This window comes from Variovorax rhizosphaerae (assembly GCF_037889975.1).
Classification (GTDB): Bacteria; Pseudomonadota; Gammaproteobacteria; order Burkholderiales; family Burkholderiaceae_C; genus Variovorax; species Variovorax rhizosphaerae.
In genome coordinates this window covers 338,794-385,672 of the sequence record NZ_JBBKZT010000009.1, presented here as the reverse complement: position 1 = coordinate 385,672, position 46,879 = coordinate 338,794, and the positions used below count along the sequence as shown (strand labels likewise).

Below are 46,879 nucleotides of genomic sequence, written 5' to 3'. Positions count from 1 at the left end.
CCGGTGATCAATTCGGCTGCCACGTTCAACGAAGCCGACTTCGTGCCGGTCGCCAGCATCACGGTCGCCTATCCGCTGCTGGTGGCGCGCAAGGACTTTCCGGCCAACAACCTCAAGGAACTGGTGGCAATGGCCAAGGCCAAGCCGGGCGACATCGCCTACGGCACCTGGGGCGGGGGAAGCCTCCCGCACGTGGCCGGTGCGTGGCTCGAAAGCGAGACGGGCATCAAGCTCAATGCCGTGCCCTACAAGGGCGAGGTGCCGCTGCTCACCGAGATGCTGGGTGGCCAGATCTCCCTGGGCTGGATGTCCGTGGCCGCCGCCCAGCCGTACATCAAGGACGGCAAGCTCAAGGTGATCGGCGTCCCGGCGGAAAAGCGCTATGCCCAGTTCCCAGAGGCTGCGACCTTCATCGAGCAGGGCGTGCCGAACTTCGTGGTTCCCAGCTGGACCGGCTTCCATGCGCCCAAGGGCACGCCGCCTGACGTGGTGGCAAGGCTCAACGCCATCGTGAACGAAGCGCTTCGCATGCCGGAACTGCGCGATCGCATCCAGGAGCAAGGCCAGTTCGTCCTCACCCAGACACCCGCGCAATTCGCGGATTCGATCAAGCAGACCGCGGCACGCCTCCAACCCGTGCTGAAGAAGCTCGCACCGCTCATCCGCGAGTAAGCCATCCACCATGAATACCAAGCGCAAGATCATCATCGACCAGGATGCACATGGGCCGGCATCGACCAACCTGCAGTCCATCTTGATGCTGCTGCAGGCACCGGATGTCGAGGTGCTGGGCATTTGCGTCGTCAGCGGCGACGGGTGGTGCGACGAGAACCTGGCCCATACGCTGCGATTCCTCGAGATCGCGGGGCGCACGGACGTGCCGGTGTTCCGTGGTGCGATGTTCCCGTTGCTCAACTCGCAGCGCCGGATGCTGCAATGGGAAGGACTACACGGCCAACTGTTCTGGAAAGGCGCATGGACGGAGCGCTTCTACGACGGCAGGCCGCGACCCGGCGCGCATCCTTCGCAGCCGCGGTTCGTGCCGGAGTTGGCCGAAGGCACGCCGACCACCCTGCCGGCACCCGGAAGTGCCGCTGAATTCATGGTGCGCAGCGTGCGTGCCCATCCGGGCGAAGTCAGCATCTGGGCCGCCGGACCGATGACCAATCTGGCGCTCGCGGCACGCCTCGACCCCGAGTTTGCGAGCCTGGCCGGCGAGCTTTTCTTCATGGGCGGCAGCTTCAACCCGGTGCCGGCCGACAACCACTTCGCGCAGGAATACCGCCACAACCCGCGGCAGGAATTCAATCTGCGCTGGGACCCGGAGGCGGCATCGCTGGTGCTCAAGGAGGACTGGCGGCGGATCACGCAGATCCCGGTCGATGCCACGACGCGAACGCTCTGGTCCGCTGCTCACCAATCGGCCGCCGCGGCAGCCGGCATGCCATGGAGCGACTACCTCGGACGCTTCGGCCGCGAGTTGCCGATGTGGGATGAAGTGGCCGCGGCGCTCTGGCTCGACCCGAGCCTGGCCACGCGCCGCGAAACCATGGCCGTCGACGTGGACACGGCCTTTACCGCCAACTACGGCGCCATCCTGAGTTGGCCCGTGGGGCGCGGCCCGGGACTGGGTGAACAGGCGGTGGACGTGGTGCTCGACATCGACGTCCCGCGCATGGAGCGTCTTGCACTCGAGCTGCTTTGCGGGCGCTGAGGCCTGTTCAAGAACAAGCCGACGTGCCTGCCTTGAAGCGACATACCCACTGAATGCGTCCGGGACTGCAACGGTGGCCCGAGGCAGGTTTCAGCACCCCTTCCAAACCGCTGCACGCTTCTGCGCAAATGCAGCCGCGCCTTCCCGCGCATCGGCCGAATCGGCGATCTTCCGCGTCGCGCCACCTTGCCGCCCGAACATCTCGTCATCGGTCCAGGTGCGCGAGTCGCGCAATATCTGCTTGCTCGTCGCCACGGCCAACGGCGCGTTGGCATCGATGCGTGCGGCCAGCGCCAAGGCCTCCTGCAACGCATCGCCCGGCTCGACAAGTCGGTTGACCAGGCCCCATGCCTGGGCCTGCGTCGCAGGAATCGAATCACCGAGCAACGCCATCTCCATCGCCAGGCTCATCGGGATGCGATGCGGCAGGCGCATCAGGCCGCCAGCAGCCGCGACCAACCCGCGCTTGACCTCGGGCAGTCCGAAGTTCGCGGCGCGACTTGCCACCACGAGGTCGCATGAGAGAACGATCTCGAAGCCACCCGCCACGGCATGCCCTTCGACGGCGGCGATCAGCGGCTTCTTCGGCGGCGTCTCGCACATGCCCGCGAATCCCCTGCCCTCGATCGTCGGCTCGATGCCTTCGAAGGCAAAGGCCTTGAGGTCCATGCCCGCGCAGAAGTTGCCGCCCGCGCCCGTGATGATGCCGACGTGCAATTCCGGATTGGCATCGAGTTCGTCCATCGCCGCCGCGATGCCTTGCGCCACGGCCAGGTTGATGGCGTTACGCACCTGCGGCCGGTTGATCGTGACGACCAGCACATGGGCTTCGGTATGGAGGAGAACGGGTTCGCTCACAACGCATCCTTGTGGGTCGAGCGCAGCTTGCCGACGATGCCGCTCGGGAAGAAGTAGACCGACAGCACGAACACCGCGCCGAACCACAGCAGCCACCGGTCCGGATGGAACAGCTTCGCCAGCAACGGGATCGACTCCAGAGAACCGCTCACGCCACCCATAAGGCTCTGCAGATAGTTCTCGGCAACGACATACAGCGCCACGCCGACCACCGAGCCATACACCGTGCCCAGCCCGCCGATCACCGCCATCAGCAGGATATTGAGCATCACGTTGAATCCCACCGTCGTCTGCGGTCCGACATAGCGCAGCCACAGCGCCATCAGGATGCCGGCGCAGGTCGCGAGCGCAGCTGCGAGGCAGTTGATGGCCACGCGATAGAACAGCGTGCGGTAACCGATCGCCTCGGCGCGGAACTCGTTCTCGCGGATCGCCTCGAGCACGCGGCCGAAGCGCGAGTTGACCACGCGCAGCATCAGCAGGAACAGCAGCACCGATGCCACCAGGATCAGGTAGTAGGTCAATACCTTGCCGTTGATGGTGGTGCCGAAGACATCGCTTTCGAAGGGGCGGAAGGCCGGCGTCAGCAGTTCCGGCAGCTTGAAGGTGCGGCCGTCGTCACCGCCGGTGAAGTTGCCGAGCCGCATCACCAGCGCGCCAAACGCGGAGGCCACGGCCAGCGTCATCATCGTGTAGAAGATCGCCTTCACGCGCAGCGACACGAGCGCGATGAGGAAGGACAGCAGCACCGACAGGCACAGCGCAGCCACGCTGCCGATGGCCATCGCGCTCCAGGTCGGCCCTAGCTTGAACATCGCGATGGCCACGCCGTACGCACCGATGCCGTAGAACATCGCGTGCGCGAAGGACACCACCCCGCAGTAGCCGAGCAGCAGGTCGAACGAAGCCACCAGCACGACGAACACGCAGATGGTGGCCGCCACGTTGAGCGAGCGCGCGCCGGAGAACAGGAAGGGCGCGGTCGCGAGGTACGACAGGATCAGCACCAGCAGCCCCGTGAGGATGCGGCTGCGCGGATAGTCGCCGGAGAGGATTCTTGTCAGCATGGCGTGCTCCGCGTCAGTGCTTGTTCACGGGGTACAGGCCCTGCGGCCGCCACAGCAGCACCGCCATCATCACGAGGATGTTCGACACCAGCGCCAGATCCGGCAGCACGAAGCTCACGTAGTTGGTGCTCAACGCGATCAGCATCGCGCCGGCGAAGCAACCCGTCACCGAGCCGAGCCCGCCGATGATCACGATGATGAGCATCTGCACCAGCACCTCCGCGCCGATGGCCACGGTGAACTGCTCGCGGTAGAAGCCCCACATCACGCCGCCCAGCCCCGCCAGCGCGGATCCGCCGACGAACACCGCGACGAAGATGCCGCGCACGCGATAGCCCAGCGCCTCGACCATCGAGCGGTTCTCGACGCCCGCGCGGATCAGCAGGCCGACACGCGTGCGGTTCAGGAGCAAGGTGAGCCCGATGTAGACCACGAGGCCGATCGCCACCGCGACCAGACGGTAACGCTCGATGGCCACGTCGCCGACCACGAAGGAGCCGCGCACGGTCTCCGGCAGTGGCAGCAGCATCTGGTTGGCGCCGAACAGCACCAGCACCAACTGCTCGATGATGATCATCGCGCCGATGGTGATGAGGATCTGCTTCAGGTGATCGCCATACACCGGCTTGATGAAGAGCCGCTCGTAGACCCAGCCGAGTGCGGCCGTGACGAACATGGCCACCGCGATGATCGCGACGATGGCGATGAGGCTTGCCGCGACCTGGTCCGATTCCAGCAGACTCTTGAGCGGCGCGACCATCAGCGTCGCGGTGTAGGCGCCGACCGCGACGAAGGCAGCATGGCCGAGGTTCATCACGTCCATCAGGCCGAACACCAGCGTGAGGCCGCTGGCCATGATGAACAGCATCATGCCCATCGCGAGCGCGGCGACGGTCAGCGTGATCCAGGTCGGCACACTGCCGACCACCGGCAAAGCGAGCGCGATGAAGACGAGGATGAGAATGCCCGGCACCAGGTCGCGCTTGCGGCCCGGCAGGGCTTCGAGCGCGGTGGACTCGGCGGGCGCGGACTCCGGCAATGCCGCGGGTGATGCAAGGGTGTTGGCCATGTTGTTCCTAGTGCACCGCGCCGGCATGCAAGCCCAGCAAGCGCGCCTGCATCGCCTCGTCATCCGACAGCGCCTGCATGCTGCCCGCATGCACGATGCGCCCGTCGTCCATCACAGCCACGTGGTCGCCGAGCGCGCGCACGAAATGAAAGTTCTGCTCGACCAGCAGGATCGTCGTGTCATGTGCCTTCAGTTCGAGGAAGGCTTGCGACAGGTTGTCGACGATGGCGGGCGCGAGGCCCTTGGTCGGCTCATCGATGAGCAGCAGCTTGCGCGGCTCGATGATGGCCCGCGCGATCGCGACCATCTGCTTCTGCCCGCCCGACAGCGTCCCGCCCGGCCGCAGCCAGAAGCGCTTGAGCGCCGGGAACAGGCCGAAGATCCAGTCCAATCGCTTTTCGTCGAAACGCCCGCCGATGGCCGCGAGCCGCAGGTTTTCCTGCACCGTCAGCCCCGAGAAGATGCCCATGTCCTCCGGCACGAAGGCAATGCCGCGGCGCGAGATATCGGGCGTCTGCTCCTTGGTGATGTCGTGCCCGTCGAAGCGCAGCGCACCGGCGCTCGCATGCCACAGGCCCATGATCGTGCGCAGCGTGGTGCTCTTGCCCGCGCCATTGCGGCCCAGGAGCACCGTGAGACCGGCGCGCGGCACGACGAGGTCGACGCCTTGCAGGATGTGGTACTCGCCGATGTGCGTGTGCACGGCTTGCAGCGTGAGCAGCGGCGCGTCCTTGTCTGTTGCCTCAGGCATGCACGGCCTCCGCTCGTTTCATGGCAGGCCGCTTCACGCCGAGGTAAGCCTCCTGCACGATGGCCGAGGCCATCACCTCGGCCGGCGCGCCATCGGCCACCAGCCGACCGTTGTGCAGTACCACGATGCGGTCGGCCAGCGAATGGATCACGTCCATCTTGTGCTCCACCAGCAGGATGGTCTTGTCGCCGCGCGCCTTGAGCTTGCGGATGAGTTCGAGGATGACCGGCACCTCGTCCACGCTCATGCCGGCGGTCGGCTCATCGAACATCAGGATCTCCGGCTCCAGCGCCATGAGGATCGCGACCTCCAGCTTGCGCTTGTCGCCATGCGGCAGCTTGGAGGACACGTCGGCGCGGCGGTGCGCCAGGCCGACCTCTTGCAAATAATGCTCGGCCTGCTCGATCAGGTCATGCCGGCCACGCCACATCGCGAGCATGTTGAAGCCGGCGCTGTGGCGGCTCTGCACGGCCAGGCGGACGTTCTCGGCGACGGTGAGGCGCGGGAACAGGTTGGTGAGCTGGAAGGCGCGGCCGATGCCACGGCTGGTGCGCTGCGCGGCGCTCAGGCGCGTGATGTCCTCGCCCTTGAGATGCACCGCGCCGGCGCTTGCACGCAGCTGGCCCGACAGCAAGTTGAAGTAGGTCGTCTTGCCGGCGCCGTTGGGGCCGACGATGGCGGTGAGCGTGCCCGCGCCGAACGCGGCCGTCACGCCATCGACGGCCGCATGGCCGCCGAAGCGGATGCCCAGGCCGGTGCTAGACAGCGCCGCGGTCATGGAGGGTCACTGCTTGACCGTCACAGGCACCGGCATTTCCGACGCCGGAATCTCACGCACCAGTTCCAGCAGATCCCATTCGCTGGTGGGGTTCTTCTTCATCCTGAATTGGTACTGCGACTGCATGGCCTGGTGGTCCTCCTTGCGGAAGGTCATCTTGCCCTTGGGGGTGTCGAACTCCATGCCCTCCATCGCCGCGATGAGCTTGGGCGTGGCGACCGAGTTGGCCTTCTTCACGCCGGCCACGATGGCCGCCGCGGTGACGAAGCCGCCGGCGGTGAACAGGTCGGGCGGCATGTTGTAGCGCTTCTGGTGTTCGGCGACGAGCCAGTCGTTCATCGCATTCTTGGGGAAGCCGTAGTAGTAGAAGGTGCCGCCGGTGACGTCGAGGCCCTTCCACGGCTTGGTGTTCTCGAGGTTGGCGCCGCCGATGGAGAGGAATTCGATGCCGTAGCGGCCCGGGTTCAGCTCGGAGATCTTGCGGATCGGGTTCGGCGCGCCCCAGATCACGACCAGGTACTTCTTGCCGGTGACGTTCTTCATGCCGTCGAAGATGCGCTGCATCGGCGCGGTGAAGTCGGTCGTGGCCAGCGGGATGAACTCTTCCTGCACGACCTTGGCCTTGCTCTTGGTCAGCGCCAGCGCTTCCTTGAAGGCCTTCACGCCGTCGCGGCCGTAGACATAGTCAGGCGCGAGGAAGGCGATGTTGTCACCGTCCTTTAGGCTGGCCGCGCTTGCGAGCGCGTCCTGGAAGGAATTGCGGCTGGCGCGGAACAAGTTCTTGTTCCAGGCCGAGCCGGTGAGTGAATCGGCAATGGCGGGCTCGATCATCAGCAGCTTGCCGTACTCCTCCGCCACCGGCGCCATCGCCAGCGCGCCGCCGGACCACGAGGTGCCGATGGCGATGTCGGCCTTGTCATCGGACAGCGCCTCGGTCAGCATGGCCTTCGACAATTCGGGCTTCATCTGGTCGTCCTTGACCACGATGTCGACCTTGCGGCCGATCAGCGTCATCGTGCCGCCGGTGAGGTATTCCATGCCCAGCCGGAAGCCGCGCTCGGTGTCGCGCGCATAGGCCTCCGACGGGCCGGTCTTGCTCGCGATCAATGCGATCTTGATCGGCTTGTTGTCTTGCGCTACCGCGGGCAGCACCAGGCATGCGGCCAGCGCGATCGCGGCGCTTGCCATCAGTCTCTTCGTCAGCATCATTGAGTTGTCTCCTTGGGATGGGGGTGTATCAAGCGACTGCGCGCTGGCGGCCTTGCCAATAGGGCGCGCGCAGGATGCGCTTCAGGATCTTTCCGCTCGGGTTGCGTGGCAGTTCGTGCACGACGTCGACGCTCTTCGGGCACTTGTAGTGCGCGAGATTGGCGCGCATGAAATCGATGATGTCGCGCGGCTCGACCTCTGCGCCGGGGCGCAGCACGACGCAGGCCTTGACCGCCTCGCCCCAGGTGTCGTCGGGCACGCCAATGACCGCACCATCGGCGACGGCTGGATGGCGCATCAGCACGTTCTCGACCTCGGCCGGATAGATGTTCTCGCCGCCCGAGACGATCATGTCCTTGATGCGGTCGTTGATGTAGAGGTACCCGTTCTTGACGTAGCCGCCATCGCCCGATCGCAGCCAGCCACCGTTGGCGTTGCGGCCCTCGGGGTAAGCCTGCGCGGTGGCGTCAGGGTTGCGCCAGTACTCCTTGAGATTGCGGTCCGACTCGATCCAGATCTCGCCGACCTCGCCATCGGGCAGGTCCTGCATCGTGATCGGGTCGACGATGCGCAGCTTGCCGCCGCCGATGGGGCGACCGGCCGAGCGCAGCAGCTCCGCATCGCCGGAGCGATGGTCGTCAGGAAACAGGAAGGTCGCGGGGCCGGACACTTCGGTGAGCCCGTAGACCTGCAGGAAGTCGCAGCCGAACAGGTCGACGGCTTGCTTCAGCGTGGTCTCGCTGATCGGCGAGCCGCCATAGGCGATGAGCTTCACGCCGGAATAGTCATTGGCCTTGGCGCCCGGCACCTGCAGCATGAACAGCAGCATGGCCGGCACGACGAAGGAATGCGTGATGCCGTGTGCCGAGAAAGCCTTCAGGTACTGCACCGGATCGAAGTCGGCGAACACGGTCGTCAGGCCGCCGTTCTGCAACGGCATCAACAGCATCGTCATGCCCGCGACGTGGAACACCGGCAGCGGGTTGCCGAGGATGCTCGACTGCTCGAACTTCCATTCGCGCTCGACCACGCGGCTGGTCGACAGCAGGCCGGCATGCGAGAGCACGATGCCCTTGGGCAGGCCGGTGGTGCCGGAGGAATAGAGCTGCAATGCGGCGTCGTGCGTGTCGAGTTCGACAGGCGTCAGGTTGGGACTCGCATCGGCATACCACTGCACGAACGAGGGCACGTCGCCCTGCGGTGCCTCGGTACAGACCAGCTGCCTCACCAGCGGCAGCCTGGCGGCCTGTTGCACCGTCGGCATGAAGGCCGCATCGGCCATGAGGAACGGTGCCTCGCCGTTGTTGACGATGTACTCGACCTCGTGCGGCGCGAGGCGCCAATTCACCGGCATGCACACGGCGCCGAGCTTGCATGCGGCCAGCGTCAGGAGGATGCATTCGATGTGCTGCTTCGTCAGCACCGCCACGCGCGAGCCGCGGCCCACGCCCATCGCGGCGAGGGCGTTGGCGATGCGATTCGTGTGGATGTCGACGTCGCGGAACGTGAGCCAGCGCTCGCCGTTGCGGTAGGCCGGCGCGTCGGGGCGGATCGCGGCTTGGCGTTGCAGGCTTTGGACGAGGGTGAGGTCTTCCATGTGAGTTTCTCGAGTAGGAGTCACGCGGCGTGCCAGTCGGAGATGCGCTTGCCCCGCTTCGCCAGGTCGGCGAGCAGCGGCGATACGGTCCAGTAGCCGAACGCGTTGCCGCGCACCTGTCCGTAGTGCAGCAGTCGCTCGGCGATCACGGGCAGACCGATGTAGTCGGCCATGAACATCGGTCCGCCCTTGTGGTCGGGGAAGCCGTAGCCAGCGGTCCACACGATGTCGATGTCGCTGGGGCGGTAGGCAATGCCCTCTTCCAGGATCTTCGCGCCCTCGTTGATGAGCGGGTACAGCAGGCGCTCGACGATCTCCTGCTGGCTGATGTCGCTGCGCTGGGCGATGTCGTGCGCGACGGCCAGTTCCCTGGCAAGCCGCCCGGTCTCCGGGTCGCCGACGGGCTTGCGACCGTCGTAGCGGTAGTAGCCCGCGCCGGTCTTCTGGCCGAAGCGGCCCAGTTCGAACATCGTGCGCACCATGGCGCGGTAGCTGTCGTCCGGCGGCAGGCCGCCCGCCTTGCCGTATTCGATGACCGTCTTCGCACCCACGTCGATGCCGGCCATGTCGAGCATGCGGCACGGCCCCATCGCCATGCCGAGCGCCTCGACCGCGCCGTCGATCTCGGCCGGCGTCGCGCCTTCCATCATCAGGAACTCCGCCTCGCGCATGTAGACCTCGGCCATGCGGTTGCCGATGAAGCCGTAGCAGACGCCCGACACCACGGCCACCTTGCCGATCTTGCGGGCGAGTTGCATGACGGTCGCCAGCACCTCGGGCGCGGTCTTCGCGCCACGCACCACTTCCAGCAGGCGCATGACGTTGGCCGGGCTGAAGAAGTGCATGCCGACCACGTCGGCCGGGCGGCCGGTGGCTTCGGCCAGTACGTCGACGTCGAGCGTCGAGGTGTTGGTGGCGATGATCGCGCCGGGCTTGCAGACGCCGCCGAGCCTGGCGCAGACCTGCTTCTTCAAGTCCATGTTCTCGAACACGGCCTCGATGACGAGGTCGCAGCTGGCCAGCGCTTCATGGTCGAGCGTGCCGCGCAAAAGGGCCATGCGTTGCGCGACCTGCTCGCTGGTGAGCCGGCCCTTGGCCGCGCTGGCCTCGTAGTTGGCGCGCACGATGCCCAGGCCACGGTCAAGCGCGGCCTGCGTGGTCTCGACCAGCACCGTCGGAATGCCGGCGTTGGCGAAGTTCATCGCGATGCCGCCGCCCATCGTGCCCGCGCCGACGATGCCGACCGATGCGACCGCCCGCAGCGCCACGTCCTTCGGCAGACCCGGGATCTTGCCGGCCTGGCGCTCGGCGAAGAACAGGTGGCGTTGTGCTTTCGATTCAGGCGAGGTGCGCAGTTCCTCGAACAGGCGCGCCTCCACCGCTTCGCCCTCGGCGAAGGGCAGCGTCGAGGCCTGCACCGCCAGCACGATGTTGCGGGCTGACGGGTAGAACGCCTTCTTGCGCCTGGCTTCGTCGAGCGCGCGCTCGAAGTAGTCCGCCGGCAGGCCGACCTGCGACACCTTGATCCCGCTGATGCGGCGCGGCCCGGCGCCCCGCGCCACCAGCGCGTTCGCAAACGCCAGGCCGACCTCGAGCGGCGCGCCCTCCTTCACCTCGTCGACGATGCCGGCCCGCTGCGCGGCCGTGGCCTTGATGCTGCGGCCGGTGGCGATCATGTCCAGCGCGAGTTCGATGCCGGCCACGCGCGGCAGGCGCTGCGTGCCGAGAGAGCCGGGCAGCAGCCCCAGCTTGACCTCCGGCAGCCCGACCAGCGTGCCCGGCAAGGCCACGCGGTAGTGGCAGGCCAAGGCCAGTTCGAGACCGCCACCCAGCACCGTGCCGTGCAAGGCAGCGACCACGGGCCGGTCTTGCGACTCCAGCCGCATCAACGTGCCGTTGTAGACCGTGGCCGTGAAATCGGGGCTGTCGAAGGAGCTGATGTCGCCGCCGGCGACGAAGGTACGGCCTTCGCAATGGACCAGTAGTGCCGCGTAGCTGCGGTCGGCCTCGAAGGCATCCAGCGCCGCGACCATGCCTGCCAGCACACCGGACGACACTGCGTTGACGGGCGGGTTGGCGATGCGCAGGACGGCGATGTCGCCATGGCGGTCGAGGGAGACGGGGTCAGTCATCCAGTCAGGCTAGCAAAGGGGGATGAATGTCTCTTGCGTCCACACGCTGTCCGTGCTGGGGTCAGACCCGAGCCGTGGGCATGACGCGCAAGGTGCAGGCGCGGCGTTGCGTGGCGAAGGAAAGGCAGTCAGCCAGTGCGCGCAAGATCGTGCAAGTCCGTAGGCCTACGATCGACGTCATGAACCTGCAGGACAAGGTGGTCGTCATCACTGGGGGCGCAAGCGGCATCGGCGCCGCCATGGCGCGGCGCTTCGTCGTGGAAGGCGCGAGGGTCGTGGTCGTCGCCGACCGCGATGGCGCGCGGGCCGACGCGCTCGTGGACCGGCTTCGAAGCGAAGGCCTGGGCGGTGCCCTCGCCGCCACTGTCGACGTGTCCAGCGAGGCCACCATCACCGGGCTGATCAATGACATCGAAGCCCGGCACGGCCCCATCGACCTCTTCTGCAGCAACGCCGGCACCACCATCCCCGGCGGGCCCGAATTGCCCGATGCCGATTGGCGCCATGTGCTTGACATCAACCTCATGGCCCACGTGCATGCCGCCCGTGCCCTGCTGCCACGCATGCTGGCGCGCGGCGGCGGCTACCTGTTGCAGACCGCATCGGCCGCGGGCCTGTTGTCGCAGTTCGACGCGCCCTATGCAGTCAGCAAGCACGCGGCGGTGGCCTTCGCGGAATGGTTGTCGATCACCTACGGCGACCGCGGCATCCGCGTGAGCTGCCTCTGCCCCGGCGCGGTCGACACGCCCCTGCTCCAGGCCGAAAGCCCGGCGCGCCGCGCGCTGATGTCCCAGGGCGTGATCGACCCCGACGCGGTGGCCGGCATCGTTGTGCAGGGCCTGGCCGAGGAGCGATTCCTGATCCTGACGCATGACTTCGTGCAGGCGCAGATCGAGCGCAAGGCCACGGACCGCGAGCGTTGGATTCGCGGCATGCGGCGGCTGCACGCACAGGCGTGAAGCACCGCGTCGGTTCAGGAACCGGCTGCCGCTTCCACGCCTTGTTCGGCGCCCCGCCGGCGCCCCTGTGCGTGATGGCCCTCACGCCGCCACTCCCACGGTGCGACGGCGTCCGTGCTCTGCCATATTCCGCGATGGGCCTTGCGCGCCTCCTCCTCCGCGAACGAATAAGCCACCCGGTCCGCCGCCGATTGTTCGCGCGCATAGGCCCGATACCACCAGGCCAGTCCCCTCTCGACCTGCTCGCGATTGACGTCGACACTGCCCACCAGGACGACCCCGATGGCGCGCCCGTAGCGGTCTAGCTTGTCAGTCTCCACATTCACGGTCTTGCCGGCCACCATCGCTGACAGGCTCTGCTGCGACACCTTGCCGAAGGGTTGGTTCTTCTCAGGTGCGTCGATGCCTGCCAGGCGGATCCTGTGCTGCCTGTCCGACGCATCCAGCACGGTGATCGTGTCGCCATCGGACACCTTCACGACGCGACCGGCGATCACGTCCGCGAAAGCGGCGACTGGTACCCACTGGCATGTTGCAACCAGTGTGAGGACGGCGATGAGATTCGATGGATTGCGCTTGCCTGCGGCCCCGCTCACGTAGCGCCCAGGATCAGTCGCTCTGCCTCGTAGGTGTCCGAGGTCACCTGCTTGCGATAAGTGTTGGCCTTGTGACGCGCAATCTCTTCCCTGCAGCGTTCGACGGCTTCCTCGGTGGTCTCGTTGGTAAAGGCCAGCTTCGTCACGACCACCATGAATTCCAGGAGCGCCATGAACCCGAAGAAGACCACCCATGCCCCGATCCCGAACGGCTTGCCGCCCAGATAGGCATGCAGCGCGACCAGCCTTTCGATCAGGCCGGCGTCCTGAAGCGCGCTGCCCTTGGCTTTTGCAATCTCGGCCTGCATGTCCGGATGCAGCTGCTGCAGCGCTGCCTTCGCAACTTCGTGCATCTGCCGCCGCAGTTCCGCTTCCTTCACCAGCCGGTCAACGAGGGGGCCCGCGCCGCGCCGCCCGCTTCCACCGCGTCCGTTCGCCTCGGCGGTTGCCGCCGCGACGGCGGCGTCCCAATCGTCCTTTGTCTCACGGACAACGAGCAACTGAGCCGCCTTCAACTTGTCGTACTTCTGCGTGATGGCAGATTCCTGCGACGCTTGAAGCTCCTTGCTGATCTCCTTCTCGAAGAGCACCAGGTCCACAGTCGATGCGCCGATAAAGGCGATCAGAAGCCCCATCAGCAGACGAAACACGTACACCGGCTTCGACGACGGGACAGCCAGGATCAGCCGCTCGACCATGAAGATCAGCAACGCACATCCAAACGCGACACCCGCACTTGCTCCGACCGACAACCCAAAGATGGTCGAGGCCAGCAAGTAGCCCGTCACCAGCCAGAGCACGACGGGAATGTGGATGGCCATGCCGAACGCGGCAAAGCGCCGCTGGCTCGATCGGTGCCATTTGCGCACGCTGTCGGGCTGCTCGCCCGCGGCCAGCCACAGGTAGGATGAGATCGACATGCCGATGGTCCTCAGGCCGCCAGCAGATCGAAGTCCAGCGCGTCGGTCACGCCGCGATCGAAGCCGAGGTGGAACTTGTTCAGCGCCGCCTGTACCCAGCCTTGGCCCTGTTCGGCCAACGTGGCCTGGTACTCGAGCACCCCGACTTGTCGGTCCAGGTGCTCGATCGTCAAGCGCAATCGTGCCGTGAGTTCGTCGCTGAAGCTTTCGATCTTGAGGATCTCGGTGTTCACTCGATCACGCTTCGAGAGACGCCGCTCGATCATGGCGCTCAGCACCAGTTGGAAGTCCGCGGCGATCTCCTGCTTGCCCAGGTCCATGGCCTGCCGGGTGCCGCATCGGCTCCCGTGATGGCGACCGAACCCGTAGTAGTTGTGGGCGAAGAAGTCCTTGATCTCGGGCTCGCGCAGCATCCCCACGGGCGGCTGCATCGAGGCCTGCTGCTGCTGCGCGTCGCCGTCATGGTCGGTATCCGGCGCCGCAGCAAGCGAGCCCGCGGCTTGCGGCTGTGCCTGCGCCGCTGCAGCCGATGACGAGGGGGTGTCGGTGCCGGGCTCGCTGGCGGCGTCGGGCGCGCTGGTTTGCGGCGCCGCCGATTCCTTGAAGACGGCGTCGTGGATCACTGGCGTCTCGTGCGGCTGAGTGGCTTTCTTGCGGAAGATGGATAGCAATTTCATGTCGGTTCTTGATAAATAAGGTTCGGTACGCAAACTCGCTGCCCACCACGAAATACGTGCATGGCGAGCAAACATCTTCATCAAGGCGCATGCGCCCAGCCGGGACTGAAGATCAGAGGTGGCGGCCGCTCCCGTCCAGGAGTCGGCCGAGGCACGAGGCAGATCCGCCCTCGCGACCAATTCGAGATCGCGCGCCCCGAGAACGCACGTGATGCACAAGAAATACCCGCAAGTGACGGCCTGCGGCCCCGTGTTGCCCTGCGCTAGGCCGACTGGCGCTGCCGGGACGCGGGTGCGTCGAGCAGTGCAAGTCGCGCTGCATGGTCTTCAACGAAACGTCGAGGTCTGACGCGATCGAAGTACAGCAGCATCAGCTCCCATGAAGCAGGTGGACAAGCCCGGGTTCCGGACTCCCACGAACTCACGGCACGAGCCGTCGCATAGACAACCTCGCCGAACTCCGCCAGCGTCAAGTGCACCGCCTCGCGCAATGCCCGGACCTGCTGGGGCGTGGGACTTTCCACACGCTGTGGTGCTGGCGGGTTATTGACTTCGACGGGCATTCTGGAAGGCGGATCTCGGCTTGCAACGACAAGGCACAATTGTGTCTAAATGTCATTAATGCATGAATTGTCATGCACTATGTGCAGGGTTGCCAGGCACTTTGTCACGCTTTCATGGGTGCGAAGCGGATCGGCCTCGGCCCCACACCAGACCGGGGCGGCTTCATTTCCGTCGATGGAAAAGCGCGCAACCGTGCGCGGGTGCTGCATCGCGACCCGACGCATTGGAAAGCCGCGCATCGCCGGCTGCCCGCGATGATCGATGCGATGAACGCCCGCTTTGCCGCCGCCGAGGGCCGGCGACCTACACCCAACGCCGCACAGCCTCCGCCGTGTCGCTCGGCTTCGTGTTGAAGCAGATCTTCGCTGTCGGCGCATGGGCATGAACGATGTTGATCAACCGCTCGAACAACAGGAAGTGCGCCGGCAGCGTACGAACACCGGCACCGATCGCGACGCAATCGAAGGGCTCGCCCGAGAGCGCCTCGGTCACCACCTGCCCTGCCGTCTCGCCCAGGTCCGTCAGGCACAGGTGGGCGTCGTAGCCAAGGCCGTTCAGCGTGGCCTGGTCGGCGGCCAGTCCGGCGCGCACCTTGTCGGCGTTCATGTCCGGCATCGCGCTGAAGTCGACCAGGCTGGGCTCCAGGCCGATGACCAGCACACGCTTCCTTTTCGCATTCATGCATCGCTCCTGTTCGGGATGGGGGACCTTCATTGAATCACTGTTACGAAGCACTGCGGGATTCGTCCGAACCGACGATCCCTGCATGCCGGTTGCGTGACACCATGACTCACAACCGCGAGCGCAGGACTGCACAACATGCCGATCGATTTCCACCCCGCCTGGCTCGACGAAGAGCTGACGATGTACCGCGACACCGTCGCCCGCTTCGTCGACACCGAGATGCTTCCGCAGGACGAGGAATCGCGAAAGCGCGGCCACGTCGGCCATGATCTGTGGCGCCGCGCCGGCGAACTTGGCCTGCTGTGCTCCGACATCCCCGAGGCCTACGGTGGCGGTGGCGGCGACTTCCGGCACGAGGCCGCTTTCTACGACGCGATGTCGCGTCGCGGCCTGACCGGCATGAGCCCTTCCGTGCACAGCATCGTCGCGCACTACCTGCTCAATCACGGCACCGAGGCGCAGAAGCAACGCTACCTCCCACGCATGGCGCGCGGCGAGATCGTCGGCGCCATCGCGATGACCGAACCGGGCGCCGGCTCCGACCTGCAGGGCGTGCGCACGCGCGCCGAACGCCGCGGCGACAACTACGTGATCAACGGCTCCAAGACCTTCATCACCAACGGCTACCTCGCCGGGCTGGTGCTGGTGGTGGCCAAGACCGACCCTGCGCAGCGCGCCCGCGGCACCTCGATCCTCATCGTCGAGCCGTCGGAGGTCGAGGGCTTTCGTGTCGGCCGCGTGCTCGACAAGATCGGCCTCAAGGCGCAGGACACCTCGGAGCTTTTCTTCGACGACGTGACGGTGCCGGCCGAGAACATCCTCGGCGGCCAGGAGGGCCAGGGCTTCTTCCAGCTGATGTCCGACCTGCCGTACGAGCGCACCATCATCGGCGTGCTCGCGGTCGCGGCCATGGAGGGCGCCTACGAGGCGACGCTCGACTACGTGCGGCAACGCAATGCCTTCGGCAAGCCGATCGCCGACTTCCAGAATACGCGCTTCAAGCTGGCCGAGATTGCGACCACGATCAAGGTGGCGCGCACCTTCGTCGACCGCTGCGTGGCGGACCTGGTGGCCGGCAAGCTCGACACCGCCACCGCCTCGATGGTGAAGCTCTGGACCTCGGAGCAGCAAGGCAAGGTCATCGACGAATGCCTGCAACTGCATGGCGGCTACGGCTTCATGACGGAATACTTGATCGGTCGCATGTACGTCGACTGCCGCATCCAGCGCATCTACGGCGGCACGAACGAGGTCATGAAGGAAGTCATCTCCCGCGCAATGTAATGACCCACCCCCGAATGCGCCTGCGGCGCTCCCCCTCAAGGGGGCGCACCCAGCGGCCCGGCAAAGCCGATTCCGCGGGTGCCCACGAACAGAGCGTGCCCGCCCTCGTTCTATTCGTCGCAGAAGAAGCTTTGCGTCATGGAGCAATGAATTGAAGTACGAACACCTCGAAGTGAACATCCAGGACGCCGTCGCCTGGGTCACGCTGAACCGGCCGGAGCGCCTCAACGCGCTCAACCCGAAGATGATCGCCGAGCTCACCGACTTCTTCGGCGGGCTGCGCGCCGGGTCGTCGGTGCGCGTCGTGATCCTGCGCGGTGCCGGCCGCGCGTTCTGCGCCGGGCTCGACCTCAAGGAGTTCCAGTCCGATGGCGCACGCAAGGGCGTGGGCGAGATGCTGGAGTTCCAGCGCAAGGTGCGCGACATCATGATCGCGATGCGTCGTTGCCCGCAGCCAGTCATCAGCATCGTCAATGGCTCGGCCAGCGGTGGCGGCTTTGCGTTGGCGCTGGCCTCCGACATCCGGCTGGCCACCGCCGATGCGCGCATGAACGCATCGTTCATCCGCCTCGGGCTCAGCGGCTGCGACGTTGGCGTGAGCTACTTCCTGCCGCGCATGGTCGGTGCATCGGTGGCGGCCGAGCTGTTGCTGACGGGCCGCTTCCTCCACGCGCAACGCGCGCTGGCGCTCGGCCTGGTCAGCCACATCGGGACGGTCGAGGAACTCGAAGCCGAAGCCACCGCGCTCGCCGACGAGATGCTGCGCGCCACGCCGCTCGGCCTGCAGTTGACGAAGGATGCGCTCGGCATCGCGATCGACGCGAATTCGCTCGAAGCGGTGATCGCGCTGGAGGACCGCAACCAGGTGCTCTGCACGCAAGGCGAGGACTTTGCGGAGGGCGTCGCCGCCTTCCTGGAGAAGCGCGCACCCAAGTACGGCGCCGCATGACGAACGACACTTCCGCGCTCGTGACGGTCGACCGGCCCATGGCCGGTTGCGCCGTGGTCACGCTGAATCGCCCGCGCGCCATGAACGCCCTGTCGCTCGCGCTGCGACGCGAACTGGTGTCGACCTTCGAAGCCCTGCGCTCCGACGCCGACGCACGGGTCATCGTGCTGACCGGCGCAGGCAACGCGTTCTGCGCGGGGCTCGACTTGAAGGAACTCGGCGCTGCCGCAGAGCCGGGCGCGGCCGTCGCGCCCAACCCCGACGAAGACCCGATGCAGGCCATGCTGCGCCTGCAGGCCCCAGTGATCGGCGCGATCAACGGGCCGGCGATCACCGGCGGCTTCGAGCTGGCACTCGCCTGCGACTTGATGATCGCCTCGACGCGCGCCAGCTTCGCCGACACGCATGCGCGCGTGCGCGTGATACCGGGCTGGGGACTGTCGCAGCGGCTGCCGCGCCTGATCGGTCCCGGCCGCGCGAAGGAGTTGTCCCTGACCGGCAATTTCCTCGGCGCGGAACAAGCCGCGGCGTGGGGGCTGGTGAACCGCGTCGTCGAACCCCAAGACCTGCTGCCCGCCACGCTGAAGCTGGCGAGCGACATGCTGTCGGTGTTGCCCGAGATGCTGGTCGCCTACAAGCGCCTCATCGATGACGGCCTGCGCGGCAACCTTGCCGACGGTCTGGAACTGGAGCGCGAGCGCTCGCGCGCATGGGCCGCCGACTTGCGCGGCGCCGACATCGAAGACCGACGCCGGCAGATCGCGGAACGCGGACGCGCGCAAGGCAAGCCGGCGAGCTGAACAACGGCCGCGCACCGCATCAGGTGGCCAGCGCCATGCGCGCGTCAGCCCCGGTCGGGAAGTCGCCCAAGTGCGCATCGATGCCCATGGCTGCAGCGCGTCGCCGCGCCTCCGCGACATACAGCTCGACATTGCCGGCCTTCACATCCTCGTAGCCGCGCACCATGTCCGGCAGGCCGGCCAGCGCGACCATCTGCGCATGATTGGCCGGCGTGACGCTGGCGGCCATCGTGTCGACCAGTGCTTCATAGTGCGCGACCAGCATGCGCTCCATGCGCCGCCCGGGCGTTGCACCGAACACGTCGAAGGCGGTGCCGCGCAGCCGCTTGCCCCAGCGCAGCAACTTCAGCACCGGCGCGAACCACGGCCCCAGTTGGACCTTGTTCTTCACGCCGAGCTTGCGCAGGAAGGTCGGATGCATGTGCCAGGTGATGCGGGCATTCGCACCGAATGTGCGCTGCAGCCGCGCTTCTTCTGCGCCGTCCAGCAGCAGGCGCGCCACCTCGTACTCGTCCTTGTAGGCCATCAGCTTGTGGAGGTTCTTCGCAACGGCGATGGCCAGCGCGTCGCCTTCTCCTCCGAGCTCTCGCTCCGCGTCATGCAATGCCTTCACACGCTCGACGTAGCGCGTGGCGCAAGCGAGGTCCTGGAACGCGATCAGCTCCGGCACGCGCAGTTCGAGCACGCGCTGCAGTTCGCCCGTGGCGCCCACGCGGTCGATGAGTTCACGCACCTGCGGCGACAACGCGGGGGCCGATGGTGCTTCCGATTCGTCACGCGCCATTGCCGCATCGACGCGCGCCCGGTCGGCCACTACCAGCCGGCCCCAGCGAAAAGCCTCCAGGTTCATCTCGACCGAGGTCCCGTTCAACCGGATCGCATCCTCGATCGCCTCACCCGGAATCGGCAAGGCACCCGCCTGGTAGGCCACGCCCACCAGCAGCATGTTGCTCGCCATGTGATCGCCGAACAGCCGCTCGGCCGTGTGTTGCGCATCGATGAAGACGTTGTGCGCGCTGCGGCTGGCCGCGTCGATCGCCTCGCGCAGGCTGTCCGGCGCGGGATAGTGCTTGTCCTTGTTGGCCACCATCTCGCCGGTCGGCACCTGCGTGGTCGACACGATCGCCACCGTGCGTTCCGGCGAGGCCAGCGCCAGGTTCTGCGCACTCACGCCGACGAGCGGGTCGAACACCAGGTACAGGTCCGCGCTCCCGGTGCCCACGGTCGGCGAGCCTTCCAGGTCCTTCGGCATCACCTTCAGGTGCGACACCACGGGCCCCGCCTTCTGGCTGGAGCCGGTGTGGTCATAGGTCTGCACCTTCATGCCGCTGCGGAAGGCCGCCGTGCCCAGCACCTGGTTGACGGTGACCACGCCGGTGCCGCCGATGCCGGTCAGGCAGATCGAGAACAGGTCCTGCGGCACGATCAGCTTGGGCTCCGCGAGCGCGACGTCCGAGGGGAATGGCGCCTTGCGTGCCGCCCGCTTCTTCTGCACGCCCTCGACCGGCTCGACCGTCACGAAGGACGGGCAGTCGCCCTTCAGGCAGGACAGGTCCTGGTTGCAGGACGACTGGTGGATGGCGGTCTTGCGGCCGAACTCGGTCTCCACCGGCTGCACGCTGAGGCAGTTCGACTTCTTGCCGCAGTCGCCGCAGCCTTCGCAGACGCGCTGGTTGATGAACGCCGAGCGCGGCCTGTATTCCATCTTGCCGCGCTTGCGCAGCCGTCGCTTCTCCGTCGCGCACTGCTGGTCATGGATCAGCACCGTGACGCCATCGGTCGCTGCCAACAGTTGCTCGGCTTCGATCAGGCGGTCGCGGTGCCAGACCTCTGCGCCATGCACCTTGCCTTGCGCATACTTCTGCGGCTCGTCCGATGTGATGAGGATGCGTTTCACGCCCTCGGCCTCCAGCGACTTCACCATGTCCGGCACGCTCATGCCGCCGAGCACGTCCTGCCCGCCCGTCATCGCGACGGTCGAGTTGTAGAGCAGTTTGTAGGTGATGTGGGTACCGGTCGCGACGGCGAAGCGGATCGCCAGGCTGCCGGAATGCGCGAAGGTGCCGTCGCCCAGGTTCTGGAAGAAGTGCCGCGTGTCGGTGAAGGGCGCGAGACCTACCCACTGCGCGCCCTCCCCGCCCATCTGCGTGTAGCCCTTGACCTCGCCATGCCCCGGCCCCATCCACAGCGCCATGATGTGGCAGCCGATGCCCGCGCCGACGATCGCGCCATCGGGCAGCTTGAGGCTGCTGTTGTGCGGGCAGCCCGAGCAGAAGAAGGGCGTGCGCGCCGTGCCGAGCATGATCGGCGCGCGCTTCGTCGCGCCGGGCAACAGCGCGCGTTGCTGCATCTGCGGCGTGTCGGCCAGCGGACCGAGCCGCTTCAGCAACGCCTTGGCGATCGCATCCGGCGACAGTTCCCCGAAGGCTGGCAACAGTTGCTCGCCACGTTCGTCGTTCTTGCCGACGATGCGCGGGCGCTGGGCCTCGCCATACAGGATGTCCTTGACGAAGAGTTCGAGGAAGGGCCGCTTGTCCTCGATGACGACGATCTCCTCCAGCCCGCGCGCGAACTCGCGCACGATGCCCGGCTCCAGCGGAAACAGCATGCCGATCTTCAGGATGGAGATGCCCCGCGCCAACAGGGCCTTGTCGTCCAGTCCGATCGCGCGCAGCGCCTCGCGCAGGTCGTAGTAGGTCTTGCCGCTGGTCAGCAGTCCGATGCGCGCATTCGGCGCCCGCACCACGATGCGGTTCAGCTTGTTGGCGGCGGCATAGCGACGCGCCACTTCCAGCTGCTCGTCGAAGATCATCCGCTCGGCCTCGAGCATCGGCGGCCCGGCCACGTTGGTGCGGATCACGGGCTTCAATGGTTTGTCGCCGAACAGCAGGTTCGGCATCACCGGCACCACGCGCCCCGGGCCGACCCACGCGACGGCCGCGCTGTCAGCCACGTCGTTGACGAACTTGAAGCCCACCCACAACCCGCAGGCGCGCGACAGCGCATAGCCATGCAGGCCGAAGTCGATCACCTCCTGGATGTTGCCGGGCGCCAGCACGGGCATGTAGAACTTGTAGAAGGCGGTGTTGGAATCGCTCGGGAAGATCGTCGAACGCGCATGCGGGTCGTCGCCGGCCACCGCCAGCACACCGCCGTTGCGGCCGACGCCGCGGAAGTTGTGGTGGTGGAACGCATCGCCGGTGCGGTCCACGCCCGGCGCCTTGCCGAACCACATCGAGAACACGCCGTCATAGCGCGCCCCGGGAATGTCGTGCAGCACCTGCGTGCCGAATGCGGCCGTGGCGGCCAGTTCCTCGTTCAGGCCGGTGCGGTGCACGATGTGGTGTTCGTCGAGCAGGGCCTTGTTGCGGTCCATCTCGCGGTCGACATTGCCCACCGGCGAGCCCGGGTAGCCGCAGACGAAGCCAGCCGTGTTGAGTCCGCTGCGCAGGTCCAGCCGCCGCTGGTCCAGCATCACGCGCAGCAGCGCCTGCGTCCCGTTGAGATAGATCGGTCCTTCCTCCAGCGTGAAGCGACGCTCCAGGCTGAACGGATCGGCAGTTGCGTCGACGGCGCGTGCGTTCATGGATCAGATCTCTGCGACCTTGTAGCGCTCGACCAGGTCCCAGTCAATGCGCGCACCGATGCCGGGCCCCGGCGGCACATGCGCAAAGCCTTCCTTGTCGATGTGGATCTTCTCGACACCGGCCAGCGTGAAGAGAGGCTCCGGCACCAGCTGCTCGAAGTACTCGGTGTTCGCGATCGACGCGATCACATGCAGGTTGGCCGCATCGATGATGGTGTTGGCATTGGTGTGGATCTCCAGGTTCATGCCGAAGGATTCGCACAGCCCCGCGATCTTCTTCACCGGCCCGATGCCACCCTTGAAGGACACGTCGGCACGCACGATGTCGACCGCGCGCGTGGTGATGTACTCCGGCGTCGTGTACATCGATCCGCCCACCACCTCCACGCCCGCGATCTGGATGTCGAGCTTGTCCGCGAGCATGCGGTAGCCGTGCAGGTCGAAGTCGCGCAGCGGCTCCTCGTACCAGTGGTACTTCAACTCCTCCAGCACCTTGCCCACCATCAGCGCCTGCGCATGGTTGTAGTTGCCGGCCACGTCGATCATCAGCGGCCAATCCCTGCCGACGGCCTCGCGCACCGCAATGCACAGGTCGATGTCGCGGCGGGCATCGCCCCAGACGTGCAGCTTGTAGCCCTGGTAGCCCATTTCCTTGTACTTCAGCGCCTCCTCGACGAAGAGATCCACGCTCGCATGCTCCATCGAACTGGCATACACCGGCACCTTGTCGCGCACGCCGCCGAGCAACTGGTACAGCGGCGCGTTCACGCTCTTGGCATAGAGGTCCCACAGCGCGACGTCGACCGTTCCGATCGCGAACTGCGTGGTGTAGAGCAACCGGTCCCGGCGCCACATGTCCTGCCAGATCGCCTCGCGGTAGGCCGGGTCCTTGCCGATCAGCAAGGGCCGCAGCCGGTCGGCGATCGAATGCGCGAGGCTCAGTCCGCCATAGGCGCTGACGACTTCACCGGAGACGCCCTCGTCCGTGTTGATCTGCACCGCGAGGAAGTCGGTGACATAGGCGCCGATGGACTGCCCGCCATAGAGCGTCGGCGTCTGGAAGCCCTCGGGCATCGGCGGACGGAAGCTCGTCAGTTTGACTTCAGTGATCTTCACGCTCAGATCTCCTTGACGGTCAAAGACTTGATCGCATCCCAGTCGATGTCGTAGCCGAGGCCGGGCTTGGTCGGCGCCTCCACATAGCCGTCGCTGGTGCAGCGGATCACGTCCTTCATGCCGACGTCCAGGATGCCCTGCGGCACCGGGATCTCGAACAGGTCGCAGTTGTGGATCGCCAGCATCACGTGCAGATGGGCCGCCTGCACCAGCGTCGTGCCATAGCTGTGCGGCTCGTACTTGGTGTTGAAGGCCTCGCACAGGCCGGCCGCCTTGCGCATCGCGCTGATCCCGCCGATCCAGTCGCCCACGGAGCGGATGCTGTCGACGACGTGTCCCGACAGATACTTCGGATAGCCGCGCAGGCCCTCGGCCACGCTCTCCACCGCGGTGATCGGGATCTTGAAGCTGCGCGTCAGGTCGGCCAGGCCGTTGAGATCGGAGTCGGCAATGGGCGCCTCGTACCAGTAGAAGTCGAGCTCTTCCAGCACCTTGCCCACCTTGAAGGCGCCGAGCCGGTCGTAGGCATTGACCGGGTCGAGCATCAGGTCCATCTTTCCGTTGAAGACCTTGTGCACCGCGCGGCAGACCTCGATGTCCTTGTCCGGCACGCCGAAGGCATGGAGCTTGAAGGCGCGGAAGCCCTGGTCGTACGACTCCTGCGCGATCTGGACGTACTCGGGCACCGTGTCGTACATGATGGTGCTGGCATAGGCCTTGATGCGCGGGCGTGCTGCCCCGAGCAGGCGGTAGATCGGCTCCTTGTGGTACTTGCCCATGAGGTCCCACAGGCAGATGTCGACCGTGCTCGCCACCGCGCTGGGAGAGCGCAGCGAATCGGTGAGCTTGTACGAGATCGCCTCGACCTCGTGCGGATCGCGGCCGATGAGCAGTTCGCGCAAACCGGGCAGCGCCGTCTCGATCGCGCCCGGGTCCAGCAGCCAGGTGATGCACACGCCTTCATGGCCTTCATCGGTGCCGATGCGCAGCAGCACATGGTGGATGGTCATCGGCGCCCATTCCTCTTTCCAGCGGAACTTGCGCTCGTTGGGCTTCAGCACATGCGCCTTCACGCTCGTGATCTTCATTGGAGTTCTCCGGGTTGGATGGCCACTTCGGGCCGGGGTGACAAGGCGGCGGCGCGAGAGCCGGCCCAGGATTCGGGTGCGACCAGGCCGGGCGGGCGCAGGCCGCGCAGTGCGTGGTCGATGTCGGCTGCCGCAGCAAGGGACAGGCGGCGGTAGGCGCCGCGGGTGATGCCGGCGCAGTGCGGCGACACGATGACGTTGGGCAGCGCGAGCAAGGGGTGGTCGGTGGGCGGCGGCTCGGGGTCGAACACGTCGAGCGCGGCGCCGGCCAGGCGCCCCTGCGCCAGCGCCTCGTGCAGCGCCACCGCATCGACCACACCGCCGCGCGAGGTGTCGACGAGCCAGGCCGTCGGCTTCATGCGTGCGAGTTCAGCTCGGCCGATGAGCCCGCGTGTGGATGCGGTCAACGGCGTATGCACCGAGACGATATCGGCCGCTGCGAGCGCGTCATGCAACGGCAGCGTTCGCCGCACGTTGTCGTCCTGAACCGCCTTGCCGTCGCGCGTCACGGCGATCACGTCCATGCCGAAACCACGCGCCGCGATGCGCGCCAGTTCGCGGCCGATCGCGCCGAAGCCGACGATCGCCAGCGTGCGGCCGGAGATCTCCTCGTAGGGGTTGTCGAGTCGTACACCGAAGCGCGCGCCTTCGCGCACCGCACCGTCCAACTGCACCAGACGCTTGGCCAGGCACAGCATGTGGCCGATCGCATGCTCGGCCACCGACAAGGCGCCAGCGCCGACCGCATGCGTGACGACGATGCCCTCGTCACGCGCGGCAGCAAGATCGATGTGGTCCACACCCGAGCCCGCCGCTGCAATGACCTTCAGGCGCGGCGCTTGGGCAATCATCGGGGCCGTCACCTTCAAGGGCGGATAGGCATACAAGGCGTCCGCCTCGGCGATGCCCTGAGCCACCTGCGCCGGGTCGTCACGCTCGACGAGCCGGTAGTTCGCACGCAGCGCATCTCGCCCCGCCTGATGCAGCAAGGGCAGTCCCAGCACCAGCGCGCGCTCGGTCATGCCGCTGCCTCCGCCGCAACAGCCGCGTCGCCGAGGTACGCCCTGCGCACCACGTCGCTGCTGGCCAGTTCGGCCGGCGTGCCCTGCGCCGTCATGCGTCCGCTCTGCAGCAGGTAGGCGTAGTCGACAAAGCCGAGCGCCTTCTCCACCACCTGCTCCACCAGCAGCACCGCGACGCCGCGCGAGCGGATCGTCGCCAGCGTCTGCAGCACTTCATCGACCAGGTTCGGCGCGAGCCCGAGCGAAGGCTCGTCCAGCATCACAAGGGCAGGCCGCCGCACCAGCACTTGCGCGATGGCCAGCATCTGCTGCTGCCCGCCGCTCAGCCCGCCGGCCGTCAGCCGTGACTTCTCGCGCAACACCGGGAACAGCTGCAGCACCTCGTCGATGCGCGCCTGCGCCTCACCCTTGCCCACCTTGATGCGGTACATGCCGAGCAGCAGGTTGTCCATCACCGTCTCGCGGCGGAAGATGCGGCGGCCTTCGGCGACGTGGGCCAACCCCCTGGGCACCAACGCCTCTGCACTGCTGCCGATGATGTCAGCGCCGTCGAAGGTGGCCATGCCGGCGCTCGGCTTGAGCAGGCCCGACAGGCCCTTGAGCAGCGTCGATTTGCCCGCGCCGTTCGCGCCGAGCAGCGCAACCGCTTCGCCGCGCCCGACCTGGATCGTCGCCTCCTGCACCACCGGCACGATGCCGTAGCCGACCGACAGGCGCTCCGCGCGCAGCAAGGCTTCCGGGCGGCTCATCGCGCACCTCCGGTATAGGCGTGGACCACGGCTGCGCTGCTGAACACCTGATCGGGCGTGCCCTCCGCGAGGATGCGCCCCTGGTCCAACACGGTCACCGTGTTGGCGATGCTCGCGACCAGCTCGATGTGGTGCTCGACCATGATCAGCGTGGTCCCCATGCGCCGGATCGTCTGCATCAGGTCGCCGAGTTCGTCGAGCTCACCCATCGACAGGCCGGCCGCCGGCTCGTCCAGCAACAGCAGCTTGGGCCGCCCAATCAGCGCGCGGGCGATCTCGACCAGCCGCTGCTGGCCGTGCGGCAGCAGCGCCGCGTGTTCATGCGCCCTGCCCGCCAGCCCGACCAAGGCCAGCAGTCGCAACGCCTCCGCGTCCAGCGCCGCAGCCTCATGCCGCGCACGCGGCAGCCTGAACGCGATCTCCAGCCCGCTCGCCTGCTCGCGTGCATAGGCGCCGAAGCGCACGTTCTCCAGCAGGCTCAGTTCGCCGAGCAGCTTCGGCGTCTGGAAGGTGCGCTGCACGCCGAGCCGCGCAATCGACGTCGGCCCGCGCCCGACCACCTCGGCGCCATCGAGCAGGATCGAGCCCGCGCTGGCCGGGTAGAAGCCCGAGATCATGTTGAGCAGCGTCGTCTTGCCTGAGCCGTTCGGCCCGACGATCGCGTGGATGCTGCCCGGCTGCACGTCGAGCGAGACGCCGTCGAGTGCGCGCACACCGCCGAAGTCCTTGGCCAGGTCGCGGATCCGCAGCGCCATGCCCTGCACCGACTCGACCACCGCCGCGCCGGCATCCCGCGGCAGCGTGACAGCAGGTCCCGCACGGCGTGCCTGCCGCCGATCGTCGAACTTGGCGATCGCACCGGCCAGGCCTTCCGGAAGGAACACCGAGAACGCCAGCAGCCCGACGCCGTAGGCAATCATCCGGTACTCCTTGAGGCTGTCGAGCAATTCCGGCAGCACGTAGAACGCAGCCACACCGAGCAGCGGCCCCGACAGCCGCGCCGGCCCGCCCAGCACCACGACGAAGAGGAAGAAGATCGAGAAGTCGAAGCTGAAGTCCTCCGGCGTCACCACACCCTTGGCACTCGCATAGAAGGCACCGGCCAGTCCCGCGACTGCGCCGGAGAAGGCGAATGCGAACAGCCGCAGCCGCGCCGTCGACACCCCATTGGCCCGTGCCCGCACATCGCCCTCGCGGATCGACTGCAGCGCCCAGCCGATACGCGAATCGATCAGGTTGTGCATCACCCACCACAGCAACGCCCCCACGCCGGCCACCAGCGCGAACAGCCCGAAGCCATCGAACCTCACCCCCGCGAGCGAAGGCTTGGGAATGCCGACGATGCCGCCATAGCCACCGGTGAACCCGCGCAGGTCGTTCAGCATCGCGGTCACCGCCAGCGTGAAGGCGATGGTGATGAGCACGAAGTACCAGGACGACAGCCGCAGCGCCGGCAGCCCGAGCACCACGCTGAAGCCCAGCCCCACGCTGGCCGACAGCAGCGCCGATGGCCAGAAGCCCCAGCCATAGCGCACGCTGGCAATGGCCGTGGCATAGGTGCCCACGCACACCAGCGCACCATGTGCGATCGACACGATGCCCGCGTAGCCCGCCAGCAGGTTGAGCCCCATCGCCGCGACCATGTAGATCCCGGCGAAGGTCATCAGCAGCAGGTAGTAGGAGTTGATCAGCGCCGTCCCCGCAGCCACCAGCACCAGCAGTGCGCAGGCGACCAGCGACAACGACGGCAAGGCAAACCCCGCACCCGCGCGCTGCGGCGACACGAGCGATGTCGAGACGATGAGCGGCTTCACCTCAGACCTCCCGCAGCGCGCCGCGACCGAACAGGCCGAAGGGCTTGACCAGCAGCACCACCAGCACCACGCCCAGCAGCAACAGTTGCCTGTAGCCCGGCGTGAGCTGCACCGAGCTGATGCTCTCGACGCAGCCCAGCATCAGCCCCGCCGCCAGCGCACCCCAGTTGCTGCCGACGCCGCCGATCGCCAGCGCCATGAAGCCCTTCACCAGCAGCGCCATGCCGATCGAGGTGCTGGCCAGCAGCAGCGGCGCGGCCACCACGCCGGTCAACGCGGCATACGCGGCCGCGATGGCGAACGACGTCATCGTGAGGCGCGACGGGCTGATGCCGTTCAGCCGCGCGGCATCGCGGTCCTCGGCCACGGCCAGCACCGCCTTGCCGGCCAGCGTGTGGCCGTACACCCATTCGACCGCGGCGATGCTCGCCACCGCGATCGCGAACACCGCGACCTGCTGCGTCGAGAAGGTCAGGGAGCCGATCTGCACCGTGTCCATCGTCGCGCCCGGCACGGGCGGAACGACCTGCGGGTCCGTGCCCCAGATGCGGTCGCAGAGGTTGATGAGGATGATCGAGAAAGCCAGCGTGCTGATGATCCAGCCGTGGTGGTTCGACGGTCGCTTGATCAGCGTCGCCACCGCCACGCGTTCCTCGAACAGCCCGATCACCGCCACCGCCCCCATCACCACCACGAGCCCGACGATCCACGACAGGTGCTGCTGCGTCATCAGCGCCCAGGCGAACATCGCGCCCAGCATGACCAACTCGCCCTGTGCCATGTTGAAGACGTTGGTCGGCTTGTAGGCGATGTTGAAGCTCACGGCCACCATCGCGTAGATGGCGCCCATCGTGAGGCCGGTGGTCAGCAGTGCCAGCAGGTCTTCGAGCAGCATCTCAGACTCCCGGCGCGCGGCGGCGGAACAGGCCGTGGTACTGCTTGCTCAGCGGGTCTTCCATCGAGTTGGCGACGGCCATCGCCACCACCTCCGAGTCGTAGGCCGAGTGGCGCGAGGGCGAGAAGACCATCTTGCCGAACAGGCCGTCGATGCCGTTCGATGTATCGAGCGCCTTCTTGATCTGCTCCGTGTCCCACGACTTCGACTTCTCCACCGCGTACTTGAGCGCGTAGATGAAGTCGTAGAAGGGCGTGGTCGCCGCCGGCCCAAGCAGCGAGTCCGGCACGTTGCCCTTCAGCAGCTTGCCGCAGAAAGCCTGCACGCGCTCGGGCGGCTGCTCCTTGTCGGTGTAGGTCAGCGCGCGGTAGGTGGCGGCATAGATCTCGTTGTAGCGGGCGCTGTCGGGCACCGCGCCCGGCGTGCCGGCGAACAGCAGGCCGGTGTGGCCGGCGATCGGCGGCTTCCAGGCCATGCGCGAGAGGCCGACCAACAGTTGCGTGATGTCGACGTTGTTCGACACGTGCGCCGCGATACCTTCGGCGCCATCGCTGCGCAGCTTGCGCAGGAAGGGCGTCATGTCGGCCACCTTGATCGGGAAGGTCTGCTCCGACACGATCTGCATGCCGTTCGCCGGAATCTCTTTCAGCAGCGCGTCGCGCGTGGAGGCGCCGGCGGCCGAGTCCTCGATCAGCAGGCCGACCTTCTTGATGCCCAGCTTGGCGAGCAGTTCGGCATGCCGCTTGGCCTGCGCGCCGGAGGTGAAGTTGAACTGGTAGTGGTAGGGGAAGCGCGTGCCGTCGCCCATCTCGGTGGCCGACGCGTAGGAGGCCTGGATGATCTTGGCTGGCGTGGCCACTTCGAGCGAGGCCAGCGTCTGCGAGCTGCCGATCGGGCCGACGATGAACTTCACGCCGTCCTCGATGAGCCGCCGCGTCGCGATCGGCGACTGCGCCGGCGAACCCTGGTCGTCGACCTCCACCTTCACCAGCTTGCGACCCAGGATGCCGCCGGCCGCGTTGATCTCGTCCATCGCGATCTGCGCCGGCAGGTAGAGCGGCGCGAAGCTGCTGGCGAGCGGGCCGGTGATCGGCTTGACCCAGCCGATCTTCACGTCGTCCTCCGCATGCGCATTGCGCGGCAGCAGGCCGCCGCCGAGCGCCAGTGCGCCGAGGGCCGATGCCAGCACCGTGCGGCGATCGACGCCTGTCTCAATCGGGAGGGAGTGATTGCCTGGGTTCATTGCTTGTCTCCTGTGGTTATGGGTTCGAAACACGTTGTCGTTGACGCTGAGGTCGTCGCCATCGGACCGGCTGCCGCAGGCTATTCCCGCGGCCGAAGGAAGAATGTCAAGAGTTGACATTTATGGGGTATGCACTAGGCTTCGCCCGCAATGAAGGCGACGGAAGCGACGACGATTTCGGTGGGCGTGAGCGCAGGCAGCGCGCGCCTGCGCGTGCTGGAACGCAGCGGCTGGTTTGCCGCGCTTTCGCCCGCGCTCAAGCGCGAATTGCTGGACCGTGCGGTGGTGCGGCGTTGCGCGGCGCGTTCGCTGATCTATGCGGCCGGTGCCGCGCCGAGCGGCCTCTATGCCGTGCTCAGCGGCGAAGTGCGCCTCGAGCATTCGGCCAAGAGCGGCAAGTTCGCCTTCTACCAGGGCCTGCGTGCGGGGGACTTCTTCGGGCTGCTCAGCGAACTGGACCAGTCGCCGCGCTTCAGCGACGCCCGCGCCTGGACCGAGACCACCGTGCTGCAACTGCCCCATGCGGAATTCCAGTCGCTCTATCGCAACTCAGCCCCGGCACGCGAAGCCTTCGTCGCGCTGATCTGCGAGAACCTGCACACCACGCTGGGCATCCTCGTGGAGGAGCACAGCGCGCCGCCGCGCTCGCAGATCGCCCACATCCTGCTGACGCTCTCCAGCCGAGAGCCCGATCAGGCAGGCGAACAACTCAAGCTCACGCACGAGGCCATCGCCGCGATGGCCGGCGTCTCGCGCCAGACCACGAGCAAGATCCTCCACGAGTTCCGCCAGACCGGACTGATCGCGATGCAGTACGGACAGCTGTCGGTGCACGACGCCGCACGGTTGCGCGACATTGCGGAGGCATGACGCGCTTGGCGCCCTACGCCATCACGGCTGCATGTAGTCGGTCACGGGCACCCACTTGCCATTGACGATGCGTGAGATGCGCACCGCCTCCGAACCCAGGCGCTTGGTCTTGGTGAAGCTCATGGTGTCGAAGCCCAGCTTGTCGCGCGGAAAGGTCGACGTTTCCATCGTCTGCACGAAGCGATCGGTCGTCAGGTCCGGGCCGACCTTGTCGAGCGTCTTGATGACCCAGTCCATCGAGGCATAGCCCATCACCGCGTACTGGCCCGGGTCTTCGTTGTACTTGGTCTTGTAGGCCGCGAACCAGTCGCGCAGGGCCTTCGACGCATCGTCGGCATAGGGCTGCGAGCTGGCATGCGAGGACAGGAAGCCGTCCATCGTCGGGCCGCCGAGCTTGGGCACCAGGTGCGAATAGGAGGCCGAGGTGCCGATGAACTCCGGCGTGAAGCCGCTCTTCTTCGCCTCGCTGATGGTGCCGATGGTCTCGCGCAAGGTGGTGCCCAGCACGACGGTGTCGCAGCCCGCGCTCTTGAGCCGCGCCACCTGCGAGGAGAAGTCGGTCGCGCCGCGCTTGTAGCTGGTCTTCTCGATGACCTTCAGCTTCATCTCCGCGGCCTGCGCCTCGACGCCTTTCATCAGTTCCGAGCCCAGATCGTCGTCCTGCGTGAGGGAGCACCACTTGCGGTCGGCCTTGATCTGCGTCAGCGCCTTCACGATCACCTTGCCCTGCTGGTAGTAGGGCACGGTGAAGCTGAAGGCCAGCGGGGTCGGCGGGTCGTACAGACCGCGCGCCGATGCCAGCGGGAACGCATGGATCACGCCGCCGTTGGTGAAGATCGGCATCGTCGTCAGCGCGAGCGAGGTGCCGATGTTGCCGACGGTGATGAAGATCTTGTCGTTCTGCACCAGCTTCTGCGCGGCCAGCACGGCCTTCTTGGTGTCGTAGCTGGAGTCCTCGACGATCAGCTTGATCTTGCGCCCACCGGCCCCGCCCGCGGCGTTGGCCTCCTCGATGCGCATGTTCATGCCGTTGAGCGTTTCCTTGCCGAAGTTGGCGATCGGGCCGGACAAGTCCTGGATCGTGCCGACCAGCACCTCGGTCTTGGTCACGCCCTGCGTCGCGTGGGCCATCAGGGGCAGCGCCGCGCAGGCGCTGGCGATCCACCAGCGCACGGATGGGCTGGCTGCATGCTTCTTCGTCATCTTTGCTTCACTCCTTGGGTGGTCGGCCGCCGGCCGGAATCGGCCTGCGATGCATCGGAGTGTGGCGAGCAGACGCGGCCGCCGTCTTGCGCCGAGACGCTACGCGCGTGGCGGGAAATCCCTGATCCGGTCGATCAGTCGCCGCGCCCGAGCGCAGTGGTCAGCATGATCTTGCCGGTGGCGCGACGGTCGGCGACCACGCGCAAGGCCTCTGCCGCGCGCTCCAGCGGATAGCGCGCGGTGATGGTCGGGCGCAGGCTGCCATCGGCGAGCCAGCCGACCAGTTCCTTCATGTACTCGTCGTAACGCGCCGGTTCCGCCTTGGAAAATCCGCCATAGAACACGCCGACGATGCTGCAGCCCTTCAACAGCACGAGATTCAGCGCCGGCTTCGGAATCTCGCCCGCAGTGAAGCCGATGACCAGGTAGCGCCCGCGCCAGGCCATGCTGCGCAGCGCCGGCTCGGCATAGTGGCCGCCGACCGGGTCGTACACCACGTCCACGCCGCGCCCGCCAGTCAACGCCTTGATGCGCTCGCGCAGGTCTTCGGTCGCGTAGTTGATGGTCTCGTCGGCGCCGCTGGCGCGGCACAGCGCGAGCTTCTCATCGGTGGAAGCGGCAGCGATCACGCGTGCACCCATGAGCTTGCCGAGTTCGATGGCGGAGATGCCGGTGCCGCCCGCCGCGCCCAGCACCAGCAGCGTTTCGCCGGTCTGGATGGCGGCGCGGTCCTTCAAGGCGTAGTGCGAGGTGCCATACGTGATGACCAGCGCTGCGGCCGACTCCATGTCGATGCCCTCGGGCAGGCGCACGAGCTTGTCGACCGTGGTCAGCACCTCCTCCGCATAGCCGCCCCAGCCGCACACGGCAATCACGCGGTCGCCCGTTGCAAAGCCCTCGACGCCCTCGCCCACCGCCTTGATCGTGCCGGCCACTTCGCCGCCCGGCGAGAACGGCAACTCAGGCTTGAACTGGTACTTGTTCTCGATGATCAGCGTGTCGGGGAAGTTGACGGCGCTGGCATGCACCGACACCAGCACCTCGCCCTTGCCCGGCACCGGCGAGGGCACCTCCTCGAAGACCAGGCTCTCGGGCGGCCCGTGGCGGTGGATGCGTGCGGCTTTCATGCTTTTCAGTTCCTCAAATCATCGATATGGACATGCCGCCGTCGACGGCCAGGCTCGCGCCCGACACGAAGTCACCGGCCGGCGAACTCAGGTACAGCACCGCATAGCCGATCTCCTCGGGCTGGCCGACGCGGTGCAACGGCGTCTTGCCGAGGATGCGCTCGGTCGCGGCGGCATCGAAGGCCTCGGCCAGCTTCGTCTCGATCACGCCCGGCAACACGGTGTTGGCGCGGATGCCGAACTCGCCGTACTCCAGCGCGAAGGCGCGGCTCATCCCGATCAGCGCGGTCTTCAGCGTGGCATAAAGGCCGAGCATCTTCTCCGGATGCCAGGCCGACAGCGAGGAGATGTTGACGATGCTGCCGCCGCCGCGCGGCTTCATGAGCTTGACCGCCTCGACCGAGAGGAACCAGTAGCCGCGCAGGTTGACGTCCACCGTCTTGGCGAACAGCCCGGCATCGATGTCCTCGATGCGCCGCCACGGGCTCAGCACCGCGTTGTTGACGAGGATGTCGAGGCCGCCGTGCGTCGCTTGCAGGTGCGCGGCCATCGCGGAGATGTCATCCAGCTTGCCGATGTGGCAGGTACGCGCTTCAGCGGAAAGGCCCTCGCTGCGCAGCGACTCGGCCACGCGCTCGCAATCATCCGCCTTGCGACTGCTGACGATGACGTGCGCGCCTGCCTGCGCCAGCACGCGCGCGGTCGCGGCGCCGATGCCTTGCGAGGAGCCGGTGACGAGCGCGACCTTGCCGGCGAGGCTGAAGGGATGGGGATTCATGCGTTCTGCCTTTGCGGTTCCAGGATGTCGAGGCCGGTCTGCGCGAACACGTCCATCGTGTTGCCGAAGTAGAGCGCGCTCTCCGCCACCGCGGTGCCCAGCGCGGCACGGCGCCGAAGGCCCGCCGACATGGCGGCCTGGCGGAACATCGCGAAGGCTCTGAAGAAGCGCAGGTCGGTGGCCGGGTCCATGCCCATCGCGCCGAAGTAGCGCTGCGCCAGTTGCGCTGCTGTCGGCAGCCCTTCGGCCGCGCGATCGACGCCACGCAGTCCGGGCAACAGGTAGTCGGCCGGCAGTTCCTGCACTGCCAGGAACTGCCCCAGGTCCGCCAGCGGATGGCCCAGCGTCGACAGTTCCCAGTCGAGCACCGCGATCACGCGCTCGCCGCGCGCATCGAACATGAGGTTGTCGATGCGCGAATCGCCATGCAGCAGCGTCACCGGATGCTCGCCGTGCGGCAGCAAGGCGTCCAGGCGCGCGATCAGTGCATCCATTGGCACGCTGCCCTCGGGCATCGCTGTCCGATACTGCTGCGACCATCGGTGCAATTGCCGCTCGAAATAGTTGCCAGGCCGGCCGAAGTCGCGCAGGCCGAGCGCATCGAGGTCGGTGCGATGAATGGCCACGAGGCTGTCGATCGCCGCTGCGTAGATGGCGCCACGCTTGTCTCGCGGCACATCGGGCAATGCCACCGAGCGATGCACGGTGCCCTCCATGAAATCCATCAGGTAGAACTGCACGCCGACCACGTCGAGGTCGTTGCACAGCACGCGCAGACGCGGCACCGGGACCGCGCTGCCTTGCAACGCCTTCAACACGCGTGCCTCGCGGTCCAGCGCATGCGCGGACTTCAGCAATTCGCCGGCCGGTTGCGTGCGCAGGATGTAGCGCCCGCTGTCGGCCTCCACGCGCCAGATCGGATTGGAGTTGCCGCCGACGAATCGCTCCGCCTTGCGCAGCCCGCGGAAGCCTTCGGCATGCGCCTCCAGCCAGGCGCCAAGCCGTGCCAGGTCAAGCGGCGGCGCACTGACCACCGGGCGGGCAAGAGCATGGGCCGGCAGATTCATCGAAAAGCGCACGCAAGAAGTCGTGAAGATTTCGTAGCGAGGGCGCCGAGATCGGGTTGAGGAGCGGAGCCGTACTCCAGTACGGTGAGCACCGCAGATCCGAGATCGGTGGCCGCAGTAGAAAGATTCACGGCTTCTTCAAGAAGAGAATCGCTTGAGCAGCTGCTTTCCCACCGCCGACAGATGCACCTGGTCCGGCCCATCGCCAATGCGGATGAAGCGCGCATAGACATACGCCCGCGGCAGGAAGGTGTCCTGCGACACGCCCGCGCCACCATGGATCTGGATCGCCCGGTCGATCACGCGCGCCGCCATCGCCGGCACCACGATCTTGGCGGCGGCGATGAGGTTGCGCGCCGCCTTGTTCCCTTCACGGTCCATCTTGTCGGCCGCCCGCAGCGTCAGCAACCGCGCCTGCTCGATCTCGCAGAACGAATGCGCCACGTCCTCGCGCAGCGACCCCTGCTCCGACAAGCGCTTGCCAAACGCAACGCGCGAGTTGGCACGCTTGCACATCAGCTCCAGCGCCCGCTGTGCACAGCCGATGAGCCGCATGCAGTGATGAATGCGCCCCGGCCCGAGCCGCCCCTGCGCGATCTCGAAGCCGCGCCCTTCCCCCAGCAGCATGTTCGACGCCGGCACGCGTACGTTGTCATAGACGATCTCCGGATGCCCGACCGGTGCATCGTCATAGCCGAAGGTGGTGAGGTCCCGCACGATGCGCACGCCGGGTGTGTCCTTGGGCACCAGGATCATCGACTGCTGCCGATGCAGCTCCGCATGATTCGGGTCGCTCTTGCCCATGACGATGAGCAGCTTGCAGTCCTCATTGAGCGCCCCGGAGGTCCACCACTTGCGGCCGTTGATGACGTACTCGGCGCCATCACGCCGGATCTCGCACTGGATGTTGGTGGCATCGCTGGAGGCCACGGCCGGCTCCGTCATCGAGAAGGCCGAGCGGATGGTGCCGTCCATCAGCGGCGCCAGCCATTGCGCCTTCTGCGCCTCGGTACCGTAGTTGGCCAGCACCTCCATGTTGCCGGTGTCGGGCGCGGAGCAGTTGAAGATCTCGGGCGCCCACAGCACGCGGCCCATGATCTCCTTGACCGGCGCGTATTCCAGGTTGCTGAGGCCGCTGCCGTGCTCACCGGAGAGGAACAGGTTCCACAGCCCCTGCGACTTCGCGAGCGCCTTCAGGTCCTGCAGCACCTTGGGCGTGCGGTACGGGTGGCCGGTCTCGCGCCCCTCCTCGTGGTAGCGGTCCTCGACCGGGTACACATGTTCGTCCATGAACGCGGCGACGCGTTGCTGCAGGGCGAGCGACTTCTCGGAATGGGTGAAATCCATCGAATCATCCTAGGCAAGCGGTGGCCGGCAGGCTTGCGTCCACTCGCTGAAATCGGACCGTCGCCATCCGCGCCGATGGCAGACGCGACGCCGTCCTGCACGAAGGCCGCATCCCCGCCCGCAGCCGTGCCCCGAACCGGGTCGCACACTGCGCTGCCGCTTCGCGGCTGGAGGGTGCATTCCCATGGGCAATCACAAGGTCGTCGACAGTCCGGTCCCGCCGCGCAGCGCCTCGGTGGCGCCCTTGTTCGCCCTGCTCCCTGAGCTGCGGCTGCTGGTCGGGCTCGCGACCTTCGGGCTCATCATCACGGCGCTCTATTTCGGTCGCGACATCCTCATACCGCTGGCGCTCGCCTTCCTGCTGGGTTTCGTGCTCGATCCGCTGGTCATGCGGCTCAAGCGCTGGGGTTTGCCGCGCGCGCCGGCCGTCATCCTGGTGGTGGTGCTGGCGCTGGCCATGATCGGCCTGGCCGGCATGTTCCTGGGCAATCAGGTCAGCACCCTCAGCGCCCAGTTGCCGACCTACCAGAGCAACATCAGGGCCAAGCTCCAGACGCTGCGCGCGGATGCGAGCAAGCCCGGCATGTTCGACGGCGTGATCAAGACCTTCGACACCCTCAAGAAGGAGGTGGACCAGGCGCCCGCCGCGGGTCCGCCGGAGCCAAGCGCAGGCAGGGCCAACGTCGCGAGCCCGCAGCGCGTGCAGGTCGAGCCCAAGCCGCCCTCGGCCTTCCAGCAGGCCATCGAGTGGCTCGAAGCGGCCAGCGGCCCGCTTGCCAAGGCCGGCATCGTGCTGGTGTTCGTGGTCCTCGTGCTGCTCGACCGCCTCGACCTGCGCGACCGCCTGCTGCGCCTGTGGGGCGGCTCGATGCACCGCTCGACCGACGCCATGGACGAAGCCGGAGAGCGCATCAGCAAGTACCTCACGATGCAACTGGTCGTGAACATGAGCTATGGCGTGCCGATGGCCGCGGGCCTGTGGTTCATCGGGGTGCCGGGCGCGATCCTGTGGGGTGCGCTGGCGGCGGTGATGCGCTTCGTGCCCTACCTCGGGCCGATGATTTCCGCGGTCTTCCCGCTCGCGTTGGCCTTTGCCGTGGACCCGGGCTGGTCGATGGTGCTCTGGACCATCGGCCTGATCGCCGCGCTCGAAATGCTCAGCAACAACGTCGTCGAGCCCTGGCTCTATGGCGCCAGCACCGGCCTGTCGGCCATGTCGCTGATGGTGGCGGCGACCTTCTGGACGGCGCTCTGGGGTCCGCTCGGACTGATCATGTCGACGCCGCTCACCGTGTGCCTGCTCGTCATCGGCCGGCACTTGCCCCGGCTCAAGTTCCTGGACGTGCTGCTGGGAAGCCAGCCCGCCCTGGACACGCCATCGCGCATCTACCAGCGGCTGCTGGCCGGCGACGTGGACGAGGCGATCGAGCTGGCCTCGCGGCAGACGGAGGATGGCAACGTGGCCGACTTCTACAACGAGTCGGCGCTGCCGGTGCTGCGCATGGCCTCCAATGACCATTCGGTCGCGGCCACGGCCGAGCACCGCCATCGCGTCGTGGTCGGCATGGATGCGCTGATCGAGGATCTCGTGGACCAGCATCCCGCCACCGGCGTCCAGACGGATCCGTCGGTGGTGTGCATCGGCGGCAAGTGGGAGGTCGACACGCTCGCCGGCAAGATGCTCGCGCACGCCGTGTCGCTGCAGGGCCAGAGCGCGGGGCACCGGCCGGCCGCCACCGTAAGTGCGGACTACATCGCGGCGCTCGACCTGGCCGCGGCGAAGGTCGTGTGCCTGTCCTACTTCAGTCCCGAGCCGCAGGAGGCGGCGGGTCGCTTCTGCCGGCGCCTGCGCCGCCGCTGGCCCGATGTGAAGATCGTGCTTGCACTGTGGAACGCCCCACCCGAACTGGTGACGGAGGAAGCCTGCCAGGCGCTCGGTGCCCACGCCGTCGTGACCTCCGTCAGCGAGGCCATGATTCGCATCGCCGACCTCGCGGGCATCCGGCTCGACCAGGGTTTCATGCTGGCGCCGATTCCGAAGGCCGACGCCGTTCGCTTGCAGGCCCTGCACGACAGCGGCGCGCTGGATGTGCGCGCGGAAGCGATCTTCGAGAGCGCAGCCAAGCATGCCGCCGACATCTTCGACGTGCCGATGGCGATGGTGTCGCTGATCGACAAGGACGAGCAGAAGGTGCGCGGTGCCTTTGGCGAACTGCCGCCGTCGCCAGGGCCCGCACCCGCCCGCGTGGGGACAGAGGCAATGAACGTTCCGCGCACCCTTTCGATGTGCGGCCATGTCGTCGCCAATGCCCAGACCATGGTCGTGCCCGACATCACGCGCGACCTGCGCTTTGCCGGCAATCCGGCCCTTCAATCGATGGGGCTGCGCTTCTATGCCGGCGCGCCCCTGCGAGACGGCGCCGGGCACGTGATCGGGACCTTGTGCCTGCTGGACGTCGAAGCGCGGTCGCTCAACCAGCGGGAGGTGACCCTCCTCGAATCGATGGCGGACGACGCGATGCAGGCCTTGCGCGAGGCCATGATCGAGTGGGGTGACGTGGCGCCGATGCCGGGGCCGGCCACCGAGGCGCCGTCGGCGATCGTCGGGCAACCCGTGGGTGGCCTGGCGCTCGCGGGCGAGTGAGCGGGCTCGGCTACGCGGCGCGCGTCAACACCACGGCCAGCTCATAGGCGAGGCTGGGATGCGCGATGCGCTCATACGGCGGCTTGGGCCACTGCCATGGCGACGACGGGAACAACGCCCGCATCGCATGGATGTCGCAGTGGTACGGCGGCCCGGTCACCACGCCGTCGGCCGATGAAGGATCGGGCCGCTGCATGAACATCGCGAACAGCGTGCCGCCCGGACGCACCCATGCAGTGAGCTGCGCGGCATAGGCCGTCCAATGGTCCGGATGCAGCGCGCAGAGGCAGGTCTGCTCGTAGACGGCGTCGACGGGCTGTGGCGGGTTCCAGGCCAGCACGTCGGCCTGCACCACCTCGGCTTGCAGCGAGCGATCCGCGAGGCGATGACGCGTGCGCGTGACCGCACCTTCCACATAGTCGATGCCTGTCACCGCGACGCCGGCCTCGGCCAGTGCCGCCACGTCCCAGCCGCTGCCGCAGCCCGGCACCAGCACGCGCTGGCCCGGTGCGATGGCGCCCTCGGCGATCCATCGTTCCAGTTGCGGGCCGGGCGCGCCGCGATCCCACGGCGTTGTCGCGGTATCGAAGCGCTCTTGCCAGAAGGCGGGGGTCGGACCGGCCATGCGCGTCCTTCAGGCGGTGGCGGCGGGCACGTTGTGCTCGCGCAGCTTCGCCTTCAGCACCTTCCCCGTCGGGTTGCGCGGCAGCGCCTCGACGATGCGCAGTTCCTTCGGCAGCTTGTAGCGCGCCAACTTGTCGCTGGCAAAGGCATGCAGGTCTTCCAGCGTCACGGACTTGCCCGGCTTGGGCGCGACCACGGCGACGACCCTCTCGCCCCAGCGCTCGTCGGGCGCGCCGATCACCGCGACCTCTGCCACATCCGGATGGTCGTAGAGCACGCTCTCGACCTCGGCCGGGTAGACGTTCTCGCCGCCGCTGATGACCATGTCCTTGAGTCGGTCGCAGATGTAGAGGAAGCCCTCCGCATCGCGGTAGCCCACATCGCCGCTGCGGAACCAGCCGTCGTCCGTGAATACGGCCCGCGTGGCATCGGGCCGGTTCCAGTAACCCGCCATCACGTTGGCGCCGCGCACGCAGATCTCACCCGTCGCGCCGGCTGCGGTGATCTCCTCGTCGTTCGCACCCAGCAGCTTGATCTCGGTCAGGATCGGCGGCGTGCCGGCGGAGCCGAGCTTGTCGATCGTGCGGTCCGGGTGCAGGAAGGTGATCATCGAGGCGGTCTCGGTCATGCCGTAGCCCTGGTGCACCGGGATGTTGCGGGAAGCGTAGAGCCGCAGCAACGGCTCCGGCATCGGCGCACCGCCCACCGCGATCGAACGCAGCGACGACAGGTCCGCGCCCTCGAAGGACGGATGCTGGCTCATGAACAGCAGCATCGCCGGCACGCCGAAGGTCACGCTCACGCGGTACTGCGCAATGGCGTCGAACACGGCCTGCGGCTCGAAGGCGCGCTGCAGCACCAGGTGGCCGCCTGCCATCAGCGTGGTCAGCGTGCCGCACAGCAAGCCGCCGACGTGGAACATCGGCGCGAAGTTGAGCTTGACGTCGGTCGACGCCAGGTCCCACAGGAAGATCTCGTTGAGGTTGTTCGCCCAGAAGTTGCCGTGCGTGAGCATCGCGCCCTTCGGGTGGCCGGTGGTGCCCGAGGTGTACATGATCAGCGCCGTGTCGTCGGCACGCGCGGGCACGGCGGCGGGCAAGGGCTTGCCGATCGCCGCGGCCATCAAGGCGTCCGTCGACTCCCAGCCTTCCGCGCCGCCAGCCCGATGAAGATAGCGCGCACAGTGAAGGCCGCTGCGCACCTCGTCGATGACGGCCAGGTGCGACTCGCCCACCATCAGCGTGTGGATGCCGGCGTCCTCGATGATGAAGGCCAGCTCATGCCCGGTCAGACGGAAGTTGAGCGGCACGAAGATCGCGCCAATGCGCGCCGTCGCGAACAGCGCGACCAGCAGCATCGGATCATTGAAGCCGAGGTAGCCGACGCGCATGCCCGCGGCCACGCCGCCCTCGGCCAGAACGGTCGACAGGCGCTCGACACGGTCCATCAGTTCGCCGTAGTTCCAGGTCACACCGTCGCAAGTCAGCGCCGGCTTGTGCGGCGCACGGGCGGCGCGGCGCTTGAGCCATTCCGCCAGGCCCACAGCATGCGCGCTGCCGGCGGTGGGGCTCAGTGTCCGGTCCATACCGGCTTCCTCTTCTCGTTGAACGAGGCCAGCCCTTCCTTCGCGTCCTCGGTTGTCGCGAGCAAGGCGATCTGACCCTCGGTGAAGGCGATGCCTTCGTCGAAGGACATCGAACCGAGCGCGCGCATCGCGTACTTGCCGCGGCGGATCGCGGTCGGCGACTTGCCGACGATGCGGTCGATGAGCCATTGCGTCTTCGCATCCAGCTCCTCGGCCGGCACCACATGGTTGAGCAGGCCGGCTTCCTTCGCATCGGCCGCGCTGAAGGGCTCGCCCGTCACGCACCACTCGCGCAACACGCGGCGCGGCACGATGTCCTGCAGCAGGCTCAGCACCTGCATCGGGAACAGGCCGATCTTCACTTCCGGCAGGCCGAACAGCACGTTGTCGGCCGCAATGGCCATGTCGGTCATGCACAGCAAGCCCATGCCGCCGGCCATGCACACGCCGTTGATGCGCGCGATGCTCGGCAGCGTGCTGTTCTGCGCCTCGCGCAGCAGGTCCGCATAGTCGATGGTGGGCTTGGAGAGGTCGAAGGCGAAGCCCGCGCCGGGCTGCAGGTCGCCACCCGCGCAGAAGGCCTTCTCGCCCGCCGCGGTCAACACGATCACGCGCACGTCCGGGTCGGCATGCGCAGCGCGCCAGCCGGCGCGGATGCCGGCGACCACGTCCTTGTTGATCGCGTTGCGCTTGTCGGGCCGGTTGATGGTGATCCACATCGCGTGGCCGCGCTTCTCGTGGAGCACGGCCGGTGCTGCGCTGGTGCTTGTCTCGCTCATGCCTTGTCTGCCTTCTTGTGTTGTCTGTCCCGTCCGGCTGCCACCGTATCTGGCTCTGGTAGTCGCCCGTGATGCCGCACGCGCATTCGGGCGTGCGTTTCAGTTCAAGCCGGCGCGGCTTCCCTCACCGCGGGCTCGATCTCCACCACGATGCGGCTGGCCGCGACCTGGTCGCCGGTCTTCACATGCAGCGCGGTCACCTTGCCTGCCACCGGCGCGGCATGGATGTGCTCCATCTTCATCGCCTCCAGCGTGACCATCGGCTGGCCCACTTCGACCACATCGCCGACCGCCGCCATCACCGCGACCACGCGACCATTCATCGACGCGCGCAGCTTGCCGTCGCCACCCGCCTCGCCCTTCTTCGCGGAGGCGGCGCGTGTCTTGTCTTCGATGCGCACCGGCACGCCGCGGTAGTGCAGGTGCAACACGCCGTCAGCACGTTGGAAGGCCACGCTTTCCAGCAGGCCGTCGCAGACGAGGTGCGCGGCGTGCTCGGTGAGGTCGCGCAATTCGATCGTGAAGGTCTGCTCGGCGATCGTCACGTCAAAGTGGTGCTGGCCGGAAAGCACCAGGCCCGCCGTCACGAGCGCACCATGGGCATCGAAGCGAAGCGATATCGGCAGGCTGTGCGTCATGCGCCGGCCCGGTGCGCGGGCGCGTCGATCACCGGCGGTTTCATGGAGCACCACGGCGGCGATCGCGGCGGCGCGGGCCTGCTGCGCCGTATCGGCGGCCAGCAGCGCATCCTGGTTCTGCGCGATGAAAGCGGTGGTCGCACCTCCCTGCGCAAACACCTCGTGCCCCAGGCAGCGATGCAGGAAGGCTTGGTTGGTCGTCACGCCCAGCGCGACCGCATCTTCCAGCCCCGACATCAGCTTGCGCCGCGCCGCCTCGCGGTTCTCGCCGAAGCTGATCATCTTCGCGATCATCGAGTCGTAGTACGGCGGGATCTGCGCGCCCGAGCGCATCGCATGCTCCACGCGCAGGTGCTGCGGCATGTGCCACAGCGCCATCGTGCCGCTCTGCGGCATGAAGCCCTTGTCAGCGTCCTCGGCGCACAGCCGCACCTCGATGGCATGGCCCTTGAAGTGCACATCCTCCTGCGTGATCGGCAGCGGCTCGCCAGCCGCCACGCGCAGTTGCAGCGCGACCAGGTCCAGGCCGGTGATGGCCTCGGTCACCGGATGCTCGACCTGCAGGCGCGTGTTCATCTCCATGAAGTAGTAGTTGCCTTGGCTGTCGAGCAAAAACTCCAGCGTGCCCGCGCCCTCGTAGCGGATGGCCTTCACCGCGGCGACGGCGGTCGCACCCATGCGCGCGCGCAGGTCTTCGTTCACAGCCGGAGATGGCGCTTCCTCGATCAGCTTCTGGTGACGCCTCTGCACCGAACAATCGCGCTCGCCCAAGTGGATCGCATTGCCGTGCCGGTCGGCGAAGACCTGGATCTCGATATGGCGTGGCTCGACGATGGCACGTTCCAGGATCACCTCCGGGTTGCCGAAGGCGCTCTGCGCTTCGGAGCGCGCGCTGCGCAGCATCTCGGCAAACTCTTTCGCCGAAGGCACCAGCCGCATGCCGCGCCCGCCACCACCGGCGGTCGCCTTGATCATCACCGGAAAGCCGACGCGCCCCGCTTCTTGCGCGAGCCGTTCCTCGCTCTGGTCCTCACCCTGGTATCCGGGGATGCAGGGCACGCCCGCAGCCATCATCAGCGTCTTGGCGCTGGCCTTGTTGCCCATCGAGATGATGGCTTCCGCGGACGGCCCGATGAACACCAAGCCCGCATTCTTGCAAGCCTGCGCGAAGTCCTCGTTCTCGGCCAGGAAGCCGTAGCCCGGATGCACCGCATCGGCGCCGCTCAGCTTCGCCGCATCGACGATGGCCGGGATGCGCAGGTACGACTGGGCCGGCAGCGGCTCGCCGATGCACACGGCCTGGTCGGCCTCGCGCACATGGCGCGCGTCGGCATCGGCCGTGGAATACACCGCGACAGTGCGGTAGCCCAGCGCACGCGCGCTGCGGATGATGCGCAGCGCGATCTCGCCGCGATTGGCGATGAGGATCTTGCGGAACGGGGTCAGGGTGGAAGTCGTTGCGGTCATGAAACTGTGTGTCCGGTTGCGTCGTCGATCAGGGCCGTGCCACGGAGAACTGCATCTTCTGCGGCTCGCGCAATTCCGCATCGCGGCAGATCGACAGCACCTTGGCCAAGACCTCGCGCGTGTCGCGCGGGTCGATCACGCCATCGTCGAGCAGCCTTGCACTGGTGGTGAACACGCTCATCTGGCTGTCGAAGTGATCGACGATGCGCTTCTCCATCGCTTCCAGCTTGGCATGGTCGACCTCGCCCTTCCGCTTCATCGCGGCCTCGGTCACGATGGACATCGTCTTGGCCGCCTGCTCGCCACCCATCACGGCAGTCTTCGCGTTCGGCCAGGAGAAGCAGAAGCGCGGATGAAAGCCCCGCCCGCACATGCCGTAGTTGCCCGCGCCAAAGGAGGCACCGCAGTAGATCGTGATCTGCGGCACCGTCGCGTTGGTCACGGCCTGGATCATCTTGGAGCCGTGCTTGATCATGCCGGCCTCCTCGTAGTCCTTGCCGACCATGAAGCCGGTCGTGTTGTTGAGGTAGAGCAGTGGCGTCTTCGACTGGCAGCAGGCCTGGATGAAGTGCGTCGCCTTGGTCGCGCCGGCCACGTCGATCGGGCCGTTGTTGGTCACCACGCCGAGCGGCATGCCCTCGATCTTGATGTGGCCCACCACGGTCGCGCTGCCGTAGTTCTCGCCGAACTCCAGGAACTCGGAATCGTCGGCGATGCGCGCGATGACCTGCTTCATGTCGACCGGGCGCTTGTGGTCCATCGGCATGATGCCGAGCAGTTCCTCGGCGTCGTAGCGCGGCGGCTTGAAGTTGCGCACGGGCGCGGCCGGCATGTCGCGGTTCCAATCGATGTTGGCCAGGATCTCGCGGGCGATGCGGATCGCGTCGCGGTCGTCCTCGGCCAGGTAGTCGCCGAGGCCCGAGATCGAGGTGTGCATGACCGCGCCGCCCAGTTCCTCCTCGGTCGCGATTTCGCCCGTGGCCGCCTTCAACAACGGCGGCCCGGCGAGGAAGGCCCGCGAGCGATCGCGCACCATCACGATGTAGTCCGACAGGCCCGTCTGGTAGGCCCCACCCGCCGTCGACGAACCATGCGTCACCGTCAACACCGGCAGCCCCGCGGCCGAGATGCGCGCCAGGTTGCGGAACAGCCCGCCGCCGATGATGAATTCCTCCACCTTGTAGGTCATGAGGTTGGCGCCCGCGCTCTCGACCAGTTGCACCAGCGGCAGCTTGTTCTCCAGTGCCAGCTCATGGATGCGCATCTGCTTGGGAATGCCCATCGGCTGCAGCGCGCCGGCATCGATGCCGGAATCGGATGCATTGACCATCACGCGAATGCCCGACACCCAGCCGATGCCCGCGATCACCCCGCCGCCCGGCACGCTCTTCTCGAGGTCCGGGTTGTCCAGCCCCAGCCCAGCGAGCGAGGAGATCTCCAGGAAGGGCGTGCCCGGATCGAGCAGCAGCGACAGCCGCTCGCGCGGCAACAGCTGCCCGCGCTTCTCGAAGCGCTCGCGCGACTTGCCCGAGGTGGCGATGCTGCGCCGCTCGAAGGTGCGCACGCGCTCGATCAATGCCAGCATGCCGCTGCGATTGGCCTCGAAGGCCTCGCTGCCGGGGGAAACGGTCGACTCGATGATTGCCATGGGTGGTGATGCCTTGCCGGCGAGCGGCACGATACGGATGGCGCAGCTTAGGCAATCGGTCAGGGGCGGTCTTGTGCGAAGTGGCTGCTTCGCGCGGGGGGCGGCCGGGCGTGCGGCGGACGGACGTGTGTCGCGGAGATGCGCGACGGGCGTGCGCGCCCCGGGGGTTATGTCCAGCGCGTTGTTGTCAGGACCGGGCGATGTCCATCGCCCGCATGACCTGGTCGGCGGACGGATCGAGCGAGGTGACGACCCGGAGATAACCGCCTGCGTCCACGACGAAGACGCGGTTCAGGTGTTCAGCCGCATTGACCGCGAGCGCGCCGATGCTGAATTCCGCCAGCAGCCGATCGGTCTCCTGCACCGAAGGCACGCCCGCGCTCCAGAGACCGCGCTGCGCGCCGAAGCGCCCCAGCCAACCCGCCAGCACCTTCGGGTCGTCGCCCAGGGCGTCGATGCTGATCGAAAGCAGCCGACCGTCGCGCCGCTGGCCGGCCAGTCGGTCCTGCAGCGCCGCGAAGAGCGCACCTTGTGTGAGGCAGGTCGTGCCGCAGCCGGTGAACATCAATTGCACGGCGGTCACCTGGCCGCCAACCAAGGTGCGCAGTTCGGACGTTCCGCCGCCGACCATGCGCAGCCGCAATCGGGAAACAGGTCGCGCGGGCAGCAGCAGCGTCTGCGTGGGCGAACCGCCCGCCGGCGCGGCATGCGTGGCATGCGCCAGGGCCGAGGTCGGTGCGGCGGCGGCCACGGCCATGCCGGACAGCGCCACCAGGAAGCGTCGTCGCCCCGGACCGCTGGGGTGGCCTGACTGCATCATCGCGCCGCGCTCCTTCTGATTCATGGGATGCACGCGAAGGTAAGCCCGCAATGCAGCCGAGCGTTAGCCGGATTTGGCAAGCCCCTCCTTCCGCCGCACGTGCCGAGCGACACCGCGGGCGCTCCCGGCCCTCTCGCCATCCTGCGCGCGCCAGCCGCAGC

40 protein-coding genes are annotated in these 46,879 nt (G+C 67.1%); 8 read left to right on the top strand and 32 right to left on the bottom strand.

Annotated elements, in window-relative coordinates:
* Both WKW82_RS21300 and WKW82_RS21295 read left to right on the top strand, forming a co-directional pair.
* A partial coding sequence (locus WKW82_RS21300) for a tripartite tricarboxylate transporter substrate binding protein (RefSeq protein WP_340344331.1) occupies positions 1 to 672 on the top strand: 672 nt, incomplete at its 5' end.
* A 10-nt stretch (positions 673 to 682) separates the two neighbouring features.
* Positions 683 to 1,714: a nucleoside hydrolase gene (locus WKW82_RS21295; protein ID WP_340344330.1), complete on the top strand. Its 1,032-nt coding sequence runs from the start codon at positions 683 to 685 to the stop codon at positions 1,712 to 1,714.
* A gap of 90 nt (positions 1,715 to 1,804) precedes the next feature.
* Here WKW82_RS21295 and WKW82_RS21290 read toward each other — a convergent pair whose 3' ends face one another.
* From WKW82_RS21290 to WKW82_RS21255, 8 genes are read right to left on the bottom strand one after another with little or no spacing between them, the layout of a single operon-like run.
* Positions 1,805 to 2,572: a crotonase/enoyl-CoA hydratase family protein gene (locus tag WKW82_RS21290; protein WP_340344329.1), complete on the bottom strand. Its 768-nt coding sequence runs from the start codon at positions 2,570 to 2,572 to the stop codon at positions 1,805 to 1,807.
* A complete protein-coding gene (locus tag WKW82_RS21285; RefSeq protein WP_340344328.1) occupies positions 2,569 to 3,639 on the bottom strand; it encodes a branched-chain amino acid ABC transporter permease in 1,071 nt (356 codons plus the stop codon). Before WKW82_RS21285 ends, WKW82_RS21290 begins: the two co-directional genes overlap by 4 nt.
* Before the next feature lie 13 nt (positions 3,640 to 3,652).
* The gene (locus WKW82_RS21280; RefSeq protein WP_340344327.1) at positions 3,653 to 4,708 is read right to left on the bottom strand and encodes a branched-chain amino acid ABC transporter permease; all 1,056 of its coding nucleotides are present in this window, start codon (positions 4,706 to 4,708) and stop codon (positions 3,653 to 3,655) included.
* 7 nt (positions 4,709 to 4,715) lie between these two features.
* The gene (locus tag WKW82_RS21275; protein WP_340344326.1) at positions 4,716 to 5,459 is read right to left on the bottom strand and encodes an ABC transporter ATP-binding protein; all 744 of its coding nucleotides are present in this window, start codon (positions 5,457 to 5,459) and stop codon (positions 4,716 to 4,718) included.
* On the bottom strand, positions 5,452 to 6,237 hold the full coding sequence (locus tag WKW82_RS21270; protein ID WP_340344325.1) for an ABC transporter ATP-binding protein: 786 nt from the start codon (positions 6,235 to 6,237) through the stop codon (positions 5,452 to 5,454). The genes WKW82_RS21275 and WKW82_RS21270 overlap by 8 nt, the downstream gene beginning before the upstream one ends.
* 6 nt (positions 6,238 to 6,243) lie before the next feature.
* Positions 6,244 to 7,446, bottom strand: coding sequence for a substrate-binding domain-containing protein (locus WKW82_RS21265; RefSeq protein WP_340344324.1), 1,203 nt, complete (start codon positions 7,444 to 7,446; stop codon positions 6,244 to 6,246).
* Between the two features lie 28 nt (positions 7,447 to 7,474).
* Positions 7,475 to 9,043 carry a long-chain-fatty-acid--CoA ligase gene (locus WKW82_RS21260; protein ID WP_340344323.1) on the bottom strand — a complete coding sequence of 523 codons (1,569 nt, stop codon included), beginning with the start codon at positions 9,041 to 9,043 and terminating at the stop codon, positions 7,475 to 7,477.
* Positions 9,044 to 9,063: 20 nt separating this feature from the next.
* Positions 9,064 to 11,175, bottom strand: coding sequence for a 3-hydroxyacyl-CoA dehydrogenase NAD-binding domain-containing protein (locus tag WKW82_RS21255; protein ID WP_340344322.1), 2,112 nt, complete (start codon positions 11,173 to 11,175; stop codon positions 9,064 to 9,066).
* Positions 11,176 to 11,354: 179 nt separating this feature from the next.
* Between WKW82_RS21255 and WKW82_RS21250 the strand changes: the two genes are divergently transcribed.
* Positions 11,355 to 12,134, top strand: a complete 780-nt coding sequence (locus tag WKW82_RS21250; protein ID WP_340344321.1) for an SDR family oxidoreductase — start codon at positions 11,355 to 11,357, stop codon at positions 12,132 to 12,134.
* 14 nt (positions 12,135 to 12,148) lie between these two features.
* Here the strand turns inward: WKW82_RS21250 and WKW82_RS21245 are convergent, their stop codons facing one another.
* The 5 genes from WKW82_RS21245 to WKW82_RS21225 form a co-directional block, all read right to left on the bottom strand.
* Positions 12,149 to 12,730 carry a thermonuclease family protein gene (locus WKW82_RS21245; protein ID WP_340344320.1) on the bottom strand — a complete coding sequence of 194 codons (582 nt, stop codon included), beginning with the start codon at positions 12,728 to 12,730 and terminating at the stop codon, positions 12,149 to 12,151.
* The gene (locus WKW82_RS21240) at positions 12,727 to 13,650 is read right to left on the bottom strand and encodes a DUF4407 domain-containing protein (RefSeq protein WP_340344319.1); all 924 of its coding nucleotides are present in this window, start codon (positions 13,648 to 13,650) and stop codon (positions 12,727 to 12,729) included. The genes WKW82_RS21245 and WKW82_RS21240 overlap by 4 nt, the downstream gene beginning before the upstream one ends.
* An 11-nt stretch (positions 13,651 to 13,661) precedes the next feature.
* Complete coding sequence (locus WKW82_RS21235; protein ID WP_340344318.1) at positions 13,662 to 14,327, bottom strand: hypothetical protein; 666 nt, start codon at positions 14,325 to 14,327, stop codon at positions 13,662 to 13,664.
* A 263-nt stretch (positions 14,328 to 14,590) separates the two neighbouring features.
* On the bottom strand, positions 14,591 to 14,890 hold the full coding sequence (locus WKW82_RS21230) for a helix-turn-helix domain-containing protein (RefSeq protein ID WP_340344317.1): 300 nt from the start codon (positions 14,888 to 14,890) through the stop codon (positions 14,591 to 14,593).
* A 304-nt stretch (positions 14,891 to 15,194) separates the two neighbouring features.
* Positions 15,195 to 15,572 (bottom strand): hypothetical protein, encoded by a 378-nt coding sequence (locus WKW82_RS21225; protein WP_340344316.1) that lies wholly within the window; start codon positions 15,570 to 15,572, stop codon positions 15,195 to 15,197.
* Between the two features lie 138 nt (positions 15,573 to 15,710).
* Here WKW82_RS21225 and WKW82_RS21220 point away from each other — a divergent pair, with 138 nt between their 5' ends.
* The 3 genes from WKW82_RS21220 (at position 15,711) to WKW82_RS21210 (ending at position 18,608) form a co-directional block, all read left to right on the top strand.
* Positions 15,711 to 16,859, top strand: coding sequence for an acyl-CoA dehydrogenase family protein (locus tag WKW82_RS21220; protein WP_340344315.1), 1,149 nt, complete (start codon positions 15,711 to 15,713; stop codon positions 16,857 to 16,859).
* Between the two features lie 151 nt (positions 16,860 to 17,010).
* On the top strand, positions 17,011 to 17,808 hold the full coding sequence (locus tag WKW82_RS21215; RefSeq protein ID WP_340344314.1) for an enoyl-CoA hydratase/isomerase family protein: 798 nt from the start codon (positions 17,011 to 17,013) through the stop codon (positions 17,806 to 17,808).
* Positions 17,805 to 18,608 (top strand): enoyl-CoA hydratase, encoded by an 804-nt coding sequence (locus tag WKW82_RS21210; RefSeq protein ID WP_340344313.1) that lies wholly within the window; start codon positions 17,805 to 17,807, stop codon positions 18,606 to 18,608. The genes WKW82_RS21215 and WKW82_RS21210 overlap by 4 nt, the downstream gene beginning before the upstream one ends.
* A gap of 19 nt (positions 18,609 to 18,627) precedes the next feature.
* On the opposite strand, the gene WKW82_RS21205 is transcribed toward WKW82_RS21210, so the two are convergent.
* The 8 genes from WKW82_RS21205 to WKW82_RS21170 are packed head-to-tail and all read right to left on the bottom strand — an operon-like array spanning position 18,628 to position 30,121.
* Positions 18,628 to 22,194 (bottom strand): indolepyruvate ferredoxin oxidoreductase family protein, encoded by a 3,567-nt coding sequence (locus WKW82_RS21205; protein WP_340344312.1) that lies wholly within the window; start codon positions 22,192 to 22,194, stop codon positions 18,628 to 18,630.
* 3 nt (positions 22,195 to 22,197) lie between these two features.
* Positions 22,198 to 23,310 carry an enolase C-terminal domain-like protein gene (locus WKW82_RS21200; RefSeq protein WP_340344311.1) on the bottom strand — a complete coding sequence of 371 codons (1,113 nt, stop codon included), beginning with the start codon at positions 23,308 to 23,310 and terminating at the stop codon, positions 22,198 to 22,200.
* Positions 23,311 to 23,312: 2 nt separating this feature from the next.
* Positions 23,313 to 24,398 (bottom strand): mandelate racemase/muconate lactonizing enzyme family protein, encoded by a 1,086-nt coding sequence (locus WKW82_RS21195; protein WP_340344310.1) that lies wholly within the window; start codon positions 24,396 to 24,398, stop codon positions 23,313 to 23,315.
* On the bottom strand, positions 24,395 to 25,420 hold the full coding sequence (locus WKW82_RS21190; protein WP_340344309.1) for an NAD(P)-dependent oxidoreductase: 1,026 nt from the start codon (positions 25,418 to 25,420) through the stop codon (positions 24,395 to 24,397). Before WKW82_RS21190 ends, WKW82_RS21195 begins: the two co-directional genes overlap by 4 nt.
* Positions 25,417 to 26,169 (bottom strand): ABC transporter ATP-binding protein, encoded by a 753-nt coding sequence (locus WKW82_RS21185; RefSeq protein WP_340344308.1) that lies wholly within the window; start codon positions 26,167 to 26,169, stop codon positions 25,417 to 25,419. Before WKW82_RS21185 ends, WKW82_RS21190 begins: the two co-directional genes overlap by 4 nt.
* Positions 26,166 to 27,983 (bottom strand): branched-chain amino acid ABC transporter ATP-binding protein/permease, encoded by a 1,818-nt coding sequence (locus WKW82_RS21180; RefSeq protein WP_340344307.1) that lies wholly within the window; start codon positions 27,981 to 27,983, stop codon positions 26,166 to 26,168. Before WKW82_RS21180 ends, WKW82_RS21185 begins: the two co-directional genes overlap by 4 nt.
* 1 nt (position 27,984) lies before the next feature.
* Positions 27,985 to 28,878, bottom strand: coding sequence for a branched-chain amino acid ABC transporter permease (locus WKW82_RS21175; protein ID WP_340344306.1), 894 nt, complete (start codon positions 28,876 to 28,878; stop codon positions 27,985 to 27,987).
* 1 nt (position 28,879) lies between these two features.
* Positions 28,880 to 30,121, bottom strand: a complete 1,242-nt coding sequence (locus WKW82_RS21170; RefSeq protein ID WP_340344305.1) for an ABC transporter substrate-binding protein — start codon at positions 30,119 to 30,121, stop codon at positions 28,880 to 28,882.
* A 150-nt stretch (positions 30,122 to 30,271) separates the two neighbouring features.
* Between WKW82_RS21170 and WKW82_RS21165 the strand changes: the two genes are divergently transcribed.
* On the top strand, positions 30,272 to 30,991 hold the full coding sequence (locus WKW82_RS21165; protein ID WP_340344304.1) for a Crp/Fnr family transcriptional regulator: 720 nt from the start codon (positions 30,272 to 30,274) through the stop codon (positions 30,989 to 30,991).
* 21 nt (positions 30,992 to 31,012) lie between these two features.
* Here the strand turns inward: WKW82_RS21165 and WKW82_RS21160 are convergent, their stop codons facing one another.
* The 5 genes from WKW82_RS21160 to WKW82_RS21140 form a co-directional block, all read right to left on the bottom strand.
* Positions 31,013 to 32,194, bottom strand: coding sequence for an ABC transporter substrate-binding protein (locus WKW82_RS21160; RefSeq protein ID WP_340344303.1), 1,182 nt, complete (start codon positions 32,192 to 32,194; stop codon positions 31,013 to 31,015).
* Positions 32,195 to 32,328: 134 nt separating this feature from the next.
* Positions 32,329 to 33,321, bottom strand: a complete 993-nt coding sequence (locus tag WKW82_RS21155) for an NADPH:quinone oxidoreductase family protein (RefSeq protein ID WP_340344302.1) — start codon at positions 33,319 to 33,321, stop codon at positions 32,329 to 32,331.
* A 13-nt stretch (positions 33,322 to 33,334) separates the two neighbouring features.
* Entirely contained in the window at positions 33,335 to 34,099 is a 765-nt protein-coding gene (locus tag WKW82_RS21150) for a glucose 1-dehydrogenase (RefSeq protein WP_340344301.1), read from the bottom strand.
* Positions 34,096 to 35,166: a phosphotransferase family protein gene (locus WKW82_RS21145; protein WP_340344300.1), complete on the bottom strand. Its 1,071-nt coding sequence runs from the start codon at positions 35,164 to 35,166 to the stop codon at positions 34,096 to 34,098. Before WKW82_RS21145 ends, WKW82_RS21150 begins: the two co-directional genes overlap by 4 nt.
* A gap of 138 nt (positions 35,167 to 35,304) precedes the next feature.
* Positions 35,305 to 36,513 carry an acyl-CoA dehydrogenase family protein gene (locus WKW82_RS21140; RefSeq protein ID WP_340344299.1) on the bottom strand — a complete coding sequence of 403 codons (1,209 nt, stop codon included), beginning with the start codon at positions 36,511 to 36,513 and terminating at the stop codon, positions 35,305 to 35,307.
* Between the two features lie 184 nt (positions 36,514 to 36,697).
* Here WKW82_RS21140 and WKW82_RS21135 point away from each other — a divergent pair, with 184 nt between their 5' ends.
* A complete protein-coding gene (locus WKW82_RS21135; RefSeq protein ID WP_340344298.1) occupies positions 36,698 to 39,157 on the top strand; it encodes an AI-2E family transporter in 2,460 nt (819 codons plus the stop codon).
* Positions 39,158 to 39,167: 10 nt separating this feature from the next.
* Here the strand turns inward: WKW82_RS21135 and WKW82_RS21130 are convergent, their stop codons facing one another.
* The 6 genes from WKW82_RS21130 to WKW82_RS21105 all read right to left on the bottom strand — a co-directional run bounded on the left by WKW82_RS21130 (position 39,168) and on the right by WKW82_RS21105 (position 46,742).
* Positions 39,168 to 39,782, bottom strand: a complete 615-nt coding sequence (locus WKW82_RS21130; protein WP_340344297.1) for a methyltransferase domain-containing protein — start codon at positions 39,780 to 39,782, stop codon at positions 39,168 to 39,170.
* Between the two features lie 9 nt (positions 39,783 to 39,791).
* Positions 39,792 to 41,366, bottom strand: a complete 1,575-nt coding sequence (locus tag WKW82_RS21125) for an acyl-CoA synthetase (protein WP_340344296.1) — start codon at positions 41,364 to 41,366, stop codon at positions 39,792 to 39,794.
* Positions 41,351 to 42,145: an enoyl-CoA hydratase/isomerase family protein gene (locus tag WKW82_RS21120; protein ID WP_340344295.1), complete on the bottom strand. Its 795-nt coding sequence runs from the start codon at positions 42,143 to 42,145 to the stop codon at positions 41,351 to 41,353. Before WKW82_RS21120 ends, WKW82_RS21125 begins: the two co-directional genes overlap by 16 nt.
* A 104-nt stretch (positions 42,146 to 42,249) precedes the next feature.
* Positions 42,250 to 44,250: an acetyl-CoA carboxylase biotin carboxylase subunit gene (locus WKW82_RS21115; protein ID WP_340344294.1), complete on the bottom strand. Its 2,001-nt coding sequence runs from the start codon at positions 44,248 to 44,250 to the stop codon at positions 42,250 to 42,252.
* Positions 44,251 to 44,278: 28 nt separating this feature from the next.
* Positions 44,279 to 45,898 carry an acyl-CoA carboxylase subunit beta gene (locus tag WKW82_RS21110; protein WP_340344293.1) on the bottom strand — a complete coding sequence of 540 codons (1,620 nt, stop codon included), beginning with the start codon at positions 45,896 to 45,898 and terminating at the stop codon, positions 44,279 to 44,281.
* Positions 45,899 to 46,085: 187 nt separating this feature from the next.
* Positions 46,086 to 46,742, bottom strand: coding sequence for an SCO family protein (locus tag WKW82_RS21105; protein ID WP_340344292.1), 657 nt, complete (start codon positions 46,740 to 46,742; stop codon positions 46,086 to 46,088).
* Positions 46,743 to 46,879: the final 137 nt, after the last annotated feature.

What these genes read in the sequence shown, in the direction of transcription:
- WKW82_RS21295 (WP_340344330.1), top strand. Translation starts at nt 683, where the DNA reads ATGAATACCAAGCGCAAGATCATCATCGACCAGGATGCACATGGGCCG.
- WKW82_RS21285 (WP_340344328.1), bottom strand. Translation starts at nt 3,639, where the DNA reads ATGCTGACAAGAATCCTCTCCGGCGACTATCCGCGCAGCCGCATCCTC.
- WKW82_RS21280 (WP_340344327.1), bottom strand. Translation starts at nt 4,708, where the DNA reads ATGGCCAACACCCTTGCATCACCCGCGGCATTGCCGGAGTCCGCGCCC.
- WKW82_RS21275 (WP_340344326.1), bottom strand. Translation starts at nt 5,459, where the DNA reads ATGCCTGAGGCAACAGACAAGGACGCGCCGCTGCTCACGCTGCAAGCC.
- WKW82_RS21270 (WP_340344325.1), bottom strand. Translation starts at nt 6,237, where the DNA reads ATGACCGCGGCGCTGTCTAGCACCGGCCTGGGCATCCGCTTCGGCGGC.
- WKW82_RS21265 (WP_340344324.1), bottom strand. Translation starts at nt 7,446, where the DNA reads ATGATGCTGACGAAGAGACTGATGGCAAGCGCCGCGATCGCGCTGGCC.
- WKW82_RS21260 (WP_340344323.1), bottom strand. Translation starts at nt 9,043, where the DNA reads ATGGAAGACCTCACCCTCGTCCAAAGCCTGCAACGCCAAGCCGCGATC.
- WKW82_RS21255 (WP_340344322.1), bottom strand. Translation starts at nt 11,175, where the DNA reads ATGACTGACCCCGTCTCCCTCGACCGCCATGGCGACATCGCCGTCCTG.
- WKW82_RS21250 (WP_340344321.1), top strand. Translation starts at nt 11,355, where the DNA reads ATGAACCTGCAGGACAAGGTGGTCGTCATCACTGGGGGCGCAAGCGGC.
- WKW82_RS21240 (WP_340344319.1), bottom strand. Translation starts at nt 13,650, where the DNA reads ATGTCGATCTCATCCTACCTGTGGCTGGCCGCGGGCGAGCAGCCCGAC.
- WKW82_RS21235 (WP_340344318.1), bottom strand. Translation starts at nt 14,327, where the DNA reads ATGAAATTGCTATCCATCTTCCGCAAGAAAGCCACTCAGCCGCACGAG.
- WKW82_RS21230 (WP_340344317.1), bottom strand. Translation starts at nt 14,890, where the DNA reads ATGCCCGTCGAAGTCAATAACCCGCCAGCACCACAGCGTGTGGAAAGT.
- WKW82_RS21225 (WP_340344316.1), bottom strand. Translation starts at nt 15,572, where the DNA reads ATGAATGCGAAAAGGAAGCGTGTGCTGGTCATCGGCCTGGAGCCCAGC.
- WKW82_RS21220 (WP_340344315.1), top strand. Translation starts at nt 15,711, where the DNA reads ATGCCGATCGATTTCCACCCCGCCTGGCTCGACGAAGAGCTGACGATG.
- WKW82_RS21210 (WP_340344313.1), top strand. Translation starts at nt 17,805, where the DNA reads ATGACGAACGACACTTCCGCGCTCGTGACGGTCGACCGGCCCATGGCC.
- WKW82_RS21205 (WP_340344312.1), bottom strand. Translation starts at nt 22,194, where the DNA reads ATGAACGCACGCGCCGTCGACGCAACTGCCGATCCGTTCAGCCTGGAG.
- WKW82_RS21195 (WP_340344310.1), bottom strand. Translation starts at nt 24,398, where the DNA reads ATGAAGATCACGAGCGTGAAGGCGCATGTGCTGAAGCCCAACGAGCGC.
- WKW82_RS21190 (WP_340344309.1), bottom strand. Translation starts at nt 25,420, where the DNA reads ATGACCGAGCGCGCGCTGGTGCTGGGACTGCCCTTGCTGCATCAGGCG.
- WKW82_RS21185 (WP_340344308.1), bottom strand. Translation starts at nt 26,169, where the DNA reads ATGAGCCGCCCGGAAGCCTTGCTGCGCGCGGAGCGCCTGTCGGTCGGC.
- WKW82_RS21175 (WP_340344306.1), bottom strand. Translation starts at nt 28,878, where the DNA reads ATGCTGCTCGAAGACCTGCTGGCACTGCTGACCACCGGCCTCACGATG.
- WKW82_RS21170 (WP_340344305.1), bottom strand. Translation starts at nt 30,121, where the DNA reads ATGAACCCAGGCAATCACTCCCTCCCGATTGAGACAGGCGTCGATCGC.
- WKW82_RS21165 (WP_340344304.1), top strand. Translation starts at nt 30,272, where the DNA reads ATGAAGGCGACGGAAGCGACGACGATTTCGGTGGGCGTGAGCGCAGGC.
- WKW82_RS21160 (WP_340344303.1), bottom strand. Translation starts at nt 32,194, where the DNA reads ATGACGAAGAAGCATGCAGCCAGCCCATCCGTGCGCTGGTGGATCGCC.
- WKW82_RS21155 (WP_340344302.1), bottom strand. Translation starts at nt 33,321, where the DNA reads ATGAAAGCCGCACGCATCCACCGCCACGGGCCGCCCGAGAGCCTGGTC.
- WKW82_RS21150 (WP_340344301.1), bottom strand. Translation starts at nt 34,099, where the DNA reads ATGAATCCCCATCCCTTCAGCCTCGCCGGCAAGGTCGCGCTCGTCACC.
- WKW82_RS21145 (WP_340344300.1), bottom strand. Translation starts at nt 35,166, where the DNA reads ATGAATCTGCCGGCCCATGCTCTTGCCCGCCCGGTGGTCAGTGCGCCG.
- WKW82_RS21140 (WP_340344299.1), bottom strand. Translation starts at nt 36,513, where the DNA reads ATGGATTTCACCCATTCCGAGAAGTCGCTCGCCCTGCAGCAACGCGTC.
- WKW82_RS21135 (WP_340344298.1), top strand. Translation starts at nt 36,698, where the DNA reads ATGGGCAATCACAAGGTCGTCGACAGTCCGGTCCCGCCGCGCAGCGCC.
- WKW82_RS21130 (WP_340344297.1), bottom strand. Translation starts at nt 39,782, where the DNA reads ATGGCCGGTCCGACCCCCGCCTTCTGGCAAGAGCGCTTCGATACCGCG.
- WKW82_RS21125 (WP_340344296.1), bottom strand. Translation starts at nt 41,366, where the DNA reads ATGGACCGGACACTGAGCCCCACCGCCGGCAGCGCGCATGCTGTGGGC.
- WKW82_RS21120 (WP_340344295.1), bottom strand. Translation starts at nt 42,145, where the DNA reads ATGAGCGAGACAAGCACCAGCGCAGCACCGGCCGTGCTCCACGAGAAG.
- WKW82_RS21115 (WP_340344294.1), bottom strand. Translation starts at nt 44,250, where the DNA reads ATGACCGCAACGACTTCCACCCTGACCCCGTTCCGCAAGATCCTCATC.
- WKW82_RS21110 (WP_340344293.1), bottom strand. Translation starts at nt 45,898, where the DNA reads ATGGCAATCATCGAGTCGACCGTTTCCCCCGGCAGCGAGGCCTTCGAG.
- WKW82_RS21105 (WP_340344292.1), bottom strand. Translation starts at nt 46,742, where the DNA reads ATGAATCAGAAGGAGCGCGGCGCGATGATGCAGTCAGGCCACCCCAGC.